Raw genomic sequence first — 57,311 nt, 5'->3', positions numbered from 1 at the left:
TTGATTCTGGGCGCCATGCTGCTGATCCAGCTGCTCCCGATGCTGCGGGTGCTTCGTCCGCGCGCTGCCTGACGCTCCCGCGCGCTCATTCCAACGGAAACGCCGTACTCCGCTTCACCGTCCGCAGCACCAGCATCGAATTGGCCCGGGCCACGCCCGGCAGTTGCATCAGCACCTGGGTGTGCAGGCGCTCCAGGTCCTCGGCGTCGCGGTAGGCAAACCGCAGCAGGTAGTCGTTGCTGCCCGCGACGTAAAAGCAGTCCAGGATGTCCGGCGAGTCCTTCACCGCCTGCTCGAACTCGGCCAGCGCGGCGGGCGTCATGCGCTCCACGTTGATGATGGTGTAGCTGGTGCCGGGCTTGCCGATGGCCTTGGGATTGAGCAGCGCCACCACCCGGTCGATCACGCCCTCCTCTTCCAGACGCTTGACCCGCCGCAGGCAGGCCGAGGGCGACAGGTGAATCTGCTGCGCCAGCGCCTGGTTGGACAGGCGTGCGTCCTGCTGCAAGGCGGCCAGGATGGCGCGGTCGATCGAATCCAGTGTGGGCGGAGTGCTCATGGACCGCATTTTCTGTCACTTCTGGAACGCTACGCCGCAGAAAATTGCGCCATCCCGGGTTTGCCTGACATCACAACGCTTCCCGATTGCGCGGCGCGTTCTCTAGACTTCGGTTGATCTCGCAAGGACCCCGCCATGAACGCCAAGCAGCCCGACCTGAACGCCTACTGGATGCCCTTCACTGCCAACCGGCAGTTCAAGGAATCCCCCCGTCTGCTGACCAAGGCGGATGGCATGTACTTCACCGACGACCAGGGCCGCCAGGTGCTGGACGGCATTGCCGGGCTCTGGTGCGTCAATGCGGGGCACAACCGGCCGCGCATCGTGCGGGCCATCCAGGAACAGGCCGCCGAGCTGGACTTCGCCCCGCCCTTCCAGATGGGTCATCCCAAGGCCTTTGAACTGGCTTCGCGGCTGGCCGAGATCACGCCGGAAGGCTTGAACCGGGTGTTCTTCACCAACTCCGGCTCCGAGGCGGTGGAGACGGCGCTGAAGATCGCGCTGGCCTATCACCGCGCCCGTGGCGAAGGCCACCGCACCCGCCTGATCGGCCGGGAGCGCGGGTACCACGGCGTGAACTTCGGCGGCATGTCGGTGGGCGGCATGGTGGCCAACCGCAAGATGTTCGGTACGCTGTTGTCCGGCGTGGACCACATCCGCCATACGCTGGACATCCAGCGCAATGCCTTCAGCGTCGGCCTGCCGGCCCATGGGGCCGAGCTCGCGGACGACCTGGAGCGTCTGGTGGCGCTGCATGATGCATCCACGATTGCCGCGGTCATCGTGGAGCCGATTGCCGGGTCCGCCGGCGTGCTGCTGCCGCCCCAGGGCTACTTGAAGCGACTGCGCGAGATCTGCGACAAACACGGCATCCTGCTGATCTTCGACGAGGTCATCACCGGCTTCGGTCGCACCGGACAGCCGTTTGCCGCCCAGACCTTCGGCGTCACGCCCGACCTCATGACGGTGGCCAAGGGCCTGACCAACGGCTGCGTGCCCATGGGCGCCGTCTTCGCGCGCCAGTCGATCCACGACACCTTCATGCAAGGGCCGGCGCATCTGATCGAGCTGTTCCATGGCTACACCTACTCCGCTCACCCGCTGGCCTGCGCGGCGGGCCTGGCGACGCTGGACACCTATGCGGACGACCAGTTGCTGACCCGCGCCGGCGAGATGGCCGGACACTTTGCGGAGGAGCTCCATTCGCTGCGCAACGAGCCCCATGTGATCGATGTGCGGAACTTCGGCCTGGTGGGCGGCGTGGAGCTCACCCCGCGCCCCGGCGAGCCCACCAAACGGGCGTTCAGCGTGTTCCTGGACTGCTGGGAGCAAGGCGTGCTGGTGCGCACGACGGGCGACATCATCGCCCTGTCGCCGCCGCTGATTGCCAGCCGGGACGACCTCAGCCGCATGGTGGCGGCCATCCGGACTGCGCTGCGGCGACTGGCCTGATGCTGAGGGCCCAGCGGCAGTCCCGTCGCGTCATGGGTGCACTGGGCGTGATGGTGGCTCGGGGGGCCCGGGGGGCCCTGGAAACCATGGTCGTCGTGGGCGGCAGGCGCTCGTCCGAAACTCGTTGCCGCTGCCACCCTCGGGCATGATGCGACCCTCATGCCAAGTTCCATGCCCAAGCCCACCCCCGGTCCGGCCGCGCCCGCCCTACCGGCTGCGGCGCTGGCCGTCGCGCCAGTGCCGGTGAACACCCCGGCGCCGCCACCCGCGCAACCGTCGTTCCCGGCGACTCCTGCGGTGTCATCCCAGGTGCCCTGGCTGGCCTACGGATGCCTGGCGGCCAGTACCAGCCTCATCGGCAGTTATGTGGGCCTGTCCAAGCTGCTGGTGGCGGCGTTTCCTGTCTTCCTGCTGGCCTGGCTGCGGTTTGGCATGGCGGCGGTGATCATGGCGCCCTGGCTGGTGCGCACCCCCGGCGAAATGCCGCTCTCCCGCCGCACCAAGGGGCTGCTGTTCCTGGAGTCCTTCTTCGGGAACTTCCTGTTTTCCCTGTGTCTGCTGTTCGGGGTCCGCCACAGCTCGGCGGTGGTGGCCGGGGTCATCATGGCCGGGATTCCGGCGGCGGTCGCCTTGTTGTCCTTTGTGTTTCTGCGGGAGCGCATCGGCGGGCGGGTGCTGGCTGGCATTGCGCTGGCGGTGTCCGGCATCGCCATGGTCGCCCTGCACAAGCAGGATGGCGGCACGCCACAAAGCGGCTGGGGTGCCCTGCTGCTGCTGGGGGCGGTGCTGTGCGAAGGCAGCTACGTGGTGATCGGCAAGCAACTGACGCAGGCGCTGTCCGCCAAGCGCATCAGCGCGCTGATCAACCTCTGGGGCCTGGCGCTGGTGACACCGCTGGGCCTGTGGCAGGCCCTGGACTTCAACTTTGCAGCCGTGGAGCCCAAGCAGTGGGGGCTGCTGCTGTTCTATGCGGTGGCCGCCAGCATGGTGACCGTCTGGCTGTGGATGCAGGGCTTGCGGCATGTCAGCGCGCCCAAGGCCGGCGTGTTCATGGTGTTCCTGCCGATCTCCACCGCGGTCATCGGCGTGGTGTTCCTTAACGAGACGATGTCCGGGCTCCAAGCGCTGGCGTATGGGCTGGCGCTGGCGGGCGTCGTGCTGGCGACCTGGCCGCAGCGGACCTCAGGGCCCGCAGCCGCGCCCTCCTCCGCCCCGCTTTCCGCCCCCACGGCCCCCGAATAACCGCCGCCTTATGGAGGCCCCACAAAAAGCAATACGAAAAGGGCCCGGATTCGCGGTAAATCCGGTCAGAACGGCGTCAGCCCTACTACCAATGTAATACCATTTGGACTTCTGCCCGCTGTCCTCCGGCCTTAGGCCCCGCCGTTGCTCATGCCCGATTTCGACCGTCCCCTGACCAGTTCCAGCCCTGCTTCGCAATGGGAGGCCTGGGTGGAGAGCTGGTGTGCCGTGCTGCAGCAGGCACCGCGGCAGGGGGTGGCCGGGCCGGCGCACCCCGCCGGTCCCTTGAGCGCGTTGATCTTCGCGCCCCATCCTGACGATGAATGCATCGTCGGCGCCCTGCCGCTGCGCCTGCGACAGGAAGCGGGTTGGTCCGTGGCCAATGTGGCCGTCACCCTGGGCAGCCGCCAGGAGCGGCGCGCCGAACGTCTGTCGGAGCTTCAAGCCGCCTGCGAGGTGCTCGGTTTCGGGCTGCACCTGCTGTCGGACGACGGTTTCGAGCAGGTGAAGCCGGAAGCCGCGGCCGCCCGCACCCCACTGTGGCAAGCGCAGGTCACGCAGGTGGCCACCTTGCTGAGTGAAGTCCGGCCCGCTCTGGTGCTGGTGCCTCACGCCGGGGACGGCATCCCGACACACATGGGCGTCCATGCGCTGGTGTCGCAGGCGCTGGCGCAAGCCCGGTTGAGCACGGTCGTGGCGTGGACAGAATTCTGGGCGACGCAGGCCGCCCCCAATCTGCTGGTGGAAACCGGCGTGGCGGACACCGCACGCCTGGTGCGGGCCCTGTCCTGCCACCACGGCGAAATCGCCCGCAACCCGTACCATCTGCGCCTGCCCGCCTGGATGGCGGACAACGTGCGACGCGGCGGTGAACTGCTGGCCGGCCCGGGCGAGACCCCGCCGCCCTTCGGTTTTGCCACCCTGTACCGACTCTCCCGCTGGGTGGACGGCCAGCCGCAGGGCGACCTGCCGGCGCGGATGCTGTCCTGCGAAGATGCGCTGCGGACCGAGTCCCTGCTGGCGGCGCCGTCCGACGCGCTTGCCCTTCACCCCACCCCCACCACGCCATGAGCCAGACCGCCCCTCCCACCCACCTGCGTATCCACCAGTTCGCCGGCCTGAAGCCCGGCCCTCGCCTGCTGGTCACGGCCGCCGTGCACGGCAATGAGGTGGCGGGCGTCGGCGCCATCCAGCGCGTTTTGCAATTGCTGGACGAGGGCAGCCTGACCCTGCTCCAGGGCACGCTGACGATGATCCCCATCGTCAACCCGCTGGCGCACCGCCTCCAGCGCCGCGAGGGGGACCGCAACCTGAACCGCAACCTGCGCCCCACCCCCATCCCGCAGGACTTTGAAGACCGCATCGCCAACCAGCTCTGCCCCTGGCTGGCGGCCAGCGACGTCCTACTGGACCTGCACAGCTTCAACAACCCCGGCCCCGCCTTTGCGATGCTGGGCCCGCGCAACAACAATGGGGACCTGGAGCCCTTCCGCCACCAGTCCGCAGAAAGCGCCCTGGCACTGGCGGTGGGCACCACCCGGATCGTGGAAGGCTGGTTGTCCACCTATGCGCTGGGCTTGAAGCGCCGCGCCGACAAGGCCAGCGACGGCAGCCGCCGCATGGCGCTGCAGCAGGACCCGCACTACGGCGTCGGCACCACCGAATACATGCGCAGCCAGGGCGGCTACGGCATCACCCTGGAATGCGGGCAGCATGAGGATCCACAGGGGCCGGAGGCGGCGTTCAAGGCCATCGTGCGCACGCTGGTGCTGCTGGGCATGGTGGCACCAGGCAGCGCGGGTGTGGAGGCGGCCGATCCGCAGCGTCCGGTGGAGCTGCTGCAGCTGTATGAGGTGATCGACCGCGAACATGCGGACGACCAGTTCGAACGGGCCTGGGCCAGCTTCGACCCCGTCTCTGAGGGCCAGCGCATCGGCACCCGCGCCGACGGCACGCCGGTGCTGGCGCCGTCAGGGGGCCGCATCGTGTTCCCCAACAGCCGGGCCGAGCCGGGCAATGAATGGTTCTACCTGGCAAAACCCAGTGACCGTGCATTGACTTGAGCCTGCGGCTAGAGTGGGCGCATGAATGAAACCCTCCGCCCCGCGCCTGTGCGCATCGATTTCGTTTCCGACGTGGCATGCCCCTGGTGCGCGGTCGGCCTCAAGTCCTTGGAGACGGCGCTGACTCGCCTGCCGCAGGTGCAGGCTGACCTGCACTTCCAGCCGTTCGAACTCAACCCGAACATGCCGCCCGAAGGCGAGGACATCGAGGAACACCTCTCCCGCAAATACCGCTCCTCGCCGGAGCAGCGCCAGCAAATCCGCCAGCACCTGCGGGACCGGGGCGCCGCCGTGGGCTTCACTTTCACCGAAGGCGCCCGCAGCCGCATCTACAACACCTTTGATGCGCACCGCCTGATCCACTGGGCCGGCCTGCAGTCGGCCAAGGCCCAGCATGACCTCAAGCTGGCCCTGCTCACCGCCTATCACACGAACGGCAAGAACCCGGGCGACCGGGAGGTGCTGCTGGACACGGTGGCCAGCATCGGCCTGGACCGGGCGGAGGCCGCACGCGTGTTCGATGGCGGTGATTTTGCGGACGAGGTCCGGGACGCCGAGGCGCTGTGGCAGGACCGTGGCATCAGCTCGGTCCCGGCGGTCATCCTCAACGAAAAATACCTGATTTCAGGCGGCCAGCCGCCCGAAGCCTTCGAACAGGCGCTGCGTCAGGTGGTGCAGGAAATGGCCGAAGAAGGCAAGGCTCAAGCCGGCGGGTGACGCAAGGGGGATGATCCGCCTTCGGCGGTCCGCCCAGACCTGAGACAATCCGCTGACGTTTCGCCGGGGCCCACGCTGTCCGCGTGGGCCCTTTTGTTTTTGCGCATCTGTAGTTCCGTCCATGTTCAAGAACCTGATCATTTACCGCATCGCCAATGACTGGCAGCCCAACGCTGAGAAGCTGGAAGACGCGCTGGAGCAGGAACGCTTCGAGCCCTGCGGCGCCACGCAGGCGCTGTCGGCCGGCTGGGTGCCCCCGCGCGGAGAGCCAGGCGCGCGGCTGCTGGAAGAAATCGACGACCACTGGCTGCTGAGCCTGCGCCTGGAAAAGCGCGTCCTGCCGGGGTCGGTGGTGCGCGAGCACGTAGAAGAACTGGCCGAGAAGATCGAGCAGGAAACCGGCCGGCGCCCCGGCAAAAAGCAGCAGCGCGACATGAAGGAACAGGTGGAGCTGGAGCTGCTGCCCCGTGCCTTCACGCTGCAGTCGCACCTGCGGGTGTGGATCTCGCCCAAGCAGCATCTGCTGATGGTGGACGCAGGCTCCATCGGCAAGGCCGACGAGCTGATCACCCTGCTGGTGAAGGCCGACACCTCGCTCAACCTGCACCTGCTGCAAAGCGCCGAGTCCCCGGCCGCCTGCATGGCCGCCTGGCTGATGGACGGCGTGCCGCCCAAGGACTTCGTGATCGACCGCGACTGCGAGCTCAAGGCCGCGGACGAGATGAAGGCCGCCGTGCGTTACGCGCGGCACAACCTGGACACGGATGAGGTCAAGGCCCACCTGACCAGCGGCAAGATGCCCACGCGACTGGCGCTGACCTGGAAGGAACGGGTGTCCTTCACGCTGACCGATACGCTGCAGGTCAAGGGCATCAAGTTCCTGGACATCGTCTTCGACGGTCGCGACAAGCCCGCCAAGGACGAAGCCTTCGACGTGGACGCAGCCCTGGCCACCGGGGAGCTGAGCCAGCTGATTCCGGACCTGGTGGAAGGCTTGGGCGGCGAGCTGGACTTCATCGGCCAGTCGGCCAAGATCGCGGCGGAGCATGCGCCAAAGTCGGGCGCGGGCGGCGCGGTGCAGGAACACCGCACGCCGGCCATGGACGCGGATCTGGCGACGGAAGCGGCGCCGTGGGATTGAGCGGCCCTGGCGGGCTAAGAAACCCTTAGTGCGCCCTGGATGACCGGGACGCACCCCGAGTGTTCAGCGTGCTGGGTTCGCTCAAAGTGCTGGGAGCGCTCAGGCGTCCACGGGCGCCTGGAAGGCAGGATGCTGCCGCGCAATCTCCGCGGCCGTCTCACGCGCCTCGGTGGCCTGACGGGCGACTTCACGCACCGGCAGGTGCTTGAGCCGATGGTCCGACCACACCTGCCGCCAGCGACGCGCACCCGGTAGTCCGTTCCACAGGCCCAGTGCATGCCGCATGGCCTGTGACCAGGGGCGTCCCTGCGCCACCTGCTGCTCCAGATAGACCAGCCATTGGTCTTCAACCGCTTCCCGGCTCTGCACCGGGGCCGCCGCTGCGCCGAAGAAACGCTGATCCCAGCCCGCCATCTGCCAGGGCTCGTGATAAGCCTGCCGACCCACCATCACGCCATCCACGTACGCCAGTTGCTGCTCAATCTGGTCATCCGTCTTGATGCCGCCGTTGATGGCGATGGTCAGGGCCGGGAACTCCTGCTTGAGCCGGTGCACCAGCTCATAACGAAGCGGCGGGATGTCGCGATTTTCCTTGGGCGAGAGCCCTTGCAGCCAGGCATTGCGCGCGTGGACGATGAAGACCTCGCAGCCCGCCTCGGCGATGGTGCCGACGAAGTCTCTGACAAAGTCGTAGCTCTCGATCTTGTCGATGCCGATGCGGTGCTTGACGGTGACCGGAATGCTCACCGCATCTTTCATGGCCTTGACACCATCGGCCACCAGGCCCGGTTCGGCCATCAGGCAGGCGCCGAAAGCGCCGCGCTGCACGCGCTCGCTCGGGCAGCCGCAGTTCAGGTTGACCTCGTCATACCCCCACTGCTGGGCCAGTTTGGCGCATGCGGCGAGATCGGCGGGTTCGGAGCCGCCGAGTTGCAGCGCCACGGGATGTTCCTGCTCGCTGAAGTCCAGATGGCGCGGCTGGTCGCCGTGCAGCAGCGCGCCGGTGGTGACCATCTCGGTGTAGAGCAGCGTGTGCCGGGTCAACAGCCGGTGGAAGTAGCGGCAGTGGCGGTCGGTCCAGTCGAGCATCGGCGCAACGGACAGCCTCCACGGGCTGAAAGCGAAGGGTTGGTGGGGGGAATCAGACATCTTTGAAGTGGGCGCCGAAGCACGAAACTGCACAAACGCCCCCGGGATAGACTTTGGCACTGACACCACAGCGCGACGAAGCACCCGCCCAGACGGGCCGTCGCAAAACAAGAATCCAGGGAAGGCTTGCTAGAGCAATGGCATCGATTATCCCGCTGAACGGGAAATGGCGCGCCCAGGTGTGCCGGGGCTCAGTCCCCGCCCCCAACGAAGACGTTCGTGACCAAGGCTCTCGCCGATTCGTGACCGCGGGGACCCGCAGAGCATGACGCGCCGCTCCAATGCCATCCGCCATGCCGACGAGATCTGGCCCGCGCTTGATGCGCTGTTGCTGCCGCTCGGATTCACCCGCACGGAACGCGTCTTTCATCGCCGCACCGACAACGATGGGGTGCCACGTCTGGAGGCGCTGGCGTTTCAGTTCGAGTACGGGTTCCGGACCTGCTGGATGCATGCGACCGTGAAAGTGCCAGCGCTCATTGAACGACTGCACGGCGTACGCCCTTTCGCCTACAGACCTGAGCTTGCATGGCGAGTGCCAGACCACGCCAGCCATGTGGCCTGCATGGTGCGACTGTCCGAAATGGGTGCCGTGGGCTCGCCCCTGCCGCCCGGCATCAGCTGGCGGCCCGATGGGCGGCTGCAGCGACAACGTCCCACTCCCGGCTCGGTGCTGGGAGAAGCCTTCGCGGCCATCACTCACGACCATGCGCTGCCCTTGTTCGAGCGCCGCTTGACCTTGCAGGGGATCGCTGCGGCGGCCGACTCACCGGCATATGCCACGAGCGGCTTGGGCGGCGCCTGGCCGCTGGCCGCGCGACTGATGCTGAACGACCTGAACGGCGCCGCAAGCGCCTTCCGCACGCATCCCTACTCCCTGGGCGACGACCGAAGCCGGCTGGCTGCGGCCAAGGCCTGGCTTTTGCAGCAAGGCGTGGACGTGAGCGACGTTCGATGGTCGGCGGCCGCTGCCGAGGCGGCGCACCCGTGGCAGGCACAGGCCTGGTTGAACGGGTCCGTGGTCTGATGAGGCACACGCATTGCCGCGCTTCATGAACCTCAGCCTTCAATGGAGTCGATATGAACGCGCTCATTCCAACCTGGATCATTGGAGCCCCCTTGCTCCTGGCCATCATCGACTGGATCCGAACTCCGAAGGTCGGTGCAGCGTCGTTGCAGCGCTGACCTCTCAGAACCGCGGTCGTGCGCTGCATGACCGCGTTCGCGTCGACGGCGCCCAGGCGCAGACCCCCTGAAATGAAAGTCAAGACTTGCGATGTCAACGCGTTCCAGCAGGAACTCAACGAATGGCGCGGCTGCGCGGCGTCGTTCAATGCATACAGTGACGATCACGACAGGTTCGTTTTGAAGCTTGCCAAGCAGGACGCGCAGCAAGAGCCCGTTGGGATCGCATTCTTCTATTGCAGCTACCTTGACGGCCCATCTTCATGGAGCGCCGTCAACTTGGTCGTGCATCCGGCGCTGCGAGACGACGGTTCGCCCGGCTACGAGGTATGTGACACGGCTGCGGGCTTCGTGGTGCGATTTGCCAGCGCAAGTCTGTATGGCAATGAAGAAGCCGTCCTGCCAGAGCGAAACTGAAACCTTTCACCCTCTCGGCCTGGTCAGCCCAAGAAGCACGCGCGAGAACACCTCCTGTTGTCGGGGTCAGCATGACTTTGCTGCCCGCTGACCACCGATCACGCCTGGTTAGACTGCGTAGCAATGAGCATGCTGGCAACCTTCATCAGCGCTGAGGCCGTTAACGACTGGCACGATGCTGCTCGCGTTGTATTGGGCACCCCCACCAACCCAACGGCGGCCCCAGTTGCGGCTGTTGGAATCCGTTCGGGCACGCAGGCTCGGTGGCGAGTTGACTTGTTCGCAAGTGTTGGGTACTCCTGCTTTCAGGATGTGCGCGGCATCGGTGAGTTGGTTTACATCGGCTACGGCGAACAAGTTGCCGTGTTCTCCCCAAGGAACGGCGAGTTGGTGTCGCACTCGCTCGATGGGTATTTCGGCCAGCTGTTCACTGCAATCGATCTTGAGTCACCGGAGCTGGGTTCCTCGGTGTTGGTGGCGTCGGCGTCAGAGTTGCTGCGCTTCGACGGGACTGGAAGGCTTCTGTGGAGGATGTCCGAACTTGGGATCGATGGTGTCGTCGTTCACCGCGTTCAAGATGGCCGAATCTTCGGTGACGCCGAATGGGACCCACCGGGCGGATGGAAGCCATTTCGGCTGCACCTGGATTCCGGTGAAGCATGTCCGGACTGAGGCTTTGTCCTGTGCCGATCCAGCCCTTCAACCAGCGGTGCGGCAGTCCTTCGCTGATGCAGCTGACCAAGCGTGCCGTAGCGCTCCCAAGGCTGTCTCAGCATCACCCCGAAGGCGCCAGAAGGCCCTCCGACCGCCGTGCACGCTTGTTGCGCACCCCGGCCCTCCCCTTACTGCATAAACCACCCGTGGCTCACCACCACCGATTGCCCGGTCAACGCCGTTGACGGAAACCCCGCCAGGAACAATGCCAGTTCCGCCACGTCATCCGTGGTCGTGAACTCGCCATCCACCGTTTCCTTGAGCATCACATTCTTGATCACCGCTTCCTCGGAGATCCCGAGCGCAGCGGCCTGTTCAGGAATCTGCTTCTCCACCAGCGGCGTACGCACAAAGCCGGGGCAGATGACGTTGGCCGCCACCTTATAGGCAGCCGCCTCCTTCGCCACCGTCTTGCACAGGCCGATCAACCCATGCTTGGCCGTCACATAGGGCGCCTTGAGCTTGGAGGCTTCCTTGGAATGCACCGACCCCATGTAGATCACGCTGCCACCACGCCCTTGCGCATACATGTGCTTCAGGCAGGCCTTGGTGGTGAGGAAGGCACCGTCGAGATGAATCGCGAGCATCCGCTTCCAGGCCGCGAACTCAAACTCGTGCACGGGCTGGACGATCTGGATCCCCGCATTGCTCACCAGTACGTCGATGCCGCCAAACTCCTTGGCAGCCGCATCGACGCCCTCATTGACCTGCTCCTCGCTGGTGACGTCCATGCCGACGCCCATGGCTTCACCGCCCGCGGCGCGCAGCTCCTGGGCCGTTGCAATGGCGGCGTCCCGGTTCAGGTCCGCGACGACCACCTTGGCGCCGGCGCGGGCAAAGACAACGGCGATTTCCTTGCCGATGCCACTGGCAGCGCCGGTGATCAGGGCAACTTTGTTCTTGACGGTCATGGCAATGAACTCCTGCAAAGGCGTTTGAATGAAGGAAAGCGTCTCGGAAAACGGACTCGAGCCCGACTCAGGCGAGATAGTCGTATTCGACGGTGCCCAGCGCCAAGGTCATGTCCGCGATGTAGTGCACCGCCGACTCCACCTTCAGCACCGGCAGATCTGCCACCGGCGCCAAGGCATGCGGATGCAGGTCCAGGGCTACAGGCCCGGTCCAGGCGCCGTGCAGCGTCACGTCGGTCATGTGGTAGCGCACCAGCTCGCAGATGCGCGGCGTGCCGTCCACGTGCGGAATGATCTTGAGCAGGAAATTGGGCTGCGCAATGCTGTCCAGGATCGGGCCCGGCTCCAGCGCCCGGTGCTTGAAGCCCATGGTGGCATTGGCCACCGGCGACTTGCCGTAATAGAGCACGCCCAGCAGCAGGTCGGTCTGGTATTCAAGCTTGGGCGACGCGAGCTTCTTCGGGAACCCCCAGAGCTCCCGTCCCCCGGCAATCGGCGGATGGTCGTTCAGGTACATCGCATGGGTGTAATTCCCTTTCTCCAGGCCTTTGGCGGTCCGCAACTGGACCGGAATGACCTGGCCGGACTCGGTGTAGTCGCCAAAACCGCTGGAGTCGGGCATACGGATGAACTCGTACTTCACCAGCGGCTCCACCACTTCCAGCGGTTCCGGCACCACGGCGCGCAAGGCGTCCATATCGGTGCGGTAGGTGATGATGAAGAACTCGCGCCGGACGAATCGATAAGGCCCGGGAGGGAATGCCGGGTTCGTGAACGGCATGGCGAAGGCGTTCTTGCGGATGGCGTCGATATGCATGGCAGGCTCCGGATCGGTGGTGGGTGGATCGGTGTCGGGGGAGCAGCGAATGGAGGCAGGCGGGAGCTTCGGTCGCGGTCGTTGGGAGCGGCACCGCACCGTCAGACCGGGCTGGCGGCCTGACGCACATCCAGCCCGTCGCCGTCGAGCATGTCGTAGGTCGTGACCCCGACCGCGCGCAAACGGCTCCTCATCAATTCGGGATGTGCAAGGGTGCGGCCCATGTCCTCGAAGCCCGATTTCCAATGCTCCTGCATCATGGAACGCGAGAACTCATAGTCCTTCTCGGCGGTCTCGTAGCCTTTCTGGCGATAGACCAATTGCACAATGTCAATCGGCTCGCGGCGCAGCAGTTCGCGGGCGTGCACGACCTTCGCATCGCCCTTCAAAGCGGCGGGCAACTGGTCCAGCAGTTCCAACAGCTCCTGACGCGCATTCAGATTGGCGGCGATCACGTTCGTGCTCAGACGTGTGCGACTCGAAAACTGGATGTCCTTGTGGCGGGAGGCCACCTCTCCCAGCGTCTTGGGCATGGCCCCTCGTGCATTGAACAGGTCCACCTGGAGCACGAGCAGCCGGCGATGGCGGTTGTGATGCTCCAGCACATGGAGCAGCGGCGTGTTGGAGACGATGCCGCCATCCCAGTAGTCTTCCCCGTCGATGTTCACAGGCGGGAAGCCGGGAGGAAGCGCCCCGCTGGCCATGATGTGCTCGGGGCCGATGGTGCACTCGGTGTTGTCGAAATAGACGGAATTGCCGGTACGCACGTTCACGGCACCCACCGAGAAACGCACATCACCGTGGTTGATGCGATCAAAGTCGACCAGCCGCTCCAGCGTCGCCTTCAGAGCCGCCGTGTCGTAATAACTCAGCAGCGGCGCTGAATTCCCCAACACCAGCTGCGGGGACATTCGCGGCGCAAAGAAGCCGGGAATGCCCATGGCAACAGCGGACGCGGCACTGAGCTGGCTGAAGGACGACTGCGCAGCGGGCCACGCCGGCCATTGCTGACCGGGTGCAGACGACACGAGGTTCCAGAACTCCCGCAGCCGCTCCACCCGGTACTCCGGCGCATTGCCCACGATGAGTGCGGCATTGATCGCCCCGATCGACACGCCCGCCACCCAGTCCACCGACCGATATTTCGTGGACAGCGCCTCATACACACCGGCCTGGTAGGACCCCAGCGCACCGCCGCCCTGCAGCACCAGGGCGGTTTGCGCGTGGTCCACGTCCGCCGGCGTGAGGGCGGCGTGAGACGACGGGGACGATGCGGGCTTCTTGGAGGAAGCGTTGGAGCGCTTGCTGAGCGGAGCACGTGCGGTGGTCATCTGGGACGGTCTCGGCGTGGTGGAGGGAGGCAAAGCGGATTCAGCGGATACAGCGAATACAGCAGATGCTAGGGATGCCCTGCTCCGCCCGCATTGGAGGCATGGTGCAGGAGCACCTCTCCCGTTCGGCGTAGAGCGCTGCGGCGGTGATCAGTGCGCGTCGTCGCCGGCATAAAAAGCCGCGACCTCCGCAATCTCGCCAGGGGTCATGGCACGCGCCATGTTGCGCATCTGCGCATGGCTGTCGTTGGCGCGGGCGCCGGAGCGGAAATTGTTGAGCTGCGCGACCAGGTAGGCCCTGGGCATGCCCTCCAGCCAGGGCGCCCCCAGCTTCTGGTCGACGCCGCCATGACAGGAGATGCAGGGCGCGACATTGCGCAAAGGCGCCCCCACCCGCACCAGGGCGGGCGACGGCACCTGCGCAGGGGCGGTCTCCACGCGATGCGGCCGGGGCAGCGACGCATAGTAGGCCGCGAGGTCTTCAATGTCCTGCGCCTTCAGGTTGCGGGCCAGCGCTTGCATGATGGTGCTGGCACGCTGCCCCTCCTGGTAGTCCCGCAACTGCTTGATGATGACCTCGCGGTACTGTCCCGCGAGGTTGGGCGCCTCGGATCCGCTCATGCCGCGGCTTCCATGGCACATGGTGCAGTTCAGGGCCAGCGTGGCTCCGCGGCCCACGGACCTACTCGGCGCCGGCGCCGCCATCGTTCGCTCCAGGACCACATGCGTGGACACTGGCGGGGACACGGCATCTGGCGACTGGGGGCTCCACGCAGCGGGGACGCCGGCCGCACGGCAGATGCTCGCCCACACCCCCTCGCTCGCAAACCCCACGGACACGGACGGGAGCCAGACGAAGCCCACCAGCATCCACAGCAGCGTGAGCCCGGCCAGCGCAACGACGCTGCGGCGGAACCAGACGTTGCGCCAGGAAAAGACCGCGTTGTTCATCATCGTGTCCCGATAGGAATGACCGGCACGCGCGCTTCCTTCAATGAAGCCAGTTGCGCAATCGGGTAGCCGTAGTTGACGAGGGTCAGGGCCGCCATCATGAACACCCACAGGCCGAATCCGTTGAGTGCCGCCGGCGGTCGCCTTCCTTCATGCACGGCCCGGCTGAAGGTGAACGGCACCGGCGTGCCGCGCCTTCGACCGGCAAAGGCCAGCAGGTAGACGAAGAGCGATGCGGACACCACCAGCAGCGCGCCGCCACAGACGGATGCCGTCACCGTCCAGGCCTGCGCCTGCAAAGCCGGATGGCTGTAGTCGTAATACGCCATGCGCCGCGGCATGCCCAGCAACCCCACCCAATGCCAGGGCAGCGTCAGCACCAGCATGCCGACGAACCACAACCACAACTGCACCTTGACCAGACGTTCCGGCAGCGGCGCGCAGTGCGTCAGCGACGGCCACAGGTCGTAGGCGATCATGAAATACATGATGACGATCGCACCCGCGAAGATCAGGTGGAAGTGGCCGGTCACCCATTGCGTGTTGTGAACGGTTTCATTGAGCTGGTAGCTCATGTTGATCAGCCCGCCCACGCCGCCCAAGCCCAGCATCACAAAGGAAAAAGTCAGCGCCAGCATCATGGGGTTGGACCAGGGCAGCGCCTTCAGCCAGCCAAACACCCCTCGCCCGCCGCGCAGCCGCGCCACGATCTCGACCGACGCCACGATGGTGAACACCGTGAGGAAGGTGGGCACCGACACCATGGCCGTCATGGCGGCATGAACAAACTTGAAGCCCGCTCCCACCTGCGGATCGGCAAACAGGTGGTGGATGCCGATCGGCATCGAGAACACGAGGAAGAGCGCAAAGGCCACGCGCGCCATGGTGTCGCTGTACAGGCGCGACCCGATGGCCCGGGGAACGATGGTGTAGAACGCGATGTAGGCCGGCATCAGCCAGAAATAGACGATGGCATGCAAGGTCCAGGAAAAGAAGACCCGTGCAAGACCCGCATTGATCGTATCCACCCATCCCAGCGACGCGGGAAGGATGAGCAGCAGGATCTCCAGCGCCGCGCCGAGCGACGTCCACGCCCACAGCAGTGCGCCGGCGACATTGCCATACATGGCCAGGGGCACGGTGGCGGACGGTTGGTCCCGCTTCCAGGCACGCAGGTTGACGACCATCAGGGCCACCCAGATCCACGAGCCCACCACCACCAGGACCACGCCCAGGTAGTAGAACGGGCTGCCGGTCAGCGGCGGATAGAAGGTGTAGAGCACCGATGCCTTGCCCAGGGCGACGGTGATTGACGCCATCGCTGCGCCGACGAGGAGCAGCCATAAGCCCACCCAGGCCCACCGCAGGCCGATCAGCGCGCGCTGGAGCGCCCGCTCGGTAATGGCGTAGCCGAACCCCATCGCGATGAGGGTCGGGAACACGTAGCCCATGACCGTGCCATGGGCCGTGACGGAACGGTAGTAGTGCTCCGGATTGCTGATCCAGGCACTAAGCGGCGAGCGCATGAACATCTGCCATTCCCCCAGGCAGATCGCCACCAGGAAGGCGCCGATGGCCACCCAGAAATGGGCGAGGACCAGTTTGTTAGCTCGGTACACAGCTGAGCCTTTCTCCCGGGCGTGACTTCGCCAGGAACTCTTCGATGGACAGCACCTGCACGCGCGCCCACATCGCCTCATGCCCGGTTCCGCAGTACTCGTGGCAGGGCATCAGGGACTCGCCCGTCTTGCGGAAGCTCGTGGTGAAGGTGGACACAAAGCCTGGCACCAGCATGGTGTTGGCATTGGTCGTCCCGATGACAAAACCATGGATGGCATCGGTGCTGGTGCCGCGGAAGGTGACCGGCGTATCCACCGGCACCACGATGCATTGAGGCTGGAAGGAGTACTGCTGCGCCACCAGGCGCACCACGATTTTTCCGTCGGGTCGGACCTCGGTCCCAAGGTTGGCCTCCACGAACTCCCCTTGCGTGTGCAGTGTCCTGACGTCCACCGTCTCCACGCGCGAGGGCGGCATGGCGGCCCAGTGCCATCCCGTGAACACCATCATGGCAATGAGCACGCCGACGATGGCCACCACGATCAGGGCCCACCGTCGTTCGGCCCCTGCGGCCACGGCCTCCGACCGGTGACTGGGTTCCAGGCTGATCATTGCAGAGTCCCTCGCGGCAGGTAGACGAAAAAGTAGAAGACGAACCAGATCGCCACGACCACGGTGGTCGCCACGCCCACCACGGCAAAGGTGCCGCCGGGGCCGCGTACGACGATGTCTTCCAGCATTGCTGCGTCGGCGACGCTGGCCGCACCGGCGGCATCAGCGGTGTCAGCGGCATTAGCGGTGTCCGCAGCGCCCATGGCGGCGGGCTGTTCAATGGGGGTCATTGCAGGCCTCATTCAGGAAGGATCTTGCGCAGCTCATTGACCTGGACCGCGGTGACCGGGGTGCCTTGGTTGCCCCACGCCAGGCGGATGTAGGTCACCGCCGCAGCGATTTCCTCATCATTCAAGACATGGCTGAACGGAGGCATGCCATAGGGCCGCGGATTCTTGAAGGTGCCCGGGGCATAGCCGCCGTTCAGCACCATCCGGATCGAATTGACCGGCGACAGCATGGTGATGGACTGGTTGCCCTTCAGCGGCGGAAACGCAGGGGGGTGCCCCACGCCTTCCGTACCATGGCAGACCGCGCAACGGGCGGCATAGACCTTTCGGCCGAGCTCCATCACGCCGGGGTCCACAAGGCGCTCGCGCGGGGTGGGCGGGGCCTCGGCGTCCCGCATGGGCAAGGACTTGAGGTAGACCGCCATGGCCATCACATCCTCGTCGGTGAGGTACTGCAGGCTGTTGTAGACCACCTCGGCCATCGGGCCGTAGGTGGTGCCCCGATGGGACGCACCGACCTGCAGCAGGTCGGCAATGTCCTGGAGCGGCCAGTCTCCCAGGCCCGCCTCGCGGTTGGAGGTCAGGGACGGTGCATACCAGTTCTGATTGGGGATCATGCCCCCCTCGAAGGCCTTGGACTGCCGGGAGCCGCCCAGGGCATTGATCGAGGTATGGCACATCGCGCAGTGCCCCAGCCCCTGCACCAGATACGCCCCGCGGTTCCACTGTTTGGAGGCCTTCACATCCGGCTGGAACTCCCCTTCTTTGAAATAAAGGGTTCGCCATCCCACCAGCAGCTTGCGGTCGTTGAACGGGAACTTGAGTTCATGCGGCCGGTTTTTCTGACGCACCGGCGGCAGGGACTGGAGGAACGCAAAGATGGCATCCGAGTCTTCTCGAGTCACCTTGGTGTAGGAGGCAAAGGGCATCGCCGGGTAGAGCAGCGAGCCATCACGCGAAATGCCGGTATGGAGCATCCGGTAGAACTCATCGGCCTTCCAACGACCGATGCCGGTCTCCTCATCCGGCGTGATGTTGGGGACAAAGAGGCTGCCGAATGGCGTGGGCATGGCCCGCCCGCCGGCGAATGGCTTGCCGTTCGGGGCGGTGTGGCAGGCAACGCAGTCACCGGCCCGGGCGAGATACTCTCCACGGGTGATGCGCTCGGTGGTGGCCTCGTTGGGGCCGCCAGTGTTGTTGGGCGCCAGCGGCCTGGAGAGCGCCTGTGACATGGCTGCCGGCCGCAGAAAAATCAGCACGCCCGCGCAAAGCGCCGCGCCCAGACTCACCACAGGAAGGATTCGGACGGCGGGTTTCACTGCCCACCTCCGGTGGTCTGTGCGCCGAGAGGCTGGCTGCCACAGGCGTAAGGCATTCGCTGCAGCGCTGCCGGTTCTGGTGCTGCATCGACCGGCGCGCTCTGCTGAGACAGCCATCCGGCAACGGCGGCGATGTCCGCATCCGTCAGACGCGTTGCCACACGCTTCATGCAATCGGGCTCCCGCGCTCGACGCTCGCCAACGCGCCAGCGTGTGAGCTGTGCCGCGATATAGCTGGACCGCAGTCCGACCAGCCCGGGAATGCCCGGCTCCACGCCATACAGGCGGGCCCCATGGCAGGCCATGCAGGCCGGGACACCCTTCTGGACGTCACCCACGGTCGCCAGGGTCTTTCCCCGGGCGACCGTGGCGGCGTCCAGAGAGCTGGTCTCGCGTGCCGCGAAGTCTGGGCGCTGCCTCGCGAAGTGCTCGGCAATCTCCCGCAGGTAGGCATCGGGCAGGTAGGCCACCAGGGCATTCATGGGCGGATACGTCCGCCGCCCATCCCGAAAGGCCACCAGCTGGTTGTACAGGTACTGGGCCGGCTTGCCTGCAATGCGTGGGAAATAGCCGCTGCCGGTCCCCTGCCCGCTGGGCCCATGGCAGGTCACGCACCCCTGGACCCGCGCCTCCATCGAGTCCAGTTGCTGGAAGGACGGGGTGTCCGCGCCCTGGGCGCAGGCCAGCGACGCAAGACTTCCCCCCACCAGCAGCACGCTGGCGAAGGCATTTAGAACGGTGGCGGAGAACGACATGGGGCGGACCTTCAGAGCAGTCGGTGGGATCGGCATCAGGCGGGCGTGGCGGGTGCCAGCTCCTGCAGGCCGGACACGTCGCTCCTTGCCACGCCGACCCGGGCCGATGAGGTGGACCGGCGCAAGGGTTGCGCGGCACTGACTCGCAACAAGCCGCGATGGGTGGCCACGGCGACGGCTTGCGTCCGGGTGGTCGCGCCCAGCTTGTCCAGAATGCCCGCCACATGCGCCTTGACGGTGCCCGGTGCAATGCCCAGGTCCCGAGCAATGGTCTTGTTGCACATCCCACGCTGCAGCAGTTCCAGCACCTCGGTTTCCCGAGCGGTCAGCGTCATGCGCGTGAGACTCTCGGCGATCCGCTCCGCCACGGCGCCACAGAGATACCGGCGATTGGAGGCGACCATTCGTACCCCGGCGACGATCTCCGCCACCGAGCAGTTCTGCATCAGGTAGCCGAACGCGCCGGCGTCCATTGCAATGCGGACTTCCCACTCGCGGGACAGTTGGGTCACCACTAACACCCTGGGCGGAACCATCCGGCTTTCCTTTCGCCCGGTCTTTCTCAGGTCTGCGAGTGTCTCCAATGCGCCGTGGTAATCGGCAATCAAGACATCGCAATGCGTGCCATGCGCTGCCCATTCCCGCTGCCAGGATGAACCGCTGGACGCCGTGGTCACCGTCATGCCCGGCTCAGTGCTGAGAACCGCCAGAAGGCCGGCCACCACGATGGGTTCCTCGTGAATGATGAGGACGCGAATGTTTTCTAAATGCTGCATCAGATCTCTCCCTGCCGATGACATCGACAATGAATCTGATGATGTCGGCCGCGCTCCGCATGGGCAAGTTGTCACTTATTAGCCTTTGCCAGCCTTGCGTGTTCAGAATTGTTAGACATCGATCCATTGCCGTCGTCACCGTGCATTCCATTTGAGCATCGAGTGATGCGCCGCGCGGCACTCTTTCCGCGATTAGCCCATTTGGCAGAGGCGCAGGCAGGAACGGTGGCGAATTCCATTCGGGCCGCGGATCCCTCCCAATACCGAGCCAAGTCTTCGGGTCTCCAACCTCATTCATCCGCAGGGTTTGACATGACGTCTCTTGAGATGCTCCGGCGCGTGGGATGCGGTGTGACCGGCGCGGTCATCGGCCTGGCGCAGAGCCTGGGCCTGCATCTGGCCAATTCGAATCTCGCCAATATCCAGGGGGCGCTGGGCGCCACCGCCGCAGAAGCCAGCTGGCTGACCACCGCGTACTTCGCGGCGGCCCTGTCGTCCACGTTGTTGCTGGTGAAGATCCGTCTGCATGTCGGGCTGAGTCGATTCGCCACTGTCGGCTTGTGCGTGTTCCTCGGGGCTGCGGCGCTTCACCTGGCCGCCAACAGCGTGTCCTCGGCCGTCATGGTGCGCGCCATGCTGGGCACGGTGTCGCCGGTGATGAGCACCCTGGCGGTGCTCTATCTCATTGAAGCGTTCGCCCCCAGGTTCCAGGTCGTCGGACTGCTGCTGGGCTTTTGCTTCCTGCAACTGGGCATGCCGCTGTCCCGGGTGATGTCCCCCAGCCTGCTGGAGCTGGGCCAGTGGCACGGCCTGTTCCTGATCGACGTCGCCTTGGCGCTGCTGAGCCTGGCGGCCATTCATCTCATCCGCCTGCCAGCGCCGCCGCCTCAAGCGTCGTGGACCCGGGGCGACTTCGTGGCCTTTCCGCTCTACGCCGGTGGCCTCGCGCTGCTCAGCGTGGCGGTGTCCCAGGGCCGGCTCTACTGGTGGACCGACACCGACTGGATCGGCCAATGCCTGGCGGCTTCGATCGTCCTGGTGGGGCTCTACGTCCTGTTCGACCTGAATCGCGCCCAGCCGCTGATCGACCTGCGCTGGCTGGTCAGGCCCTTCATGATCCAGTTCGTGGTGGCCGTGCTGTTCTTCCGCATCGTTCTGGCCGAGCAATCGGTGGGCATCGTCGGACTGATGACCGTCCTGGGGCAGAGCAACGAGCAGATGGGAACGCTGTTTTCCATCGTCACCGCGGCCACCTTCCTCGGCTTCATCGCCTGCATCGGGATTGCAGCCCGGCGCGGGCCCCGGGTGCTGGGCCTGCTGGCCCTGGTGCTGGTCATCAGCGGCTCGCTGTTCGACGCCACCGCCACCGCGCTGACACGCCCCGAGCAGCTCTACGTTTCGCAGGCCATCCTGTCCGCCGGGCTGGCCGCGTTCTTCTCGGGCGCCGTGCTGCTGGGCTTCGGACCGGTGATGGCGGAAGGCGGAAAGAACCTGGTGAGCTTTCTCGCGGCGTTTACGCTGGCGCAGTACCTGGGCAGCCTGCTGGGAAGCGCCTGGGTGAGCACCACGGTGGCGCAGCGGCAAACCGTCCAGTACTCCGCGCTGGCCCAGCACATCCAGTACGGCGACCCTCAGGTCAGCACCCGACTGGCGCAGTTGGCCGGCTCGGTCGCGCGGGTCGTGAGCGATCCCGCCGAGCGCACGCGGCAAGGCGCGGCGCTGCTGGCGCAGCAGGTGACGCGTGAATCGATGGTGCTGGCTTACAACGACCTGTTCCAGCGCATTGCCGCCATCGGCGTGGTCATGTTCATCGTTCTGGGGGCGCTCACCTGGCGGGCCCACCAGAAAGACCGGCGACGGGACCAGGACGCGGCGGGTGATCCCTCACGCGCGCAAGCCGGAGCACCCGCCGGCGCCCCTGTCGGCGCTCAATCCAGCGCTCAAGTCGGCACCCCAGCGGCCCTCCGACCAGCGCCATGACAGCGTCATGACAGCGCCCTGCCCCCTTGACCGTTCCAACCCACCTTGCCCCAATGATTCCCGCCCGAACCTTCGTTCTTGTCACCGTTCCCGCCTTGCTGGGTGTTCTGGCTGTCCTCTACGCGTGGGAGCTGCCGCCGTTTCGCAGCGACGTGCAGACCACGGAAGACGCCTATGTACGGGGCAGCATCACCATCATCGCGCCCAAGGTGGATGGTTATGTCGCGCAAGTGCTGGTCAAGGACTTCGAGGACGTGAGAGCCGGGCAACTGCTCGTCAAACTCGACGACGGCAACTATGCGCAGAAGCTCGAGCAGGCCAAGGCCACCCTCGCCGCCCAGGAGGCCAATCTGGCCAATTTCATCCAGTCGCGCCGTGCAAAGGAAGCCACGCTGCTGGGCAGCGAAGCGGCCGTGGCCATGGCGCAGGCCCAGCGCGTGAACAGTGAGGCCCAGCTGGAGCGGGCCTGGGCCGACGAGCACCGCGTCAATGCCCTGGTGGCGGACGGGTCCCTCTCGATCCGGGAGCGCGACCAGACCCACGGTCTGTTGCGGCAGGCGGAAGCCACGCAGAAGCAGGCCAAGGCGGCGCAACTCCAGGCGGCGGCCAACCGCGCCCTCGCCCGGCAGGATCTGCAGGCCGTCATCGTGAACAGGCGCGTCATCGAAGCCAACGTGGCCTCGGCGCGGGCGGCCGTCAAGCTGGCCGAGATCGACCTCGAGCACACCAACATCCGGGCGCCGCAGGCCGGCCGGGTGGGTGAAGTGGGCGTCAAGCTCGGTCAGTATGCGACGCCGGGCAGCCAGATGATGGCCCTGGTCCCGTCCAGGCTCTGGGTGATTGCCAACTACAAGGAGGCGCAGACCGCGCACATGTCGCCGGGTCAGCCCGCCTCCGTGCGCGTGGATGCGCTGGGCGACAAGGTGCTGCGGGGCCATGTCGAGAGCCTGGCCCCCGCCACCGGTTCTGAATTCAGTGTCATTCGGGCGGACAACGCGACAGGGAACTTCACCAAGATCCCCCAGCGTGTGCCCGTGCGTATCGTGCTGGAGCTGGCCAAGGAAGATGCCGACCGGCTCCGGCCCGGGCTGTCCGTGGTCGCCAGCGTGGACACCCGGAAGGCTGGATCGTGAGGGTGCGGCTGGCTTGCGCCGGACTGGCGCTGATCCTTCAGGCCTGCGCCACACCGGCACCGGCCCCCGCGCCGTCCGTTCAGTTACCCGCTGCTTGGCAGGTGGAGGGCGGCCGCCTCGCGGTGGCGTCGCAATGGTGGCGCGGGTTTCACGACCCCACCCTTGATGCCCTGGTGGATGAAGCGCTGAAGAACAACTTCGACCTGCGCCTGGCCACAGCCAGGCTCCAGGAAGCCCGGGCAATGACCGCCGCGCAGCGGGGCTCCGAGCTTCCGCAGGTGGTGCTGACCGATGGCGCCAACCGCTCCCGGCAGGTAAGCAGCGTCAGCCTGCATCCCTACCTCTCCCACAACAACGAAGTCGACGTGCGGGCCTCGTATGAAGTGGACCTGTGGGGCCGCGTGCACGACCTCACCGCCGCCGCTGAACGCAGCGAGGACGCCATGCGGCAGGCCCGGGACGCGGTCGCGCTGAGCGTGGCCGCCAGTGTGGCCAGTGGCTACGTCACGCTCCGGGCCCTCGACGCGCAACTGGACCTCGCGCGCCGCACCGCCGAATCGCGGGAACGATCATGGACGCTCAACAGCCAGCGGCAGCGGATGGGCTACGCAAGCGCCCTCGAGACGGCCCAGTCCGAGGCAGAGTGGCGCGCCACGACGCAGTCGATTCCGCAGCTGGAACTCGCCCGCAAACGCCAGGAACAGGTGCTCAGGGTGATGCTGGGACGCACCGAAGGATCGATCGAGCGGGGGCTGCCCCTTCTCGAGGTGTCGCTGCAGCCCTTGCCGGACATCGGCATTCCCTCCGAACTGCTGCGCCGGCGCCCGGACATCGCCCAGGCCGAAAGCCAGGTCGCGGCGGCCGATGCCCAGTGGGCCGCCGCGCGGGCGCGCCTGCTGCCCTCGCTCAACCTGGCGGCGTCCTACGGCCAGGTCAGCTCGAGCATCCTGCGGCAGGGTCCGTTCTCGATCTGGTCCGTGGGCGGCAGCATCCTGGCCCCTCTCTTCAATGGCGGCCAATTGAGGGCACTGGCCAGCGCCTCATCAGCCCGCCGCGACGAGGCGTTGCTCACCTATCAGAAAGTCGTTCTCACCTCCCTCTCGGAGGTCGAGACCCAGTTGACCGTGCTCTCCAAGAGCCAGGAGCAACTCGCGCAAGCAGAACTGCAGGGCGCGGCGCTGGAGCGGTCGTACAAGATCGCCAGCCGGCGGTATGCCGAGGGTTATGCCTCCTATCTCGATCAACTCCTGGCGGAGCGCAGCCTCTTTGCGGTGCAGCAGAGCATCCTGCAACTCCATGCGGAGACCTTGGTCGCGGAGATCTCGGTCTACCGCGCACTGGGCGGCGGATGGAGCCAGGATGCGGCCCCCTCCGGACCCGAGTCCACGCGGCGCGCCTCGCCCTGAACATGCGCCCCCATGCGCCCCTATATCCAGCAGGCCCTCTCCTTCGGCCCGTTCACGCTGCACCGCTCGGAGCGGCTGCTCTTCGACGGCGAACGTGAGGTCCGATTGGGCGGCCGGACGATGGACCTGCTCATCGCCCTGGTGGAGCGGTCCGGGGAGGTGGTGAGCAAGCAGGCCCTCATGGCCTATGTCTGGGGCTGCCAGGCGGTGGAGGAGGCCACCCTGCGTACCCAGGTCGCCGCGCTGCGCGCAGTGCTCGGCGATGGCCAGAATGACCAGCGCTACATCGTCAACGTGCCGGGCCGGGGATATTGCTTTGTCGCAGCCGTCCGGACGCAACGCCCGTCGCCCCACGGATGAACGCTAGGAGTGAGGGCGAGCCGCCGGATCCAGTTCGCCCAGCAGCCGGGCGGCCGCCATCAGGTCGGCCGTTTCGAAGCCCTCGGTGAAGCGCTCGAACACGGTCCGCAGCAAGTCTTTCCCTTGCGCCGGTCTGCCCTGGTCCCTGAACAGCCGGGCCATGCTGCTGGCGGCACGAAGCTCCCAGGCCAGCGCGCCCTGTTGCCGGGCCATGCCGAGCGAACGCTCAAAAAAGGACACAGCCTCGTCGTCACGGCCAGCCGCGCGCGCCCGCTCACCCAGCGAGCGAAGCACCTCAGGCGCACACCACGGCGCCTGGCCCGACTCCATCCGAGCCACGGCCACGTCGCTGAGGAACGCTTCCCCCAGGGTCGCCATGAAGTCGGCCAGCGGGCCGCTGACCGACACGCGCCCTCGCCCCTGCGCGCGATCCCCGGCAACGGACGTCTCCACAGGCGCGCCCGACCGATGGCCCAGCACGCGCTCGTACTCGTCCGCGTAGGAGCCCTGCAGGGCGAAGTCATATCGCAGCGCGTCCTGCTTGAGCCTCTCGATCGCCGCCCTCGCCTGCTGCAGATCTCCCGTCCAAAGGGCCACCGGGCAGATCGCCCACGACATCACCAGGCCCTGCGAAAACGTATTCTCCGACGCCGACAGTTGTTGCGCCTGCTGCGCCACATCCAGCGCCTGTTCCGCCAGGCCCTCCAGCCACAACACGCGTGCCAGCAGCATGCGCATGGACACGCTCTGAGACATGGGATAAGGCGGGCCGGCCGGCATCTGCAGCATCGGGTAACGCATCACCCGCTCCATCAGGCGCCGGGCCGCTGCCAGTTCTCCCATCAGGAGGGACACATGCGCCTGGGCCCGGTCGGCGGCCAAGGCCACGGCGACGTCCGTGCAGCGGGTGGCCCGCTCGCTCAGGGCATCCGCATGGATGCGCGCCAGCGCGGAGTTCCCGGCGTACACCGCTGCGGAAAACAGCTGGTGGATCGCCTCCACCTGCTGCTGCGGCGCGGCCATCTGGTCGGCCAGCGCCCGGGCCCGCGTCAGCAGGGCGTCCGCCCTGGCATTGGGACCGCTGGCCAGCGTCAGGGACAGGGAGGTCAAGGCACAGAGCCTGAATTCAAGCGCCGGCTCCTGCACACCGAGGGCGCTGTAGCGCTCCATCGCCCATTCAAGCCGCTGCTGCAGCTCCGACTGGAACGACAGCGCATTGGCCATCGTGAAGAACAGCGAGGTCAGCCGAACGGCGGCCAGGGCGCCCTCCGGCGTGGTGAACGTCCAATCCAGCACCGCGCGCACGTCATCCACAAAGGGGCTGTAGGTCGCGATCCACTCAGCCCGACCGAGCACCGTCCAGTCGCGTTCCGCCTGCGCCATCACCTCGCACAGATAGTGCGCCTGCCGCTCGCGCAACGTGCCCTGCTCGCCCATCGCCTCCAGCCGCTCCATGGCATAGGAGCGGGTGGTGTCGAGCAGTCGGTAATGCATCTCCCCGGCGCGGGGCAACACCAGCACCAGGGATTTGGACGCGAGCGACTCCATGCCCAGAAGGATCTCGGGTCCGCGGCGCTGCGGGTCGGCGCACACCGCCATGGCTGCGTCCATGGTGAACGGGCCGGTGAACACCGCCAGACGGCCCAGAAGCCGTTGATCCGGCGTGGACAGCAGGTCGAAGCTCCAATCCAGCAGCGCTCGAAGGGTCTGATGGCGCCGAGGCCCCGCTCGCCGCACCTGCCCGCCCAGGGGAAGACGACGTTCCATCTGCGCCAGCAGACCGCTGACGCCAAACGCGTTGATGTGGGCGGCGGCCAGTTCGATGGCCAGGGGCATGCCGTCCAACTGCCGGCAGATGTCCACGACGCCGGGGGCGTCCTGGTCGGTCAGCTCGAAGCTGTCCTGGCTGGCGGTCGCCCGCTCCACGAAGAGCTGAACCGCCGATGACGCCAGGGCCTGCGCGGCGGTGACGGGGACAGATGAGACCGATGGGTCGCTTGGGTTGGAGCGGGCGGGCACCTCCAGCGGCGGCAGTCGTTGCAGCCATTCGCCGCAGGCACTCAGAGGCTCGCGGCTCGTGGTCAGCACATGCACCTGCCGGCCCGACGCCAGCAGGTTTTCTGCCAGCGCGGCGGCGGCATCGATGAGGTGCTCACAGTTGTCCAGGAAGATCAGCAGGCGCTTCTCTTTCAGGAACTCACCGACCCGCCGCATCGGGTCCGATTCGTCCACGGAAATGCCCAGCGCTGTCGCGAGCGCGCCCACCGCAAGGGCCCCGTCGGACAGCGGGGACAGGTCCACGAACCAGACCCCATCCGGATAGTGGGGCAGCACGTCCTCACACACGGCCATGGCCAGCGTGCTCTTGCCCATCCCGCCGGGGCCGGCAATGGTGACGAAGCGGCGCTCGGACAACAGGTGGGCCATCCGCTGGATCAGGTCGGACCGCCCAATGATGCGGGTCAGTCGGACCGGAAGATTGTGGGCACTGTTCTTTGTGGGGGCGTCCGTGTCGCTGGCCTGCTGGAGCCTCTGCACAGGCGCCACGAAGCAATAGCCCCGGCCGCTGACATTGGCGATGAAGCGCCGACCTTGCTGGCCATCCCCCAGCGCCTTGCGCAGAGACGACAGATGGAAACGAAGGCTCGTCTCCTCCACCACGGCGGTGGGCCAGGCATAGGCCATCAGCGCTTCCTTGCTGACGATGTCGCCGGCATGCTCGAGCAGCGCCGTCAAGAGGTCCAGCGCGCGGCTGCCCAAGCGAACGGCCCGGTCGTTCTCCAGGAGCAGTCGGCGCTGCTTCAGCAGCTGGAACTCGCCAAACCTGAACGCCTGCTCTGTCTGCACGTCGGACTTCCCCCTGCCGCCTCCGTCCGGAACGGCGGCGGATGGTAGCATCGCAAGCAGCATACACAGCACGGCCCACGTCTTCATGAACTGCTGAGGCTGGTGGTTTTTTTCAGCGCGACGGCTGAATACTCAAACATCAACCAGCTCTCATGACCTCTGATCGACGCCGAGCAGCCCCCCCGTCGCGGACCCAGCCGATCTGCTTCGGTCCCTTTGTCCTAGTGGCGGAGAGCCGCAGCTTGACGCGGGACGGTGTCCCGGTGAAGTTGGGAGGCCGCGCCTTCGAGATGCTGCTGACCCTGGCGCAGGCCTCGGGCGCGTTGGTGCCAACCGAAGCCTTGATGGCGCGTCTGTGGCCGGACGCAGTGGTCGAACCGGGCAGCCTGCGGGTCCACATGGCCGGGTTGCGCAAGACCCTGGGTCGCCAGGACGACGGCTCGCCCTGGATCGAGAACCAGCCTGGCAAGGGCTACCGCCTGCTGGGCATGGCGCCTTCGTCATCCAGCCCGGCCCCGTCCTGGGAAAGCGGCAGGGCTGAACCCGCGCCCCAGAGCAGCGCGGACGACTACCTGCCCATCCGCATCACCTCCTCCATCGGGCGCGAACCGGTTATCCAGGCGCTGGTGGATGGCTTTCCGCAGCGCCGACTCGTCACCATCGTGGGGCCAGGCGGCATCGGAAAGACCACGGTGGGGCTGGAGGCGGCGCGGCGCCTGGCCGGCAGCGGTCTGGATGGCGTGCGATTCGTCGATCTCACCGCGCTCAGCGATCCCCAACTGCTGCCCAGCACCCTGGCGCAGGCCCTCGGGGTGCGGGTGTCCGCCCACGATCCAACGGCCAGCCTGATGGCCTACCTGGCCCCCACCCGGATGTTGATGGTGCTCGATGGCTGCGAGTGCGTCGTGGAAGCGGCGGCCCTGCTGGCCGAACGCCTTCTGACGGCGGCGCCCGGCCTCCTGCTGCTGGCGACCAGCCGGGAACCGCTGCGCATCCGCGGCGAATGGGTGGTTCGGCTGCCCCCGCTGGACCTTCCGGACACGCCAACGCCGGATCTGGCGTCCGCCCCGCGCTACTCGGCGCTCGCGCTTTTCATGGAGCGATCCGCAGCAGCCGGTGGACCGCCACTGGCGCAGGACGACATGCCGGCGCTGGTGCAGCTGTGCCGAAAACTGGACGGCAATCCGCTGGCGCTGGAGATTGCCGCCGCGCGGACCAGCACCTTCGGGGTGCGTGGGCTGCTGGGGCTGCTGGACGAGCGGCTGTCGCTGCTGAGCCAGGGCCGCCGCACGTCGCCACAGCGCCACCATACCCTGCAGGCGACGCTGGACTGGAGTTACCGCACCCTCTCCGACAGCGAACGGGCCATCCTGAGGCGACTCTCGGTGTTCCGCAGCCGCTTCACCTTTGAGGCCGCTGCCACGGTCAGTGCCTTTGCGCCTGTGCGTGCGGACGAAGTCTTCGATGGCCTGGAGGGGCTGATCGCCAAGTCGCTGCTGGTCACCGACAGCATCGGCGGCGCGGTCGGGCTTCGGCTGCTGGACACCACCCGCGCCTACGCCGCCGACAAGCTCGCCGAGAGCGGGGAGAGCCATGCGGTGGCCCTGCGGCATGTCGCCGCATGCCAGCAACTCTTCGACGCCTTTGCGCGGGATTCAGGCGGGCTGGCGTCGATTCAATGGAACGTGGTCCATGGCGCGCTGATTGAAGACATTCGCGCCGCCCTGCTCTGGGCCTTCAATGACCCCGCCACCACCGAAGCCGGCGTCCGGCTGGCCGCCGCCACCGGCGTGATCTGGGTGCAACTGTCCCGCAGCGCTGAATGCGTGCCCTACCTCCAGCAGGCGCTGCAGCACGTGGCCGGTCTTCCCGACGCACGCGCCCTGGAGATGGCCCTGTACCTGACCCTGGGGCAATGTCAGACCACCGCCGCCGGGCCGACGCCGGAGACGCTGGACGCCTATCGACGCGCAGGCGCGGCTGCCAGGGCGGAGGGCAACACCCGATTCCAGCTGCTGAGCCTGTACGGGGAATTCGGTTGGCACCACATCCTGGGACGTTATGCAGACACCTTGAGCGTTGCGCAGGCCTTCGACGAGGTCGTCGAGTCCGCGTCCTATGCCCAGTGCGACCTGTTGCGCCAGCGGCTGCGAGGCATTGCCTTGTTCCAGGTCGGGCGGCAGCACGAATCCCTGGCCATCGCCCGCGCGCTGGCGGAGTCGCCCCCCGAGGGCATTCACTTCTTTCTCGACTCCCAGCTCCAGATCGAGCATCAGACTGCATCGCTCACACACCTGGCCCGCTCGCTCTGGATCACCGGGCACACCGCCCAGGCCCAGGAAGTGGCCCGCCGGGCCGTCGAGGTCAGCCTGGCCTTTGGGCATGCCATCTCGACCGTCCAGGCCTTGACGATGGCGGCCTGTCCGATCGCCCTCTACGCCGAGGACTGGGCCACGGCGCGAGCCAACATCGCCCAACTGTCTTCCTTCGCGCAGCGCCACTCGTTTCACTTCTGGAACGACTGGGCCAAGCTCTTTGAACTCGCGCTGCACTGGTGCGAAAGCGTCAAGGACCCCACCTCGGCGCCGGAATGGTTGGCACTGTGCGAACAAACCGGCAGCCGGGCCGACGTGCTGGCCACCCTGTGTCCCAGCCTGGCGACCGAGGCGGTCCTTGCCACGGTCGAAACCGGTCCCGAGACCTGGTGCACGGCGGAACTGCTGCGCGTCAAGGCGGACAAACTGCTTCAGCGTGCGCACGAAGCCTCTGGGCCTGCTGCTCGCTCTGCCGCATGCCCTGCAGCCGCCCTGGCGTTGGACACAGACCCGGTCAGGGAAGCCGACCGACTCCTGTCCAAGGCGCTGGAGATGGCGACTCGCCAAGGCGCACGCGCCTGGGAGCGCCGGATCACGGGTTCCATTGCGCAACTACGGCGATGGCAGGACAGCGAAACGCACGCCCGCTGAACCACCCTTGCGCGGCGCTGACCCTCTTTCGCCCCTTCATGCCGCCGAACACAGCTGCAACACCCGCGCCCATTCCTGCCGCGTCCCGGCGGTCCAAAGGCGGATGCGCAGTCGCTGAAACAGGCTTTTGCGCGCCCCCGCAGGCAGCCCGTGCCGCTGAATGGCATCCATCAGCCACGCGTCATCAAACCCGCCCCACACCCCACCGGGCAGCCGCCATAGATTGCGCCAGCACGCAGGCGCCACCTGCGTCTCGTAGATCCGCTGCAGCTCCGACGGCGGCAGCCCTGTCCCCTTGAGCACCCGGGCCAGGGCCGAGAGATCCGCCTTGTCCAGCTCGGTATCCAGGAACAGGCACGCAATGGCGACCTGCGCCTCCCGGATCGCGTCGGCGCGCGATCCCGCTTCCGTCAACGTCATTCCCCCTCCCTTTCGTCAATAAACGACCACCAGTTGTTTCTGCGCGACTTCCCCCGTATGTCTCCCACTTTGCTGGGGCGACACAGCTTTCTAGACTGAGTCCAATGCCTTATTGGCCTTGCAGGGATAGATGACATGAACAGGATTTTCGCGCGCCCGGAGCCTCTTTCGGGCGCATGCAACGCGGTGGCCACGATGGCCGCCCCCTCCCACCCACGAAACGCCCGCGGTCCCCGCCCCCACGGCCTGGCCGCCGCGCTGGGCCTCACGGTCAGCCTCACCCTGCTGTCGCCATTGACCGTCCTGGCCCAAACCACCGGCGCCTCGGCCGAAGGCGACCCCGCCCCTCGCAAGCTCGAGCGGGTGGAAGTGACCGGCTCGGCCATCAAGCGGCTGGCGGATGAAGGCGCCCTGCCGGTGCAGGTCATCACCCGCCAGGACATCACCAAGGCCGGCGTGACCACCGCCGCCGAACTGCTGGCCACCGTCTCCGCCGCCAGCAAGGGCCTGACCGACGGCGTGAGCATCGGCACCGGCGGCGTCAAGGACCAGATGGGCCTGAACTCGGCCAACCTGCGCGGCCTGGGCACCTCCTCCACCCTGGTCCTGCTCAACGGCCGCCGCATGGCCAACTTCGCCTCCCCGGGTGACGACCAGGGCGTGGACCTCAACAACATCCCGGCCGCCGCCATTGAACGGGTGGAGGTGCTGCTGGACGGTGCGTCCGCCCTCTACGGCACCGACGCCATTGGCGGCGTCGTCAACTTCATCACCCGCAAGGACTTCCAGGGCGTGCAGCTGGACGCGTACGGCGGCTTCTCCGGAGAAGGCGGCGCGGGCAAGCGCACCGGCACCGTCTCCGCCGGTTATGGCGACGTCGCCCGCGACGGCTTCAACCTCTTCGGCGTGCTGGACTTCCAGCGCACCGACGCCCTGCGCACCTCGCAGCGCGACTTCATTGCCGACCTGAAGATTCCCGAGCGGCTGCCCCACCTGCTCTCCGGCGTGACCTACCCCGGCAACATCCGCCTCACCAGCGACCAGCGGGACTACCTGCAGTCGGTGAACTTCACCATCAACGGCAAGCCCATCGTCAACCGCACCATCAACCTGAGTGCGCCCAACTGCCAGCCGCCCCACACGCTGTATCTGCCCAATGGCATTGGTGGCGAAGACGCCTGCACCTACGACTACATGCGGGACCTGGAGCTCTATCCCAAGACGGAAAAAACAGGCTTCCTGGGCCGCGGCGTCGTCAAGATCAACGACAACCACCAGGCGTTTGTTGAATACGCCTACAGCCGCGCCCGCAGTTGGTACGTCGGCACCAGCAATCGCATCAATGCCGAGCTGGATGTGTCCAAGATCCCGGCGCTGGACGCCACCGGCCTGGGCGACGCCCTGCCGGATGACCGCTCCATCGAGGTCCGCACCCGCATGATCGAAGGCGGCAACCGCGCCAGCCAGCTCACCAGCACCGGCAGCCGGGTGGTCGTTGGCATGAATGGCAGCGTCGGTGGCTGGGATTACGACTGGGGCTACAACCACAGCGTCAACCGCGTGTCCGATCGGGACGTGCGAGGCTACTTCCCGGAAGACCAGACCCTGCAGGCCTATGCGGACGGTCTGCTGAATCCCTTCGGCCCCTCCAGCGCGGAAGGCCTGGCGCTGCTGAAGTCCCTCAACATCAATGAAGAGGTGCGACGCGCCCGCGGCGTGATGGATTCGCTCGACGCGAAGATCACGCGCTCGCTGACCCGGCTGGAGGGCGGCGACCTGGCCGTGGCCGTGGGGGGCGAGTTCCGCCGCGAGCGCTCCAGCTCCGCCGCCAGCGACCTGCTGATCTCCGACAACATCCTGGGTGATGGCTCGCCCGGCGACGCGCAGTTCACCAACAACTCCCGCAAGGTCTGGGCCGCCTACGGCGAGCTGCTGGCGCCGTTTGCCAAGGGCTGGGAGGCGCAGTTCTCCATCCGCCATGACCGCTATCAGCGCATCGGCGCGACGACCAATCCCAAGGTCGGCCTGCGCTGGACACCGATGCCGGACCTGACGCTGCGCGCCTCCGCCGGCACCGGCTTCCGCGCCCCGTCGATGGACGAGCTGTACCGCCCCACCAAGGTCACCTTCTCCTCCATCCTGCCGGACCCGGTGTGCATGGCCGAGAACGACAACGACCTGAGCTTCTGCGCGGACTCCTGGGAAACACGCACCTACTCCAATGCCAAGCTCAAGCCAGAGAAGTCCCGCCAGTTCAGCATCGGGGTGCTGACCGACCCCTCGCCCTTCCTCAGCGTGGGCGTGGACTACTGGAACATCCAGAAGCGCAACCTCATCAGCACCATCGGCGACGACGTGATCCTGTCCAACCTGGACAAGTACGAACCGCTGGTGCACCGCTACAGCGAGGACGAAGGCCTGCCCGGCTGCGACTACGACGCCACCGACACCAGCATCTGCTTCATCGAGCTGCGCAAGGAAAACCGCGGACGCGAGAAGGCCTCGGGCCTGGACCTGACCCTGCAGCTGCGCTCGAATGCGAACGAGTGGGGCCGTTTCTCGGCCAAGCTGGTGGGCACCTGGACGCTCACCTCCAAGCGCCAGACCGGCGACGGCGACCCCTACATCAGCAACCTGGGCCGCTTCGTCACCGATGGCGTGGTGCAGCGCTGGCGCCACCGGCTGAACCTGGACTGGTCGCGCGGCGACTGGAGCCTGAACCTGGCCAACACCTTCTACAGCGGCTACACCGACCAGAACTCCGCCATCGACACCGACACCGGCACGGTGGTGGCCAAGAACAAGGTGAAGGCCTATTCGCTGTGGGACCTGTCCGGCGGCTGGGACGCGACCAAGGCGCTGTCCCTGCGGGCGGGCATCAAGAACCTCTTCGACACCGCGCCGCCGTTCTCCAACCAGGCCTACTTCTTCATCTCGGGCTACGACCCGAGCTATACCGATCCGCGCGGGCGATTCTTTTACCTGAGCGGCAGCTACCGGTTCTGAGGCCCTGCCCCATCACAGAGGCTTGGTCACATCGGCTTGATCACATCGGCTTGGTCAGAAACGCCATGGCCCGCGGATCATCGATGTAGCTGACGTTGATTCGCAGCCACGGGCACACCGCCAGGTCCGGCGTGAACACCGAGCCGTTTGAGAAGCTCACGCCGCGTGCGGCCGCCCTGGTGACCAGCTCGGTCGCGTCGTCCACGCCGGGCCAGCGCGCCCACAGGAACATGCCGCCGCTGGGCCGGCAGAACAGCTGCCAGCCGGCCGTCGTCAGCACACGGCTGGCCTGCGCCAGCTGACGGTCCAGCCGGCGCCGCAGCCGCTCCACCAACTTGCGGTAGCTGCCGTTCTCCAGCATCACGGCCAGCACCTCCTCCGCAAAGCGTGAGGAGGTGATGCTGGTCAGCATCTTCAGATCGACCAGCCGCTTGATGAGCGCCGGCGCCGCCGCCACGAAGCCCACCCGCAGCGAGCACGACAGGCTCTTTGAAAAACTGCCGATGTAGATGACGCGGTTGAGCTGGTCCAGCGCGGCCAGGCGCGGTGTGCTGCTGGTCTGGAAGTCCGCATAGATGTCGTCTTCCACGATGTTGAAATCGTGCCGCTCCGCCAGTTGCAGGATGCGGTGCGCCGTCGCCACCGAGATGGTGCTGCCGGTCGGGTTCTGGAACACACCGTTGAGGAAGAACAGCTTGGGCTGATGCGTCTCCAGCAATCGCTCCAGCGCCTCCACATCCGGCCCGTTGGGGGTGCGCGGCACGCCCAGCATGCGGATGCCCTGCAGCTTGAGCAGCCCAAAGAGGTTGTAGTAGCCCGGCGTCTCCACCAGCACCGTGTCGCCCGGGCGCAGCAGCAGCCGCACCAGCAGGTCCAGGGCCTGGCTGGCGCCGCTGGTCAGCAGGAACTGGTTGACCGGGGCTTCGATGTCCATGCTGTAGAGCCGGCGGCTGAGCGCCTTGCGAAGGCTGGGGCTGCCCAGCGGCGTGCCGTAGTCAAACAGGCCGCTGCGGTCCCGGCGCACGGTCTGGCGGATGGCGTAGGCCATGTCCTCGCTCTCGCGCCAGCTGTCAGGCAGCCAGCCGCAGCCCAGCTTGACCGTGTCGTTCTGCTCGCGGAAGAGATGCCAGAGCTCGTCGGTGACGCTCTCCGCATCGCGCGGGTTGGACATGCCCGCCGACGGGAAGCGCATGGCGCCGTCCTCGACGTAGTAGCCCGATCCGGGCTGGGAGCGCGCCAGGCCGCGGGTGACCAGCCGGTCATAGGCCTCGATGACCGTGTTGCGGCTCACGCCCAGGTGGGTGGCCAGGCTCCGGATGGACGGCAGACGGGCGCCCGGTGCGTACACCCGGCGGCCGATATGGGCCTGCAAGCCTTGCTCCACCTGGTCGGCCAGCGGGATGTCGGAGTCACGTTGGATCTGAAGATTCATGGTGGGGGTCGGTCGCGGACACTGTTTCTTAAACGGATGGGTACGGAGGGTACAGGATCAAGGGAACTGTGCCTGTGTTTGTACCCATGTCGTGGCTATCCTGCAATGCAGGCAGGCCCCAGGGGCCCACAAGGGAGCATTCGCGTCCATGCATCAGAGAACCCCCCACCCGTTTTGGCTGGCCGCCGCGCTGTGCGTCATGACCACCGGCGTCAACCTGCAGGCGCCGCTGTATGCCGCTTATGCACGCGCGGACGGCGTCGGCGTCATGGCCACCACCATCGCCTTCTCGTTCTACGTGGCCGGCGTGCTGCCGGTGCTGCTGGCGCTGGGCGGCCTGTCCGACCGGATCGGGCGCCGGCGGGTGATGCTGCTGGCACTGGCCCTGTCGGCCACTGGCACGCTGCTGATGCTGCTGCATCCGCATGTCGCCACCCTGGCGGTAGCTCGGCTGGTGCTGGGCACCGGGACGGCCCTGATGTCGGCGACCGCAACGGCCTACATGCTGGAGCTCTTCGGCTCGGCACGCGCCTCCCGCGCGGCCAACTGGGTGACCGCCAGCACCTCCATCGGATTCGGTCTCGGGCCAGTGCTGACCAGCCTGTGCCTGATGGTGCAGGATTCGCTCACCCCGCCGAGTTTTGCGCTGCACCTGGCCGCCGTGGCGGTGTGTGCAGCGCTGGTGTGGCGGCTGCCGGAGACGGCGCCCCGCAGCGGGCCGAAGGCGCCGATGCTGCGGCTGCCGTACTTCACCGTGGAGGGGCTGTGGTTCGGCGCGGCCATCCTGCTGTGCTGGGCGACCACCGGGCTGGTGATTTCCATCCTGCCCTCGGTGCTGGCGCCGCATGGCTTGTCGCGCTACTCGGGGCTGGCGACGATGCTGGCCATCAGCTGCGGCCTGCTGTTCCAGCCGATGGCCCGGCGCCAGGAGCCGCGTCACGCGGTCCGCATCGGCCTGATGGTGCTGGTGCCGGCCTATGCACTGCTGGCCTGGGGGGCCTGGTCGGGCACGCTGGTGGCGGTGCTGCTGGGGGCGCTGGCGGCCAGCAGCGCCTGCTATGGCTTTGTGTACCTGGGCGGGCTGGCCGGGACGGCGGAAGCCGCCGGGGACCAGACCACCCGCGCCAGCGCCGCCTACTTCCTGATGGCCTACGTGGGCTTCAGCCTGCCGGTGATCTTCACCGGGCTGCTGGCCGACCGGTATGGCACGGCCACCGCCCTGCTCGCCTTCGGGCTGTTGCTGGCGGCTGGGGCGCTCACGCTGCTGAGCCGGCCGGTGCGGGTGGTGGACCTGTCCGACCTGCCAACGCGCCCCGCCGAGGCCTTGCTCAAGCGTTGAGCGTGCCCTCAGACGCCCACACGATGCGCGATCGCCTGTGCAAACCGCAGCGCGCTGCCCTCCGAAAACGGCAGGTTCAGCGACGGCTCGCACAGCTCCAGCTCCAGCACCCGCGGCTGGCCCTGGGGGTCGCGGATCAGGTCCACGCGGGCGTAGAGCAGCGGCTCGCGCAGTTGCAGATGGCGGGCCGCGGCCTGCAGCGCCTGAGCGGCAACGGCCTGTTCCCGCGCGTCGGCGTGACGGGCCTGGCGCAGGTCCTGGGTGGGCACATGCACCGTGCCGTCGGCCATCAGCATGGCGCTCTTGCGAATGGCGTGGCTGTAATGGCCGTCGAAGAAGGCCAGGTTGGTTTCGCCGTCCTGGTCGATGGCGCTGAGGTAGGGCTGCAGCATCACATGGCAGCCCCGCTGCTGCAGCCGCACGATGGCGCGATGCGCCAGATGCGCCGCCGCACGCGCAAAGCGCTGCACGTCCCGCGAGTAGGCGCCGACGGTCGGCTTGATGACGACCTCGCCAGATTGAGGATGCCGGTCCATCAGCGCCTGCAGCGCCTGCCGGGACTCTGCCTCGGGCACGTCGGGCGCGAGGAACTCGGTGGGCACGACCGGCACCCCGTGGCGGGCGAGATCGGCCAGGTAGCGCTTGTCCAGGGACCATCGCGACACCGCTGGCGGGTTGAACAAGCGGGTGCGCTGCGCCACCCGGTCGCACCAGGCCAGGAAGGCCGGCAAGTCCTCCACATAGTTCCAGGGCGATCGCAGCACCGCCCCGTCGAAGCGGTGCCAGGGCACCTGCGGATCTTCCCAATCACAGACCTGTGCCTGCAGACCAACGGTCTGGCAGGCCTTGAGCAGCAGCGGCATGTCGACGTCGATCGGCAAGCTGCCGGCACTGGTGACCAAAGCGAGAGTTTTCATGATGCGTGGCAACAACGATGAAGGTGGGTGGGCCGAGCGGCCCTTGAGCGAGGCGACAGCGCCCTGGGCGCCAAGACCTCACCATGGAATCTGGCGGCCCATGTGCACGTATTGGCCGGTGGGCCCGTCAGGCCCGAGCAGGGCCATGCGCACGCTGGTCAGCGCGCCCTGCCCGGGCTCCAGCTCCCCGGCGCCCTCGTTCATGTCGGTCCTGGTGTAGCCCGGGTGCACGGCGTTGACCTTGATGCCGGTCTCGCGCAGTTCGTAGGCCAGGTGCACCGTCCAGGCGTTGACGGCGCTCTTGGACGCGCTGTAGGCCGGCAGCGACTTGAACATGTCGCTGTAGGCATAGGACGCCGGATCGCTGTGGGTGCCCAATGACGCCAGCAGGCTGGACACGTTGACGATGCGGGCCGCGGGCGAGCGGCGCAGCAACGGCAGCATGGCCTGGGTGACGGCCACCACGCCGAAGAGGTTGGTGGCGAAGGTCTGGTGCCACAGCGCCAGCGGCTGCGCGGACGGGCCGCAGCCGTAGGGCTCCACCCGGATGGCGGCGTTGTTCACCAGGATGTCCAGACGGCCATGGCGATGGCCGATGCCGTCCGCCGCCGCCTGGATGCTGCGCGGGTCGGTCACATCCAGCACCACGGCTTCGACGTCCAGGCCTTCGCTGGCGAGGCGCCGGGCGGCTTCGGTGACGGCAGGGGCACTGCGGCCGCTGAGCAGCACGCGAACGCCCTCCGCAGCCAGTTGACGGCAGATTTCCAGGCCAATGCCGCGATTGGCGCCGGTGACCAGCGCCACGCGCCTGGGTGTCGCTGCGCTGGCCGCGGGGCCGGGCGATACCGCCTCGGCATCGCTGGCGGGAAGAGGCACCGCCTTGGGCTCGGCGGTGGTGGGGACAGGTTGAGCGGACATGACAGCCTTTCAGAGCGGGGTCACGGTGATGGCGGCCATTGAGGGGGCCGTTGAGGAAGCCGTGGAGGGGGCGGTGGAGGCGGCCATTGAGGGGACCGGCGCGATGGCCGTTGAAGAGGCCATTGATGGGGCCGTCGCGATGGCCGTTGAAGAGGCCGTTGAAGAGGCCGTTGACGGGGCCGTTGCGATGGCCGTTGAGCAGGCCGTTGAGGACGCGACTGAGGAGGCCGTCGATGCCGCGAGTGAGGCGCTCGGCGACGAGACCGATGACGAGGCCGTCAATGAGGCCTGCCCCACATCGGAAGCCGCCTCGGCCGAGCGCGCGCCACTGGCCACGTCGGACAGGAAGGCCGCAATCGGGGGACCGAATTGCGCCACATCGGCCAGGAACGCGTCGTGGCCGGCGAGCGAGCTCACCGCCCGATAGGTCACGCCCACCCCACCCTCCTGCAGGCCCTGCGCCACCTGCCGCTGCTGCGACAAGGGGAACAGGAAGTCACTGTCCACGCCCATGACCAGCGCACGGTCCAGCTGCAGCCGTCGTAGCGCGGCATCGGCATCGCCCGCGGCCTCGTCGCCCAGGTCGAATCGGTCGATGGCACGGCTCAGCGCCAGATAAGCATTGGGATCGAACGCGCGTACGAACCGCTGTGCATGGCAGGCCAGGTACCCCTCCACCGCAAAGTCCATGGCAGGCATGCCTGCAGCCGATGCCAGTGCAGCATCCAGCCGCTCCCGCCCAAAGCGCCGGGACCAATCGTCCGGCGCCCGGTAGCTGAGCAGCCCCAGCTTGCGGGCCGCGACCATGCCGCTGATCGGCACGCTGGCGGCGTCATACCGGCCTTCCTGCCACTGCGGGTCCGACTGGATCATCTCCCGCTGCAGCGCACGCAGCGCAATCGCGAACGGCTGCGCATGGACCGCGCCGGAGAGGTTGATCATGTGCCGCGCCAGCCCCGGATGCCGCGCCACCAGAGACAGCGCGGTCATCCCGCCCATGGACGCGCCCACCACCACGGCCAGTTGCTCGATGCCCAGGGCCCGCACGACATGAGCGGCGGCATCGGCCAGGTCCTCGATGGACAGCGCAGGGAAGTCCGGGCCGTAGCAGCGGCCAGTGGCCGGGTCGACCGACGCCGGTCCGGTCGAACCCTTGCAACTGCCCAGCGAATTGACGCAGACCACGAACCACCGGTCCGTATCGACAGGCTTGCCGTGGCCGACCATGCCCTCCCACCAGCCGGGGGCCGGGTGTTGCTCATGGGCGCAGACATGGGCGTCCGGAGACAGCCCGGTGAGGATGAGCACGGCATTGCTGCGCGCGGCGTTAAGCCGGCCCACCGTCTCATAGGCCATCCGGGCGCCGGAGAGGGTTCCGCCCCGCTTGAGCTTGAATCCGTCGGGAAGCGCCACGAAGCGCGTGGCTGGAGGAATGAATTCCATCATGGGCAACTCCTGGTTGAGGGGTCAGGCGGGTTGGGCGTGGATGGCGGCGTCGGTAGCGGCGGCGGTCGCGGCATCGGTGGCAGCGTCGGTAACGGCGCCAGTGGATGCATCGGTGGCGGCGTCGGTAACGGCGCCAGTGGATGCATCGGTCGCGGCGGTGGTTGCGGCCTCAGTGGCGGTGTCGATGGGAAGCTCGGTGAAGATGTCGGTGAAGGCAAGGGACGGGGCCAACTGGGAGACCAACGGCCCTCCGAGGCTGTCCAGCCAGTCGTCGTCCGAGCCTTCATTCACGCCCTCGAGCAGGAACGTCGAGAGGTAGCGCTCGCCGGTGTCCGGCAGCATGGCCAGCAGCACCGTGCCGGCCGGGGCTTCCCGGGCCACATCCAGCGCTGTCGCCACCGTGGCGCCGGCGGAGAGACCCACGAAGATGCCCTCCTCCGCCGCCAGCCGGCGCGACGTGTCCCGGCCGATGACTTCGTCGATGGACCGCAGCTCGTCGATGACGCTCGGGTCCAGCACGCTCGGCACAAAGTTGGGCGCCCAGCCCTGGATCTGGTGCACCTGCCACGGCTGCCCTGCCAGCACCGCTGCATTGGCCGGCTCGGCGGCCACCACGCGCACCTGCGGACGGGCCCGCTTGAGCATCTGCCCCACCCCCGTCAGCGTGCCGGTGGTGCCAAAGCCGGTGACGAAGTAATCCAGCCGCTTGCCGGCGAAGTCGCTGAGGATTTCAGCGGCCGTGGTCTCCCGGTGATAGGCGGGGTTGGCCGGGTTGTCGAACTGGCGCGCCCGGAACCAGCCGTGCCGGGCCGCGAGCGCATCGGCGATGCGGTTGCCCCCGCTGCTGCCCAGCGCCGCGGGGAACAGCAGCACCTTGCCGCCATAGGCGCGGATGAGCTTGCGACGTTCGATGGAATAGGAGTCCGACATCACCGCCACGAAGCGGTAGCCGCGCGCCGCTGCCACCATGGCCAGCGCAATGCCGACATTGCCGGAGGTGCATTCGCAGATCGTGTCGCCGGGCTTGAGTTGGCCCTTGGCTTCGGCGTCCAGCACGACCGCCAGGGCGAGGCGGTCTTTCACCGAGCCGCCGGGGTTGAAAGATTCGACCTTCACATACAGGCTCACATGCGACGGTGCGATGCGATGCAGCTTGACGATGGGAGTGCGACCGATGGTGTCGAGGATGCTGTTGTAGAGCGGCATGGTGGTTTCCTGGATGAGCCTGCGGCGTGCGCAGGCGGATGGATCAATGGATCAATGGACCCATGAATCGATGGATGGATGGATGAATGAATGTGTCCCGGTAGCGGGTCGATGCAGGCGCTGTGGAGCAGGCCCTAGCGCCGCACCAGGCGGTCGAAGACGGGCGCGACGATGCCGAGGATCACGTCCAACGCCGCTGCATTGACCGTCTCATCGAGCGATGCGTTGAACTCGGCCAGTTCGATGCCGCGCAACTGCGCCGCGGGAATCGCCTCGAACAACGCGCGGATCTGCGCCGGATACAGGCCATTCGGCACCACGTAATCCGCGGGCAGATGGCCGGGCTCGAGCACGTCCCAATCGATGTGCACCCAGACCGGCGCATTGCCAATGGCCGCCAGCACGGCCTGTGGCGTGACCTGCGCGGGCGGCAGGATGCGCACGCCGGCCTGCGTGAGCAGGGCCTGTTCCGGCGCGTCGATGTCGCGCGCCCCCACCAGCACGACCTGACCCGGCTGCAGGCCGGCGCCATGGCCGCTGTCCCACAGCCCGCAGGCTCCCGCCAGCACCATGCCGCCGAGATACCCGGAGGCGGTGGTGTCCGGCGTGTTGAAGTCGCCATGCGCGTCGATCCACAGCACCACGGCATCCGGATGCGTCTGCGCCACCAGCGGCAGGCTCGCCAGACTGGCCGAGCAGGTGTTGGACAGCAACACCGTCAGCGGCTGGGTGCGCAGGCTGCGGTCGATGGCGTCGCGAAGGCCCAGCAGCGTGTCACGGGCTTGCGGCAGGCTGTCTCGCCAATCGTCGCTCGCATGGGGTTGGGGCCTGCCGATGGCGTGGATGCCGAAGCCGTAGCGGTGCTGCAGCGCCTGCGCCGTGCGGGCGGCACCTTCGATCATGCGCGGGGCGCGGTCGGCCACGCGGCCTTGGGAAACGATGAGGTCGATCATGGTGTGGGCGTCCTGGTGGAGGAGCGTTGGAGGAAGGGGCACTGGTCGGCGCGCGGGCCGTTGTGGTCGAGCAGGCTGTACTGCCACCACTCGCGGCTGTCCGCGCCGAAGAAGCCCAGCTGGGGGGCGTGCGGTTGGCCGTCATAGCGCTCGATGCGCTGGCGGATGTTGGTGCGGACCTGACGTCCGCCGGGGGTGTTGCCCGCGAAGATGTCGAAGCGCTCCCGTGGGTTGATCACGAAGAGGCAGTGGCGTCCCAGGTTCCGGCTCCGGCGCGCCTGGTGGGCCGGATGGCTCATGTTCACGAAGAGCGGCATGCCGTTGAAGCACATCGACCAGTCGGCCGCGTTGGGGTCTTGGCCGACCTGGGACGGCCACGGGGCCGGGTCCAGCGCATGCAGCGCCTGCAGCACCCGCCAGCCGAAGGCGTGATAGGCCTCGATGGAATCCGCCTCGATGGCGTCCCGGGAGAATCCGACGACCAGCGGATACGCCGTATCCAGGCTTCCGTCCCAGTCCCGGGAGAGATTGACATATTGCTTCAATCCTGCCGCCAGGTGCACCATGGCGGCATTTTGTGCATCCGGCACAAATATGAAGCGGATGAGTTTCTTCTTGAAGGCGTTCTTAGAGAAAACGCAGGGGAATCCGGAATCTCCGGACAACCTTGATTCCAGATCCTCAAGTATCTCCCGCCACCACGGCGGGGATGCACTCGATATCTGCGTCTGCGTCAGAAGCGGTGATGACAAACCGTTCATAAAAGTGGATTCCGGCAAACGACCACGGCGGGGCCAGGCCTGGTGCCCAAAGGGGCCCAGGGGGACAACTCAGCTTGGGGAATGCGCGGAACCGAGGCGCTCAAGTCAGGCCGGTGGGGCGCTGGCTTGCAGACCTTCTTTCATTATCTGAAACCCGAATATCGAGCGCTTTTCGGTTCAGCGACCCACTCAGGATATCCAGGCACAAAACACTAAAGAAGGTACGCTTTTGAGGAATTAAATGGGTCTGTTACCGACCCTCAATCGAGCCGATGATCCCCTGTTCGCGGGTGTGAAATATGCGGCGAGCAGTAGGATAAAAGCAGGTTCGACCACCGTTTGAGGCTGTTTTGCAAAACAGTTGGGTGAGCTAGGCGGGAAAACCCCATAGCGCGGGTTTGCATCCGCATATTGAACAGGGCGGGAGTGAACCCGTCGCGGTGGAGGCGAGGCGCAGGGCGGCGCCACGATGACGGGACCGGACCGGACCGGACCGGACCGGTGGACGGTGGACGGTGGACGGTGGACGGTGGGCGATGTGCCACAGGCAACAGGCCACGGGCGACGGGCACGAGCGAAAACGCCGCCAACGCACTGCGCCCTCATCAAGGTGAACGTTGACCGGGCGCAACCGGGAGCGCACAACGGGGGGGCCTGGCCGCCCAAGCTTGATTCAGCGCAAGGACAGCGCCCACGTGCAGGCGCACGCTGCCATCCATGCCCTCTCGGCAATTCCGCCAAAAGGGCCGCAAGGAGAAGCCATGATTGCCCTGACCCTGTTCACCCGTCTCTGTGCGGTCGTTCGTCAGATCGCGCTCGCGCTGCCGGCCGGCTATGCGCGCAGCGGTTTGCGAGCGACGTCAGCCCTGTCCCGCGTAATGGAGGGTGGAGCTGCTGGCGGATGAGCGCTGCACGGGCCGGACAGGCGTGCTGGCATGCGCGCTGCAGGCGCCAGACACGCTGCGTTGGCATGCGCGCTGCAAGGCCATGTGCGGTGCCGCCCGCTAGTCCGCTGAGCCTCGCTCCCGCGAGTTCAGCGCGCTCCGTCAGGCGGCGGTGAGCATCACCGTTCCCGCGCCGCCAGTTCCTGATGCTTGCGGCCCGCCGTCGCCCACAGCACCAGCGCAAACACCGCGCCCACCACGCTGCACAGGCCGAAGAACAGCATCATGTCGTTGTAGCCGGCCGGGTTTTGCGCACTGGCGCCGGCGCGGGTGTTGAGCCAGCCGGCGACCAGGTTGGCGCCGCCGATGCCGGCGTTCTGCACCACCCACATCAGGCCGATGGCGGTGCCGAAGCGATGGGGGGCCACCACCTTGCTGGCCAGCGGCCACATGACGGCCGGCACCAGCGAGAAGCTCACCCCGATCAGCGCGGTGGACACCCACAGGCCCGAGTGGCTCAGCGCCATCACCGCCAGCGAGATCGGCAGCAGCACCGAGCCGAAGGCGAGGAACGGGGCATACCGCCCGACCCGGTCGCACAGCCATCCGAAGGCCGGCGTGGCGAAGACGGCGGCGAGGAACACGTAGCTGTTCATCTCTCCCGCAGCCGCCAGGTCCAGCCCGTGCACATGCTGGAAGTACTTGATCGAGAAGGTGCTGCGAAACGCCAGGATGACCGAATACCAAAGCACGCACAGGATCAGCAAATACCAATAGGCCTTGCCGAAGTGCAGCAGGTCCCGCCATACAAAGGGCTGGGCCTGCGGTGCGGCGACCTGCTTGGCCGAGGCCGCCACGCGTCGGTCCAGCCACCAGTACAGCAAGGCCGCGGCAAACGAGGCCGCCGCCATGGCCGCGGCAATCAGCAGCGGCGGCTGCCAGCCCTGCGCATAGGCCTGTGGGAACCAGGTGGGCGACATGTCGGTGGAATACGAGCCCAGCCGTCCCAGGGACAGCGCCAGGCCCATGGTGAAGGCCACATTGCTGCCGGCGAAGTATTCGGCCAGCACGGCCAGTGTGGAGATACCGAAGGTTTCAGCGCCAATGCCAAACAGCAGGCGCCCGGCCACCATGCCTTCGAAGTTGGGACTCAAGGCGGTGAGCAGCGCGCCGGCCAGGCAGATGGCGGCGGTGCCCAGCGTCACCTTGGCCGCACCGAAGCGGTCCACCAGCACACCGCCGAGCAGGATCAGCACGACGTTGGGCAGGTTGTAGACGGCGTTGAGCAGGCCCACCTGCGTGTCGCTGAAGCCGCGCTGGGTCTGCAGCGCGTCGGCCACCGGGCCGATGGAGTCGTAGACGTAGTAGTTGCCGTACAGCGCCGCAGCCACCAGGCCGCAGATCCACCAGGCCGTGGCGCGGCTGGGAGTGTTGGAGGTCATTCCAGATGCTCGGGAGCGGATCGGGGTCGATCCAGAGTGCGCGATTCTCCGGGATTCCCGCAGCGCGCTGCCGGAATTTCCGATCCGGCGCGGCAAGGCTGATCCAGAGGGTGCCTCAAGTGCGGTGCTGTGGGCGAGCGCAGCGCGGCGAAGTCGCTGACTTTTGCACGGCTCTCGCACGTCTGTGATCCCGATTGCAAGCAGATGTTGTGGCGCTGTCACCCCGTTGCAGTTGGAGAGCTTCCCTCATGGGAAGGTCATAGCGCTGCGGCTATCCTGAGGCATCGCATTCAACACCATCGTGCCCATGAGCTCACGTGTTTTCCGCTCCACGCTCTTCTCGTCCGTCGCTGCCCTGCTGTTGGCGGCCACTGGCACCCATGCCTCGGCGGCGTGCCGGGTGTTGACGGCCCCTGAGGGATGGTCCGCCAGTTCTGTGCAGTGGGAAGGCGCCTGCATCGGCGACAACGCGGATGGGCTGGGGGTGCTGAAGGACGTGCAAGGCGGCGTGGTCAAGCGCAGCTTCCTGGGCCGTGCGTCCAAGGGCGAGCTGCTGCTGGGCGTGCTGGAAGAGCCCGGCAAACCCTGGGTGGCTGGACACTTCGACAAGGGCCGGCTGCTGCCGACCGAGGATCGCTGGCCGGCCATCAGTGCCTTCGAGGAAGCGGCCAAGGCGGCGACTGAGGCCGCAGGCCGGCTGGACAGCGCCGGCGACAAGCCGGGCGCGCAAGCGCTGCGGGGGAAGTCCGATCTGCTGCGCAAGCAGATGGACTGAGGCGCCCCTCAGCGCCGTGGGCCCGCCGCCTTCACCAGTTGCACCTCGAACAGCTTCGGCCAAAGCTTGCCAGTCACGAACAGGCGTTTGGTCTTGGCGTCGTAGGCGATGCCATTGGGCACGTCTTCCCCTTGCGCCTCGGGGTTGCGCTCCGTCATCAACCCGGTGAGGTCGATCCAGCCGGTGACCTTGCCCGTGGCCGGGTCGATGCGTGCAATGCGGTCGGTCTGCCAGATGTTGGCCAGCACCTCGCCCTCCACCCATTCCAGCTCATTGATCTTCTCGACCGGCTTGCCGCCTGCGGTCACCCGCACGCGCCGGGTCTCCTTGAACGAGACCGGATCGATGAAGCGCAGTTGCGGCGTGCCGTCGCTCATGATGAGCTCCTTGCCGTTCTGCGTCAGGCCCCAACCTTCCCCGGCATAGCTGAACTTGCGCCACAGCTTGAGGCTGCCCATGTCCAGCACGTAGCCGATCTGGTCGGTCCAGGTCAGGCCGACGACGCGGTCACCCCAGTCGGTGATGCCTTCGCCGAAGACTTCGGCCGGCAGGCTGGTGTCCATCACCACCTCGCCGGTTTCCAGCTTGACCTTGCGGATGCCGGAGCGGCCCTTGAGCCCGGTGCTCTCCCACAGGAATCCGTCTTTGAAAAACAGGCCTTCGGTGAAGGCACCGCGGTCATGGGGATAGGCCTTCACCACCTTGACCGTGTAGACGGGCAGGCCCGCGTCAGCGGCGGATTTCGCAGGCGCTTGCGCGGGTGATTGCGCGGGAGATTGCGCGGGTGATTGCAGATGCAGCGCCAGGGCGCTGACCGCCAGCAGGCCCTTGCCGGCCCAGGACATCAGGGCCCGACGGCCCATGGGAGACAGGATGGTGCGCATGGAGAGTTCCAGAGGAAGGCCCCGCAATCTACACGATTCCGCGCTGAGGCCGGACACACTGGACGCACACCGCCCAGGCACCGGTTTCTCCCCATCGAATGACCGTTTTTTCAGCGCATCCCGATAGGAATCATTCTCATCTTGTAGGACACTGCGGCCTCGGCCAGCGAGTCTCCCGGGTCCCTGGGGCCGCCTTGATTGCCGCTTCCACACGATGACCTCCTCAACGACGCGGATCCGCCTGCGGTCCGCTCTGCCTGCACTGCCCACGCTGCCCGTGCTCCTTCGCATCCTTGCGGCGACGGTGGGCGGCTATCTCTTCTGCTGGGGCTTCATGGCCCTGGCGCTGGCGGGCACCTACGCAGCCGGTCTGTCCTTCCATGATGCGGAGCACCTGTCGGCCATGCTGGGCCTGCTGGTCTATCTGGGCGTGTTCCTGTGGGCCTTCGCTGCCCGCAGCGTGCTGCGCCTCTGGATGACGCTGGCAGTCGGCGCCGGGGTCATGGCCGGTGCGGCGACCTTGCTGCAGCGCGCGCTGGTCTGAGTGGAGGCAGCCTGATGTTCCAAAGTTTTCGACTCTCCATGGCCTGGCTGCACACCTGGTTCGGCCTGGTGCTGGGCTTTGTGCTGGTGGTGGTGTTCTTCTTCGGCTCGCTGTCGGTGTTTGATCGGGAAATCGACCGCTGGTCGATTCCGCAGTCGCGCTTCGAGCCGCAACCGATGCCGTCCTTCGACAAGATGCTGGCGCCAGCGCTGGCGTCCATGCAGCCGGACCCCGCCGTGGTGGCCGGAGTGAAGGACCGGGTCAACGGCCCGTTGCCTCAGCGGTTTGACGAGGTGAAGACCTGGGGCGTCTACACCACCCACCGGGACCCCGTCACCACCGTGTTTGCCGGCTTTGCGGTGCCCAACGCCAAGGATCCGGAAGAGACCTTGTGGGCCGTGCATGCGATGGACCCTCGCGACGGCAAGCTGCTGCCGCAGAGCCAGTTGGCGATCGGCAGCCAGTGGTTCTACCCGATGCACTACAGCCTGAATGTGACCTGGAAAGAGCTGGGCACCTGGGTGGTGGGCTTTGCAGCGCTGATGATGCTGGCCGCGCTGGTCAGCGGCGTGGTGATGCACCGCAAGATCTTCCGCGAGTTCTTCACCTTCCGCCGCCACAAGAGCACGCAGCGCAACACGCTGGACCTGCACAACCTCACCGGCGTCGTGGCCCTGCCCTTTCACTTCTTCTTTGCGTTCACCGGGCTGGTCATCTTTGCGGGCATCTATTTCCCGGTGGCGCACACGCAGCTCAATGCGCTGCATGAGCTGAGCGAGAAGATCGAAGCGTCCGAGACCGGTCTGCCGCATGAGCGGGCGGGTGTGGCGGCGGGCATGGCCTCGGTGGATGCAATGGTGGCCGAGGCCCAGCGCCGCTGGCAGGCCAAGGGCATGGCCGGGGAAGTGGGCTACCTGCAGGTGCAGCATCCCGGCGATGCCAACGCCTACGTCAGCGTCTACCGCGCCGGGACTGATCGCGTGGCGCTGACGGGGGAAGGCATCCACTTCAAGGCGAGCACCGGTGAACTGCTGCGGGAAGATCCGCCGCGCACCGCCGTCGACAACGCCACGGAATTCCTGGAAGGCCTGCACCTGCAGCACTTCCGGCACTGGCTGCTGCGCTGGCTGTACGTGCTGGGCGGGTTGACTGGTTGCGTGTGCATCGCCACTGGGTTCATCTTCTTTGTCGAGAAGCGCAAGGCGCAACATGCGAAGGCGGGCAGCCAGGGCAGCCGGATCGTGGATGCGATGGCCGTGACCACGATGACCGGCATGCTGATCGCCACCGTGGCCATGCTGCTCTCCAACCGGTTGCTGCCGGAGGACCTGGTCGGCAAGGGCCTGTGGGAGCAGCGGGTGTTCTGGGGCGCCTGGGCGCTGGCGCTGGTGCATGCCTGCCTGCGCAGTGCGCCGGTGGCGCTGGGACGGATCAATCCGGCGTGGCGGGAGCAATGTGGCGTGGTCGCGGTTGTGGCGGTGGCGGCCGTCGTTGCGAATGCAGTGAGCACCGGGGACCACCTGCTGCGGACGCTGTCCAACGGCTATTGGCCGGTGGCGGGTGTGGATCTGAGCCTGCTGGCGCTGGCGGGGGTGTGCGCATGGGCGGCGCGTCATCTGGGACGGAAGACACGTGCTGAGGCGATTCAGGCAGGCGCGAATGAAGTGCCACGTGCGAGCGCAGGGACGGGTTCCGGCCTTGACGCCCCACCCGCGCTCGGTGCCGCATCGACCAGCCTCACGACCGCGGAGGTGAGCCGTGGTTGATCCGCTGGTGCTGCAACTGGCCGCTGCGGCAGCGGCCATCGTCGGGTTCGGCTGGCTGGCGCTGGCGATGGACACGCATTGGGAACAGGCACAGGGCAATCGACCGCAGCCCGCAAGAGCCGTCAGGCTGCTCAGGGTGATGGGTGCAGTGGCCCTGGCGGCTTCGCTGGCACTGTGCCTGGGGGCTGACCATGTCTCGATGGCCGTCCTGGTCTGGCTGATGCTGCTGGCGGCAGCGGTGCTGACCGTCGCGATGACGCTGTCGTGGCGGCCGCAATGGCTGCGTTATCTCTGGCCTTGAATCAGGCGGAGCGGGTGGGACGCAGAGCGTTGCGCGCGTGAACCTTCATCGAGTCGGCCCATGAGAGGGTGGCGCCGACTCCACATCCTTCACGGCCTTCACGGCGTTCACGGCCTCCACCGCCGTCACCGCCTGCAGGGCCTTGACCACATCCTGCACATCCACCGGCTTGACGAGATGGTCGTCAAAGCCGGCGCTGCTGGCCGCCAGCTTGTCCAGCGGTTGTCCGTAGCCCGACACCGCCACCAGCCTCACGCCTGACAGCAATGGGTCGCTGCGCACATGCCGGGCCACCTCCAGGCCGCTGAGCATGGGCATGCCGATGTCCAGCAGCACCACGTCCGGCGTCTGCTCACGGATAAGCTCCAGCGCCCGCAGGCCGTCGTGCGCGGTCGTGACCTGATGACCCAGGGTGCGCAGCAGCATGGCGAGGCTGTCGGCGGCATCGATGTTGTCGTCCACGATCAGCAGCCGACGCGTCGCCCCTGAAGCGTCCTGCCCTTTGTCCTGCGAACGGGGCGCAGCGTCGCTTGAGGCAGCGCCTTGATCGATCAGCGGCAAGCGCACGTACACGACCGACCCTTGTCCAAGGCCACCACTGAATGCTTCCGCGCTCCCGCCGTGATGCTGCGCGATGCTGCGGACCAGCGCCAAACCCAGACCCAGACCGCTTTCGCCACGGCTGTAGCGGCTTTCTGCCTGGGAGAACGGCTCGAAGGCGCGCTTGAGCGTGTCCGGCTCCATGCCGATCCCGTCGTCGGACACTGAGAGACAGACCTCCGCGCCCTGCTGCATCAAGGTCAATTCGATCTGGCCCGGCGGCGTCGTGAATTTGATCGAGTTGTTCAGCAGATTGGAGACCAGCTGGATCAAGCGCGTGCGGTCGCCTTGCATCCACAGCGGCTGCGAGAGCCCGTGGACCGCCAGCGCATGGCCTCGTTCCTCCAGCGTCGGCCGCATGCCCTCGACGGCTTCCTTCACCACATCGTCCAGGTCCAGGCGCTCCATCGTGAGACGCACCTTGCCAGTGGTGACGCGGCTGACATCGAGCAGGTCTTCCACCAGGCGGTTGATATGGCGCACCTGCTTGGCCGCCACGTCCAGGCACCACTGCGAGCGCGGGCTCTGCGGCTCGCGGGCCATGATGGCCAGCACGTTCATGATGGGCGACAGCGGATTGCGCAGCTCGTGGGACAGCATGGCGATGAACTCGGTCATGCGGCGGCCCTCGTCCTGCAAGGCGGCCATGCGGCGGCGGTCGCTCAGGTCGCGGGTGACCTTGGCGAAACCGAGGAATTCGTTCTGGCTGTCGTAGATGGCGGTGATGACGACGTTGGCCCAGAAGGTGCTGCCGTCCTGGCGCACGCGCCAGCCTTCGTCTTCAATGCGGCCGCGTTCGCGGGCGAGCGTGAGCTCCTTCTGGGGCCAGCCGGCGGCGACATCGGACGCGGTGTAGAAGATGGAGAAGTGCTTGCCGATGATGTCGGCGGGGCTGTAGCCCTTGATGCGCTGGGCGCCGGCGTTCCAGGTGGCGATGTGGCCTGTCGGGGTCAGCAGGAAGATCGCGTAGTCGAGGACGCCTTCCACCAGATGGCGATAGGTGGCGTCGCCGACGCTGCGAAGGCGACGAGTGTCCTCGTCTTCGGCCTCAGCGGCTGGCGGCTCCTGCTCGCGCTGCAATCCCGACATGTGGCTTCCTTCCCGGTCTAGAGCCGTTTACTTGTTTCGTAGGACCTGATTGTTTGGGGTGCACCGATGGCTGCGGCGGGCCTTGGGTAGACCGTGAACGGGAGTGTGCGGCAAATGGGAGGCCTGAGGATGGGGAGGTCGCTCGAATCTGATCTGTGTAGCCAGCGGCGGGGTCCGCGGAGGCGCTTGGCTACTCGACGGCTTTTCTCATTGCCTGAAGGACCCTGAATCCCGAATCGGTTGGGGCTATAGAGAACGTCTCACGCACCGCCCCACCCTCGTCATGCACCCTGCGAGCAGTGCATATTCCAAACTCATAGTCCTCTTCCCGCAAAGGTTGGCCGTGATCGGAGAAGTATCTTACCAAACCGTGATATGCGCCATTTCTTACTTCAGCTTCAAGCACTAAGACGCCAAACTCATTCCAATCGCGCATTAGACCTTGTTGTATTCCGTCCAAGTATTCGACTTCACTCTCCCGTGTTCCGCTCGCTCGATAGAAGACGGCTACTCCAGTGAAAGGATTGCCTTGGCAAAGGCACGTCTGATCGTCCCCAAAAGAGAGGTCAGCCCCGTTTGCGGTCGGAATTTCTTTCATGGCAGATACAGAATTAGGTAACCTCGGAGAGCGATGAGCGCAGCGGCTTCGCGCTGTTGAAGTCGATAAGGAACGGCGAGATTTATTTATTTAGAGGTACGTCGCCGGGATGGGCGGGGGGCGCCTGGGGCCCTGAGTCATCTCTAGTCTCTCAACGCTCTTACCGGATATTCGAGCTCACCCCTTCGTCCCAGTTCATTGCATATTGCCGATTAGTTTAGGCAACAAGATTGCGCGACGCGTGCCTCTAGAATTCGGGGCTCATTCGCAGATCAACCATTTCATCAAATCGAGTTGAGTAAAATCCACCTCTTCCCAAACCTGAGCGCTAACCTTGTCCACACAGATGGTGAGCCCTCCCGGCAGTCGACACTCAGCTTCAGATTTCACAGGCTGACAAATGAATCCATAAGTCATTCTTGACAGCGCAGGAGAAAGGCGGGCCTCAATGAGATTTTTTTCAAAAAAGCGTCTATTTTGATCTTCAACTCGCTTCAAATACAGCTTCGCCACTTCACGAGCGTCATCTTTTGAAACCGTAGCGCACGCATATTCCACAGGCACGGGAAAAGAATCGATTTTGTGGCGCTTAAGAACTTTACCGGCCCACAGACACTCCAATAGCGGAAGCCCCAGACAAAAAAGGCCTTTTCCATCAGTCTTCAGGGCTCGCTCTAAACTCTTGAACACCGGATCCACAAGCATCAGACGCGAAAACCGATCCTCGCTAAGAGAGAATTCAATATTACAAACTAGGTCATATCTGTTCATTCGACATCCCCAGCAGGCCGGCTGGCTGCACCAGATCCCGCACCATCATGACGCTGCGATGTGCACGCGCCCGCAGCGCCTGGCCCAGCGGTTTGAGGCGTCCGACATGCCCAAGGCCCGCGCCCAGTTCTCAACACAACATGAAAGTGGCCATGGCCGTCCGCTGTCCGCTCGCTGCCCCTGCCCCTGGCATCTTCAACAGTCCGTTGGCAGGACGCAGAGCGCCGGCGGATTCAAAAACCTGTTTTGCAAACTGATCGTCAAATTGATTCTGCGAAACAATGAGCAGGTCATGATGGGCAGCATCTTCTGCCAGGCAAACATAAAAGTAGTGAACCTTCGACGTCTTCAACTCTGATCGGAAGACACCGGAGCCGATATCCACCACGTTGCTAAAGTTGTCTACAAGGTCTTGGGGATTAAGCATATTCCGTGAGTATTGATGACCGCCTCCGGCCGCGCGCTCGCAGCGCTTTTGGCGTAGGCCGCATTGATATCAATACAGATCTGCAATACGTTGGAATTTGGCAGCAACCCAGACCCCAGATCGCGACGCGATCCGTAGGGCTCGAGCGGGATTACTCAAGATGCTTCTTCTCGGACCCCTACGGAGCCGCGGTGGCGCTCCTTACACTTCGACCGCACCTTTCTACGAACGAGAGGTGCTCATGAATCGTCAATCAATCAACAAGCCAAGGCATCAGATTGGCCCGATGCTGATCATTTCCGCGAATTAGCTTGTGTAGCGACCTGCTTAAGGCGTCAAACTCATCTGCAGGAAAAATCTTTCTTGTCACCACCAGGAACAAACCATTTTCATGTTTCTGCACGGTATCGACGGCACCATCAAGCAAGTCAACCAATTCTTTCGCACTTAGTCCAAATGACGTCCTACACAACTCCTCACTAAAGTAGCCTGCAAGTGGAAGCCTAAATACTCTAGTCCTAATTTCTGCGCCAAATGAACGCTTCGCATCGAAGTCACGATATATGAATTCTTCGTCCAAAAGTCTTGCAAAATATGCACCAAATGAATCTACATATTTTAAAAAGACATTGTCAAGAAATAAATCCAACTCAACTTTGCGCGGATCGAACGTGATGCTCCCAAAGTCATCATTATTCACAGCCTGGAAAGCACCCACGCAATCTTGATAATATATTCTTCCTTTCAGCCCTTTTCCAAGCAGCTTCGAAACAGTGATTGAATGTACCGAGCCAGAGCGGTCTATATTTATTTGTGCATCCGCATTCGAGTCCCATGGCGAGGGCAATTCCCTTGTTGCAAGCCGGAGCCTCTCGATTTTTGATATTGCAGAGTCATGTATGGAGGGAAGTGCTCTTAATTCAAATCCATACTTCATTTATTATCCCCCCCTGACGTCTCCGCTCAACTGGAATCAATTCAGGAGCAAAAGCCAAATCCAACATTTTCAATGCAACTCGCGAACCAACCTCGCTTGCGGTTCATGATCGCATCGGGGCACTGCTACGCTGCTGCCGGGCTGGGAGAGACGCTGGGGGGCGTTGCGCCCCTCCAGCCGCCGAGAAATGGCAAAGGGACTGAGCCGCACGCTCATGCAAACCGGCCGTCGCCGGCCACAACCAGCTGCGATTGTGCGACCAGCATGGCCACCGGAGCATGGCCGTCGCCGCTCCCCCTCAGTCACTCGCGTTACTGAAGCCCCTTGAGCGGATGCTCCTGCCCCGCCCACGGACTGACAAAAAACTTCGCCACCTCCGCCGCATCCAGCTGATCCACACTGGCCGGATTCCACTTCGGCGCATGGTCCTTGTCCACCGCCAAAGCCCGGATGCCCTCCACCGTCTCGCTGGCCGCGCCGGGCCGCAGGTGGAAGCAGTGGTGCACCAGATCGCGCTCCATGCGCAGGTCATCCGCCAGGGACATGCCCCGCGCGCGCCGCACCTGCTCCAGCGTCACCGCCATCATCAGCGGGGAGCGCTTCTTCAGCACCTCCAGCGTCGCCTGCGCCCACGGATCCGCATCCGCTGCCAGCGACGCCATCAGCGCCGGCACCGACGCCGCGCTGAAATGCTGGTTGATTTTCTGCCGCGATTCCCAGTGCTCCGCATCCGGCGCCAGGTCCGCACGCTCCATCACCGTCGCCACAACATGCTCGGCGCTGTCCTGAGGCCCGGTGCGGAAAGCCTCGATGATGGCCGGCAGCTCACTGCTCTTGACGAACACGTCCCCCAGGCCCAGCTCGATCGCATCCCCCGCGCCGATCACCTGCCCGGTCAGCGCCAGCCATTCGCCGCTGGAGCCCGGGCAACGCGACAGGAAGTAGCCGCCGCCCACGTCCGGGAACAGTCCGATGTTGGTCTCCGGCATCGCCAGCTTGGAATGCTCGGTCACCACCCGCAGCTTGGCGCCCTGGCTGATGCCCATGCCACCGCCCATCACCACCCCGTCCATCAGCGCGATGTAGGGCTTGGGGAACTGGTGGATGAGATGGTTGAGCGCGTATTCCTCGGTGAAGAACGCATCCAGCGCCGCATCCCCGGCCAGCGCGGCCTGGTGGAAGAAGCGGATGTCGCCCCCGGCGCAGAACGCTGCCGGCTTGCCTTCACGGCCGGCGCCCAGCACCACCACCGCCTGGATGCGTGCATCTGCCGCCCAGGCCTTCAACAGCGTGGTGAGGTCGCGAATCATGGGCAGCGACAGCGCATTGAGCGCCTGCGGGCGGTTCAGCGTGATCAGGCCCAGGCAGCCATTGACCTCGGCCAGCACCAGACCTTCAGATTGCAGCGACGGAATCACGACGTCAAATCTCCAGTTCATGGCCGTCACGCTTCAAGGCGTGCGGCGAATCTTTATCAAACAGCGCGGGCAGCACCATAACACCCCGAAGCCGCCCTCTCGGACTCCGTCATCTTGACGGATTCCCCTACCCGCCAAAAGAGCAAAAGGTCATGTGAAAAAACAAAGAGCGTCGCAGTGCGACGCTCTTTGTGGGGCCGGGCACGCATTCCGTGCGGGCGGTAACGCCCAGCGGAAGCGGCCCTTCAGGCTGATGCTCAGCTGCGCTGTGCGCGCTTGCGCTCGTTTTCCGTCAGGAAACGCTTGCGCAGGCGGATCGACTTGGGGGTGATCTCCACCAGCTCGTCGTCCTCGATGAACTCCACGCCGTATTCCAGCGTCAGCTCGATCGGGGGCGTGATCTTGATGGCGTCTTCCTTGCCGCTGACACGGAAGTTGGTCAGCTGCTTGGTACGCGTGGCGTTCACCACCAGGTCGTTGTCGCGGCTGTGGATGCCAACGATCATGCCTTCATACACCGGGTCGTTCGGCTTGACGAACATGCGGCCGCGGTCGTCCAGCTTGCCCAGGGCGTAGGTGAAGATTTCACCGGCGTCCATCGAGATCAGCACGCCGTTCTTGCGACCGGCGATGTCACCCTTGTGCGGCTCGTAGCCGTCAAAGATGTTGGAGATCAGGCCGGAACCGCGGGTCAGGTTCAGGAACTCGTTGCTGAAACCGATCAGGCCACGGGCCGGAATGCGGTATTCCAGGCGGACACGGCCACGGCCGTCCGGTTCCATGTTGACCAGCTCGCCCTTGCGCTCGCCCAGGGCCTGCATCACGCCGCCCTGATGGCCTTCTTCCACGTCGGCGGTCACCAGCTCGATCGGCTCGTGACGCACGCCGTCGATGTCCTGGAACACCACGCGCGGCTTGGACACAGCCAGCTCGTAGCCTTCGCGGCGCATGTTTTCCAGCAGGATGGTCAGGTGCAGTTCACCGCGGCCCGACACCTCGAAGATGCCGTCTTCCTCGGTTTCCTTCACGCGCAGGGCGACGTTGTGCTGCAGTTCCTTCTGCAGACGGTCCCAGATCTGGCGGCTGGTGACGAACTTGCCTTCACGGCCGGCCAGCGGCGAGGTGTTGACGCAGAAGTTCATCGTCAGCGTCGGCTCGTCCACCTTCAGCATCGGCAGCGGGGCCGGGTTGGTGGGGCTGGTCACCGTCACGCCGATGCCGATCTCGTCGATACCGTTGATCAGCACGATGTCGCCGGGGCCGGCTTCATTGGTCTGCATGCGGTCCAGACCCTGGAAGGTCAGCACCTGGTTGATGCGACCCTTGATGGCCTTGCCGTCCGGACCTTCCATCACCAGCACGTCCATGGACGGCTTGAGGGTGCCCTGGCTGATACGGCCCACGCCGATGCGGCCCACGAAGGTGGAGAAGTCCAACGCGGAGATCTGCAGCTGCAGCGGAGCGCTCGGGTCGCCGCTTTGCGACGGCACGTGCTTGAGGATGGTGTCGAACAGGGCGGACATGTCCTCGCCCCACTTCTCACCGGGCGCGCCCTCTTCCAGCGACGACCAGCCGTTGATGCCCGAGGCATACACGACCGGGAAGTCCAGCTGCTCGTCATTGGCACCCAGCTTGTCGAACAGGTCGAAAGCGGCGTTGATCACGGCGTCGGGCTTGGCACCGGGCTTGTCAACCTTGTTCACCACCACGATCGGCTTCAGGCCCAGGGCCAGCGCCTTCTTGGTGACGAAACGGGTCTGCGGCATCGGGCCTTCCTGGGCGTCGATCAGCAGCACCACACCGTCCACCATGGACAGGGCGCGTTCCACTTCGCCGCCGAAGTCCGCGTGTCCCGGGGTGTCCACGATGTTGATGTGGGTGCCC

The 57,311-nt window shown here is 66.0% G+C and carries 51 protein-coding genes (2 of these 51 cut by a window edge); 22 read left to right on the top strand and 29 right to left on the bottom strand.

What is annotated here, in order from left to right; all coding sequences use genetic code 11:
• A protein-coding gene (locus tag DES44_RS08000) for a DMT family transporter (protein ID WP_058935452.1) crosses the window boundary here: on the top strand, window positions 1-72 show its end. The gene continues 822 nt to the left of window position 1, outside the view; 72 of the gene's 894 nt are visible here — the last part of the coding sequence; the start codon falls outside the window, past its left edge; the stop codon is at window positions 70-72.
• 13 nt (window positions 73-85) lie between these two features.
• On the opposite strand, the gene DES44_RS07995 is transcribed toward DES44_RS08000, so the two are convergent.
• Window positions 86-559 (bottom strand): Lrp/AsnC family transcriptional regulator, encoded by a 474-nt coding sequence (locus DES44_RS07995; protein WP_310732345.1) that lies wholly within the window; start codon window positions 557-559, stop codon window positions 86-88.
• Between the two features lie 135 nt (window positions 560-694).
• Between DES44_RS07995 and aptA the strand changes: the two genes are divergently transcribed.
• From aptA to DES44_RS07965, 6 genes are all read left to right on the top strand, one after another.
• Window positions 695-2,011, top strand: a complete 1,317-nt coding sequence (gene aptA, locus DES44_RS07990) for an omega-aminotransferase AptA (protein ID WP_058935454.1) — start codon at window positions 695-697, stop codon at window positions 2,009-2,011.
• A 159-nt stretch (window positions 2,012-2,170) separates the two neighbouring features.
• The gene (locus DES44_RS07985; protein WP_233441638.1) at window positions 2,171-3,253 is read left to right on the top strand and encodes a DMT family transporter; all 1,083 of its coding nucleotides are present in this window, start codon (window positions 2,171-2,173) and stop codon (window positions 3,251-3,253) included.
• Window positions 3,254-3,403: 150 nt separating this feature from the next.
• Entirely contained in the window at window positions 3,404-4,324 is a 921-nt protein-coding gene (locus DES44_RS07980) for a PIG-L deacetylase family protein (RefSeq protein ID WP_058935455.1), read from the top strand.
• A complete protein-coding gene (locus DES44_RS07975; RefSeq protein ID WP_058935456.1) occupies window positions 4,321-5,316 on the top strand; it encodes a succinylglutamate desuccinylase/aspartoacylase family protein in 996 nt (331 codons plus the stop codon). The genes DES44_RS07980 and DES44_RS07975 overlap by 4 nt, the downstream gene beginning before the upstream one ends.
• Before the next feature lie 21 nt (window positions 5,317-5,337).
• A complete protein-coding gene (locus tag DES44_RS07970; protein WP_058935457.1) occupies window positions 5,338-6,033 on the top strand; it encodes a DsbA family oxidoreductase in 696 nt (231 codons plus the stop codon).
• A gap of 121 nt (window positions 6,034-6,154) precedes the next feature.
• Window positions 6,155-7,174 carry a recombination-associated protein RdgC gene (locus DES44_RS07965; RefSeq protein WP_083525649.1) on the top strand — a complete coding sequence of 340 codons (1,020 nt, stop codon included), beginning with the start codon at window positions 6,155-6,157 and terminating at the stop codon, window positions 7,172-7,174.
• 99 nt (window positions 7,175-7,273) lie between these two features.
• On the opposite strand, the gene dusA is transcribed toward DES44_RS07965, so the two are convergent.
• On the bottom strand, window positions 7,274-8,323 hold the full coding sequence (gene dusA / locus DES44_RS07960; RefSeq protein ID WP_058935458.1) for a tRNA dihydrouridine(20/20a) synthase DusA: 1,050 nt from the start codon (window positions 8,321-8,323) through the stop codon (window positions 7,274-7,276).
• Between the two features lie 265 nt (window positions 8,324-8,588).
• Between dusA and DES44_RS07955 the strand changes: the two genes are divergently transcribed.
• The 3 genes from DES44_RS07955 (at window position 8,589) to DES44_RS07945 (ending at window position 10,597) form a co-directional block, all read left to right on the top strand.
• A complete protein-coding gene (locus DES44_RS07955) occupies window positions 8,589-9,350 on the top strand; it encodes a hypothetical protein (protein WP_058935459.1) in 762 nt (253 codons plus the stop codon).
• 230 nt (window positions 9,351-9,580) lie between these two features.
• Entirely contained in the window at window positions 9,581-9,925 is a 345-nt protein-coding gene (locus DES44_RS07950; RefSeq protein WP_058935460.1) for a hypothetical protein, read from the top strand.
• A 129-nt stretch (window positions 9,926-10,054) separates the two neighbouring features.
• Complete coding sequence (locus DES44_RS07945; protein WP_058935461.1) at window positions 10,055-10,597, top strand: hypothetical protein; 543 nt, start codon at window positions 10,055-10,057, stop codon at window positions 10,595-10,597.
• Window positions 10,598-10,767: 170 nt separating this feature from the next.
• Here DES44_RS07945 and DES44_RS07940 read toward each other — a convergent pair whose 3' ends face one another.
• The 10 genes from DES44_RS07940 to DES44_RS07895 form a co-directional block, all read right to left on the bottom strand.
• Window positions 10,768-11,550 (bottom strand): 3-hydroxybutyrate dehydrogenase, encoded by a 783-nt coding sequence (locus tag DES44_RS07940; RefSeq protein ID WP_058937455.1) that lies wholly within the window; start codon window positions 11,548-11,550, stop codon window positions 10,768-10,770.
• 67 nt (window positions 11,551-11,617) lie between these two features.
• Window positions 11,618-12,367 (bottom strand): acetoacetate decarboxylase, encoded by a 750-nt coding sequence (locus DES44_RS07935; RefSeq protein WP_058935462.1) that lies wholly within the window; start codon window positions 12,365-12,367, stop codon window positions 11,618-11,620.
• A gap of 101 nt (window positions 12,368-12,468) precedes the next feature.
• The gene (locus DES44_RS07930) at window positions 12,469-13,698 is read right to left on the bottom strand and encodes a patatin-like phospholipase family protein (RefSeq protein ID WP_058935463.1); all 1,230 of its coding nucleotides are present in this window, start codon (window positions 13,696-13,698) and stop codon (window positions 12,469-12,471) included.
• A gap of 150 nt (window positions 13,699-13,848) precedes the next feature.
• Window positions 13,849-14,652, bottom strand: coding sequence for a c-type cytochrome (locus DES44_RS07925; protein WP_058935464.1), 804 nt, complete (start codon window positions 14,650-14,652; stop codon window positions 13,849-13,851).
• On the bottom strand, window positions 14,649-16,268 hold the full coding sequence (locus tag DES44_RS07920; RefSeq protein WP_058935465.1) for a cbb3-type cytochrome c oxidase subunit I: 1,620 nt from the start codon (window positions 16,266-16,268) through the stop codon (window positions 14,649-14,651). Before DES44_RS07920 ends, DES44_RS07925 begins: the two co-directional genes overlap by 4 nt.
• A complete protein-coding gene (locus tag DES44_RS07915; RefSeq protein ID WP_116001378.1) occupies window positions 16,255-16,821 on the bottom strand; it encodes a cupredoxin domain-containing protein in 567 nt (188 codons plus the stop codon). The genes DES44_RS07920 and DES44_RS07915 overlap by 14 nt, the downstream gene beginning before the upstream one ends.
• On the bottom strand, window positions 16,818-17,051 hold the full coding sequence (locus DES44_RS07910; protein WP_058935466.1) for a hypothetical protein: 234 nt from the start codon (window positions 17,049-17,051) through the stop codon (window positions 16,818-16,820). The genes DES44_RS07915 and DES44_RS07910 overlap by 4 nt, the downstream gene beginning before the upstream one ends.
• Window positions 17,052-17,059: 8 nt before the next feature.
• Window positions 17,060-18,334 (bottom strand): c-type cytochrome, encoded by a 1,275-nt coding sequence (locus DES44_RS07905; protein ID WP_375137511.1) that lies wholly within the window; start codon window positions 18,332-18,334, stop codon window positions 17,060-17,062.
• Between the two features lie 32 nt (window positions 18,335-18,366).
• Window positions 18,367-19,125 carry a c-type cytochrome gene (locus DES44_RS07900; protein ID WP_058935468.1) on the bottom strand — a complete coding sequence of 253 codons (759 nt, stop codon included), beginning with the start codon at window positions 19,123-19,125 and terminating at the stop codon, window positions 18,367-18,369.
• A gap of 35 nt (window positions 19,126-19,160) precedes the next feature.
• The gene (locus DES44_RS07895) at window positions 19,161-19,901 is read right to left on the bottom strand and encodes a LuxR C-terminal-related transcriptional regulator (protein ID WP_058935469.1); all 741 of its coding nucleotides are present in this window, start codon (window positions 19,899-19,901) and stop codon (window positions 19,161-19,163) included.
• A 312-nt stretch (window positions 19,902-20,213) separates the two neighbouring features.
• Here DES44_RS07895 and DES44_RS07890 point away from each other — a divergent pair, with 312 nt between their 5' ends.
• Genes DES44_RS07890 through DES44_RS07875 form a run of 4 tightly spaced genes read left to right on the top strand, consistent with a single transcriptional unit; the run spans window position 20,214 to window position 24,780 of the window.
• Complete coding sequence (locus DES44_RS07890; protein WP_170156630.1) at window positions 20,214-21,881, top strand: MFS transporter; 1,668 nt, start codon at window positions 20,214-20,216, stop codon at window positions 21,879-21,881.
• A 53-nt stretch (window positions 21,882-21,934) separates the two neighbouring features.
• The gene (locus tag DES44_RS07885; RefSeq protein WP_058935471.1) at window positions 21,935-23,014 is read left to right on the top strand and encodes an HlyD family secretion protein; all 1,080 of its coding nucleotides are present in this window, start codon (window positions 21,935-21,937) and stop codon (window positions 23,012-23,014) included.
• Window positions 23,015-23,016: 2 nt separating this feature from the next.
• On the top strand, window positions 23,017-24,420 hold the full coding sequence (locus tag DES44_RS07880) for an efflux transporter outer membrane subunit (protein WP_211326927.1): 1,404 nt from the start codon (window positions 23,017-23,019) through the stop codon (window positions 24,418-24,420).
• A 12-nt stretch (window positions 24,421-24,432) separates the two neighbouring features.
• A complete protein-coding gene (locus DES44_RS07875) occupies window positions 24,433-24,780 on the top strand; it encodes a winged helix-turn-helix domain-containing protein (RefSeq protein ID WP_058935473.1) in 348 nt (115 codons plus the stop codon).
• 3 nt (window positions 24,781-24,783) lie between these two features.
• Here the strand turns inward: DES44_RS07875 and DES44_RS07870 are convergent, their stop codons facing one another.
• A complete protein-coding gene (locus DES44_RS07870) occupies window positions 24,784-27,627 on the bottom strand; it encodes an ATP-binding protein (protein ID WP_170156628.1) in 2,844 nt (947 codons plus the stop codon).
• 242 nt (window positions 27,628-27,869) lie between these two features.
• On the opposite strand from DES44_RS07870, the gene DES44_RS07865 reads away from it, so the two are divergent.
• A complete protein-coding gene (locus DES44_RS07865) occupies window positions 27,870-30,593 on the top strand; it encodes an ATP-binding protein (protein ID WP_211326926.1) in 2,724 nt (907 codons plus the stop codon).
• A 36-nt stretch (window positions 30,594-30,629) separates the two neighbouring features.
• Here the strand turns inward: DES44_RS07865 and DES44_RS07860 are convergent, their stop codons facing one another.
• Window positions 30,630-31,013: a DUF7079 family protein gene (locus tag DES44_RS07860; protein ID WP_058935476.1), complete on the bottom strand. Its 384-nt coding sequence runs from the start codon at window positions 31,011-31,013 to the stop codon at window positions 30,630-30,632.
• Window positions 31,014-31,208: 195 nt separating this feature from the next.
• On the opposite strand from DES44_RS07860, the gene DES44_RS07855 reads away from it, so the two are divergent.
• Window positions 31,209-34,019, top strand: a complete 2,811-nt coding sequence (locus tag DES44_RS07855) for a TonB-dependent receptor (RefSeq protein WP_058937457.1) — start codon at window positions 31,209-31,211, stop codon at window positions 34,017-34,019.
• A 40-nt stretch (window positions 34,020-34,059) separates the two neighbouring features.
• Here DES44_RS07855 and DES44_RS07850 read toward each other — a convergent pair whose 3' ends face one another.
• Window positions 34,060-35,451 carry an aminotransferase-like domain-containing protein gene (locus DES44_RS07850; protein ID WP_058935477.1) on the bottom strand — a complete coding sequence of 464 codons (1,392 nt, stop codon included), beginning with the start codon at window positions 35,449-35,451 and terminating at the stop codon, window positions 34,060-34,062.
• On the opposite strand from DES44_RS07850, the gene DES44_RS07845 reads away from it, so the two are divergent.
• Window positions 35,450-36,790, top strand: coding sequence for an MFS transporter (locus tag DES44_RS07845; protein ID WP_116001373.1), 1,341 nt, complete (start codon window positions 35,450-35,452; stop codon window positions 36,788-36,790). The two genes, DES44_RS07850 and DES44_RS07845, sit on opposite strands and share 2 nt — an antisense overlap.
• Before the next feature lie 8 nt (window positions 36,791-36,798).
• Here DES44_RS07845 and dcsG read toward each other — a convergent pair whose 3' ends face one another.
• From dcsG to DES44_RS07815, 6 genes are all read right to left on the bottom strand, one after another.
• Window positions 36,799-37,707 (bottom strand): D-cycloserine synthetase, encoded by a 909-nt coding sequence (gene dcsG, locus DES44_RS07840; RefSeq protein ID WP_058935479.1) that lies wholly within the window; start codon window positions 37,705-37,707, stop codon window positions 36,799-36,801.
• A 78-nt stretch (window positions 37,708-37,785) separates the two neighbouring features.
• A complete protein-coding gene (locus DES44_RS07835) occupies window positions 37,786-38,625 on the bottom strand; it encodes an SDR family oxidoreductase (RefSeq protein ID WP_083525654.1) in 840 nt (279 codons plus the stop codon).
• 9 nt (window positions 38,626-38,634) lie between these two features.
• Entirely contained in the window at window positions 38,635-40,071 is a 1,437-nt protein-coding gene (gene metX, locus DES44_RS07830; RefSeq protein ID WP_083525655.1) for a homoserine O-acetyltransferase MetX, read from the bottom strand.
• 21 nt (window positions 40,072-40,092) lie between these two features.
• Window positions 40,093-41,277, bottom strand: coding sequence for a cysteine synthase A (gene cysK / locus DES44_RS07825; RefSeq protein ID WP_198164785.1), 1,185 nt, complete (start codon window positions 41,275-41,277; stop codon window positions 40,093-40,095).
• A gap of 134 nt (window positions 41,278-41,411) precedes the next feature.
• Window positions 41,412-42,230: an arginase family protein gene (locus DES44_RS07820; protein ID WP_058935481.1), complete on the bottom strand. Its 819-nt coding sequence runs from the start codon at window positions 42,228-42,230 to the stop codon at window positions 41,412-41,414.
• Window positions 42,227-42,895 carry a YqcI/YcgG family protein gene (locus DES44_RS07815; protein WP_211326925.1) on the bottom strand — a complete coding sequence of 223 codons (669 nt, stop codon included), beginning with the start codon at window positions 42,893-42,895 and terminating at the stop codon, window positions 42,227-42,229. The genes DES44_RS07820 and DES44_RS07815 overlap by 4 nt, the downstream gene beginning before the upstream one ends.
• An 857-nt stretch (window positions 42,896-43,752) precedes the next feature.
• Between DES44_RS07815 and DES44_RS24990 the strand changes: the two genes are divergently transcribed.
• Window positions 43,753-43,896, top strand: a complete 144-nt coding sequence (locus tag DES44_RS24990) for a hypothetical protein (RefSeq protein WP_157592965.1) — start codon at window positions 43,753-43,755, stop codon at window positions 43,894-43,896.
• Window positions 43,897-44,054: 158 nt separating this feature from the next.
• Here the strand turns inward: DES44_RS24990 and DES44_RS07810 are convergent, their stop codons facing one another.
• A complete protein-coding gene (locus DES44_RS07810; protein WP_058935483.1) occupies window positions 44,055-45,317 on the bottom strand; it encodes an MFS transporter in 1,263 nt (420 codons plus the stop codon).
• Between the two features lie 307 nt (window positions 45,318-45,624).
• On the opposite strand from DES44_RS07810, the gene DES44_RS07805 reads away from it, so the two are divergent.
• On the top strand, window positions 45,625-46,092 hold the full coding sequence (locus DES44_RS07805) for a hypothetical protein (RefSeq protein WP_058935484.1): 468 nt from the start codon (window positions 45,625-45,627) through the stop codon (window positions 46,090-46,092).
• An 8-nt stretch (window positions 46,093-46,100) separates the two neighbouring features.
• Here the strand turns inward: DES44_RS07805 and DES44_RS07800 are convergent, their stop codons facing one another.
• Entirely contained in the window at window positions 46,101-46,976 is an 876-nt protein-coding gene (locus tag DES44_RS07800; protein WP_232309786.1) for a glutaminyl-peptide cyclotransferase, read from the bottom strand.
• Window positions 46,977-47,190: 214 nt separating this feature from the next.
• Between DES44_RS07800 and DES44_RS25935 the strand changes: the two genes are divergently transcribed.
• From DES44_RS25935 to DES44_RS07785, 3 genes are read left to right on the top strand one after another with little or no spacing between them, the layout of a single operon-like run.
• Window positions 47,191-47,520: an iron uptake protein gene (locus tag DES44_RS25935; RefSeq protein WP_310732342.1), complete on the top strand. Its 330-nt coding sequence runs from the start codon at window positions 47,191-47,193 to the stop codon at window positions 47,518-47,520.
• Window positions 47,521-47,534: 14 nt separating this feature from the next.
• Complete coding sequence (locus tag DES44_RS07790) at window positions 47,535-49,286, top strand: PepSY-associated TM helix domain-containing protein (RefSeq protein WP_083525656.1); 1,752 nt, start codon at window positions 47,535-47,537, stop codon at window positions 49,284-49,286.
• Window positions 49,279-49,587: a DUF3325 domain-containing protein gene (locus tag DES44_RS07785; RefSeq protein ID WP_058935485.1), complete on the top strand. Its 309-nt coding sequence runs from the start codon at window positions 49,279-49,281 to the stop codon at window positions 49,585-49,587. The genes DES44_RS07790 and DES44_RS07785 overlap by 8 nt, the downstream gene beginning before the upstream one ends.
• Window positions 49,588-49,632: 45 nt before the next feature.
• On the opposite strand, the gene DES44_RS07780 is transcribed toward DES44_RS07785, so the two are convergent.
• The 6 genes from DES44_RS07780 to typA all read right to left on the bottom strand — a co-directional run.
• Window positions 49,633-51,276: a hybrid sensor histidine kinase/response regulator gene (locus DES44_RS07780; protein ID WP_058935486.1), complete on the bottom strand. Its 1,644-nt coding sequence runs from the start codon at window positions 51,274-51,276 to the stop codon at window positions 49,633-49,635.
• Window positions 51,277-52,135: 859 nt separating this feature from the next.
• Window positions 52,136-52,645, bottom strand: coding sequence for a hypothetical protein (locus tag DES44_RS24600; RefSeq protein WP_147307015.1), 510 nt, complete (start codon window positions 52,643-52,645; stop codon window positions 52,136-52,138).
• Window positions 52,646-52,775: 130 nt separating this feature from the next.
• Window positions 52,776-53,072, bottom strand: a complete 297-nt coding sequence (locus DES44_RS07775; protein ID WP_058935487.1) for a hypothetical protein — start codon at window positions 53,070-53,072, stop codon at window positions 52,776-52,778.
• 253 nt (window positions 53,073-53,325) lie between these two features.
• The gene (locus DES44_RS24595) at window positions 53,326-54,009 is read right to left on the bottom strand and encodes a hypothetical protein (protein WP_147307014.1); all 684 of its coding nucleotides are present in this window, start codon (window positions 54,007-54,009) and stop codon (window positions 53,326-53,328) included.
• Window positions 54,010-54,320: 311 nt separating this feature from the next.
• Window positions 54,321-55,448, bottom strand: coding sequence for an enoyl-CoA hydratase/isomerase family protein (locus DES44_RS07770; RefSeq protein WP_116001371.1), 1,128 nt, complete (start codon window positions 55,446-55,448; stop codon window positions 54,321-54,323).
• Window positions 55,449-55,684: 236 nt separating this feature from the next.
• Window positions 55,685-57,311 carry the 3' portion of a translational GTPase TypA gene (gene typA, locus DES44_RS07765; protein WP_058935488.1) on the bottom strand. 197 nt of this gene lie beyond the right edge of the window, so the window shows 1,627 of its 1,824 coding nt (coding positions 198-1,824); its start codon lies beyond the right edge, outside the window; the stop codon is at window positions 55,685-55,687.

The sequence above is a fragment of the Roseateles depolymerans genome (genome assembly GCF_003387155.1).
GTDB lineage: Bacteria > Pseudomonadota > Gammaproteobacteria > Burkholderiales > Burkholderiaceae_C > Roseateles > Roseateles depolymerans.
Note: the sequence above shows the minus strand (reverse complement) of the source record. Positions and strands in the feature narration are given on the sequence as shown.

Bases quoted from the DNA above. Each gene is read 5' to 3' on its own strand.
- DES44_RS07995 (WP_310732345.1), bottom strand. From the start codon at position 559: ATGAGCACTCCGCCCACACTGGATTCGATCGACCGCGCCATCCTGGCC.
- aptA (WP_058935454.1), top strand. From the start codon at position 695: ATGAACGCCAAGCAGCCCGACCTGAACGCCTACTGGATGCCCTTCACT.
- DES44_RS07985 (WP_233441638.1), top strand. From the start codon at position 2,171: ATGCCAAGTTCCATGCCCAAGCCCACCCCCGGTCCGGCCGCGCCCGCC.
- DES44_RS07980 (WP_058935455.1), top strand. From the start codon at position 3,404: ATGCCCGATTTCGACCGTCCCCTGACCAGTTCCAGCCCTGCTTCGCAA.
- DES44_RS07975 (WP_058935456.1), top strand. From the start codon at position 4,321: ATGAGCCAGACCGCCCCTCCCACCCACCTGCGTATCCACCAGTTCGCC.
- DES44_RS07970 (WP_058935457.1), top strand. From the start codon at position 5,338: ATGAATGAAACCCTCCGCCCCGCGCCTGTGCGCATCGATTTCGTTTCC.
- DES44_RS07965 (WP_083525649.1), top strand. From the start codon at position 6,155: ATGTTCAAGAACCTGATCATTTACCGCATCGCCAATGACTGGCAGCCC.
- dusA (WP_058935458.1), bottom strand. From the start codon at position 8,323: ATGTCTGATTCCCCCCACCAACCCTTCGCTTTCAGCCCGTGGAGGCTG.
- DES44_RS07955 (WP_058935459.1), top strand. From the start codon at position 8,589: ATGACGCGCCGCTCCAATGCCATCCGCCATGCCGACGAGATCTGGCCC.
- DES44_RS07950 (WP_058935460.1), top strand. From the start codon at position 9,581: ATGAAAGTCAAGACTTGCGATGTCAACGCGTTCCAGCAGGAACTCAAC.
- DES44_RS07945 (WP_058935461.1), top strand. From the start codon at position 10,055: ATGCTGGCAACCTTCATCAGCGCTGAGGCCGTTAACGACTGGCACGAT.
- DES44_RS07940 (WP_058937455.1), bottom strand. From the start codon at position 11,550: ATGACCGTCAAGAACAAAGTTGCCCTGATCACCGGCGCTGCCAGTGGC.
- DES44_RS07935 (WP_058935462.1), bottom strand. From the start codon at position 12,367: ATGCATATCGACGCCATCCGCAAGAACGCCTTCGCCATGCCGTTCACG.
- DES44_RS07930 (WP_058935463.1), bottom strand. From the start codon at position 13,698: ATGACCACCGCACGTGCTCCGCTCAGCAAGCGCTCCAACGCTTCCTCC.
- DES44_RS07925 (WP_058935464.1), bottom strand. From the start codon at position 14,652: ATGATGAACAACGCGGTCTTTTCCTGGCGCAACGTCTGGTTCCGCCGC.
- DES44_RS07915 (WP_116001378.1), bottom strand. From the start codon at position 16,821: ATGATCAGCCTGGAACCCAGTCACCGGTCGGAGGCCGTGGCCGCAGGG.
- DES44_RS07910 (WP_058935466.1), bottom strand. From the start codon at position 17,051: ATGACCCCCATTGAACAGCCCGCCGCCATGGGCGCTGCGGACACCGCT.
- DES44_RS07900 (WP_058935468.1), bottom strand. From the start codon at position 19,125: ATGTCGTTCTCCGCCACCGTTCTAAATGCCTTCGCCAGCGTGCTGCTG.
- DES44_RS07895 (WP_058935469.1), bottom strand. From the start codon at position 19,901: ATGCAGCATTTAGAAAACATTCGCGTCCTCATCATTCACGAGGAACCC.
- DES44_RS07890 (WP_170156630.1), top strand. From the start codon at position 20,214: ATGACGTCTCTTGAGATGCTCCGGCGCGTGGGATGCGGTGTGACCGGC.
- DES44_RS07885 (WP_058935471.1), top strand. From the start codon at position 21,935: ATGATTCCCGCCCGAACCTTCGTTCTTGTCACCGTTCCCGCCTTGCTG.
- DES44_RS07875 (WP_058935473.1), top strand. From the start codon at position 24,433: ATGCGCCCCTATATCCAGCAGGCCCTCTCCTTCGGCCCGTTCACGCTG.
- DES44_RS07860 (WP_058935476.1), bottom strand. From the start codon at position 31,013: ATGACGTTGACGGAAGCGGGATCGCGCGCCGACGCGATCCGGGAGGCG.
- DES44_RS07855 (WP_058937457.1), top strand. From the start codon at position 31,209: ATGGCCGCCCCCTCCCACCCACGAAACGCCCGCGGTCCCCGCCCCCAC.
- DES44_RS07845 (WP_116001373.1), top strand. From the start codon at position 35,450: ATGGTGGGGGTCGGTCGCGGACACTGTTTCTTAAACGGATGGGTACGG.
- DES44_RS07850 (WP_058935477.1), bottom strand. From the start codon at position 35,451: ATGAATCTTCAGATCCAACGTGACTCCGACATCCCGCTGGCCGACCAG.
- dcsG (WP_058935479.1), bottom strand. From the start codon at position 37,707: ATGAAAACTCTCGCTTTGGTCACCAGTGCCGGCAGCTTGCCGATCGAC.
- DES44_RS07835 (WP_083525654.1), bottom strand. From the start codon at position 38,625: ATGTCCGCTCAACCTGTCCCCACCACCGCCGAGCCCAAGGCGGTGCCT.
- metX (WP_083525655.1), bottom strand. From the start codon at position 40,071: ATGATGGAATTCATTCCTCCAGCCACGCGCTTCGTGGCGCTTCCCGAC.
- cysK (WP_198164785.1), bottom strand. From the start codon at position 41,277: ATGCCGCTCTACAACAGCATCCTCGACACCATCGGTCGCACTCCCATC.
- DES44_RS07820 (WP_058935481.1), bottom strand. From the start codon at position 42,230: ATGATCGACCTCATCGTTTCCCAAGGCCGCGTGGCCGACCGCGCCCCG.
- DES44_RS24990 (WP_157592965.1), top strand. From the start codon at position 43,753: ATGATTGCCCTGACCCTGTTCACCCGTCTCTGTGCGGTCGTTCGTCAG.
- DES44_RS07810 (WP_058935483.1), bottom strand. From the start codon at position 45,317: ATGACCTCCAACACTCCCAGCCGCGCCACGGCCTGGTGGATCTGCGGC.
- DES44_RS07805 (WP_058935484.1), top strand. From the start codon at position 45,625: ATGAGCTCACGTGTTTTCCGCTCCACGCTCTTCTCGTCCGTCGCTGCC.
- DES44_RS07800 (WP_232309786.1), bottom strand. From the start codon at position 46,976: ATGCGCACCATCCTGTCTCCCATGGGCCGTCGGGCCCTGATGTCCTGG.
- DES44_RS25935 (WP_310732342.1), top strand. From the start codon at position 47,191: ATGACCTCCTCAACGACGCGGATCCGCCTGCGGTCCGCTCTGCCTGCA.
- DES44_RS07790 (WP_083525656.1), top strand. From the start codon at position 47,535: ATGTTCCAAAGTTTTCGACTCTCCATGGCCTGGCTGCACACCTGGTTC.
- DES44_RS07780 (WP_058935486.1), bottom strand. From the start codon at position 51,276: ATGTCGGGATTGCAGCGCGAGCAGGAGCCGCCAGCCGCTGAGGCCGAA.
- DES44_RS24600 (WP_147307015.1), bottom strand. From the start codon at position 52,645: ATGAACAGATATGACCTAGTTTGTAATATTGAATTCTCTCTTAGCGAG.
- DES44_RS07775 (WP_058935487.1), bottom strand. From the start codon at position 53,072: ATGCTTAATCCCCAAGACCTTGTAGACAACTTTAGCAACGTGGTGGAT.
- DES44_RS24595 (WP_147307014.1), bottom strand. From the start codon at position 54,009: ATGAAGTATGGATTTGAATTAAGAGCACTTCCCTCCATACATGACTCT.
- DES44_RS07770 (WP_116001371.1), bottom strand. From the start codon at position 55,448: ATGAACTGGAGATTTGACGTCGTGATTCCGTCGCTGCAATCTGAAGGT.